This is a genomic window from Lysinibacillus sp. NPDC092081 (genome assembly GCF_044755845.1).
Lineage (GTDB): Bacteria > Bacillota > Bacilli > Bacillales_A > Planococcaceae > Lysinibacillus.
This window is the reverse complement of record NZ_JBIVRU010000026.1, coordinates 1-57,671: the sequence shown is the minus strand read 5'-3', so window position 1 is coordinate 57,671 and position 57,671 is coordinate 1. Positions and strand designations below refer to the sequence as shown.

Annotated in this window: 57 protein-coding genes and 3 tRNA genes (1 of these 60 running past the window's edge); 55 read left to right on the top strand and 5 right to left on the bottom strand. The window is 38.0% G+C overall.

What is annotated here, in order from left to right; translation table 11 throughout:
* The 11 genes from ACIQLB_RS22910 to rsmI form a co-directional block, all read left to right on the top strand.
* Window positions 1-453 carry the 3' portion of an HXXEE domain-containing protein gene (locus ACIQLB_RS22910; protein ID WP_400730930.1) on the top strand. Its footprint begins 84 nt before the window's first position, so 453 of the gene's 537 nt are visible here — the last part of the coding sequence; the start codon falls outside the window, past its left edge; it ends in the stop codon at window positions 451-453.
* A gap of 90 nt (window positions 454-543) precedes the next feature.
* Window positions 544-1,968, top strand: coding sequence for an aminotransferase class I/II-fold pyridoxal phosphate-dependent enzyme (locus ACIQLB_RS22905; protein WP_400730929.1), 1,425 nt, complete (start codon window positions 544-546; stop codon window positions 1,966-1,968).
* Window positions 1,969-1,985: 17 nt separating this feature from the next.
* On the top strand, window positions 1,986-2,615 hold the full coding sequence (gene tmk / locus ACIQLB_RS22900; protein ID WP_400730928.1) for a dTMP kinase: 630 nt from the start codon (window positions 1,986-1,988) through the stop codon (window positions 2,613-2,615).
* Window positions 2,616-3,024: 409 nt separating this feature from the next.
* The gene (locus tag ACIQLB_RS22895; RefSeq protein ID WP_049667342.1) at window positions 3,025-3,354 is read left to right on the top strand and encodes a cyclic-di-AMP receptor; all 330 of its coding nucleotides are present in this window, start codon (window positions 3,025-3,027) and stop codon (window positions 3,352-3,354) included.
* 87 nt (window positions 3,355-3,441) lie between these two features.
* Window positions 3,442-3,882, top strand: coding sequence for a YaaR family protein (locus ACIQLB_RS22890; RefSeq protein WP_370047912.1), 441 nt, complete (start codon window positions 3,442-3,444; stop codon window positions 3,880-3,882).
* A 220-nt stretch (window positions 3,883-4,102) separates the two neighbouring features.
* Complete coding sequence (holB, locus tag ACIQLB_RS22885) at window positions 4,103-5,107, top strand: DNA polymerase III subunit delta' (RefSeq protein ID WP_400730927.1); 1,005 nt, start codon at window positions 4,103-4,105, stop codon at window positions 5,105-5,107.
* A complete protein-coding gene (locus ACIQLB_RS22880) occupies window positions 5,100-5,915 on the top strand; it encodes a PSP1 domain-containing protein (protein WP_400730926.1) in 816 nt (271 codons plus the stop codon). Before holB ends, ACIQLB_RS22880 begins: the two co-directional genes overlap by 8 nt.
* A gap of 27 nt (window positions 5,916-5,942) precedes the next feature.
* Entirely contained in the window at window positions 5,943-6,299 is a 357-nt protein-coding gene (yabA, locus tag ACIQLB_RS22875) for a DNA replication initiation control protein YabA (RefSeq protein ID WP_049667346.1), read from the top strand.
* A 63-nt stretch (window positions 6,300-6,362) separates the two neighbouring features.
* Window positions 6,363-7,112: a tRNA1(Val) (adenine(37)-N6)-methyltransferase gene (locus ACIQLB_RS22870; protein WP_400730925.1), complete on the top strand. Its 750-nt coding sequence runs from the start codon at window positions 6,363-6,365 to the stop codon at window positions 7,110-7,112.
* Window positions 7,096-7,359, top strand: a complete 264-nt coding sequence (locus ACIQLB_RS22865) for a GIY-YIG nuclease family protein (RefSeq protein ID WP_053485310.1) — start codon at window positions 7,096-7,098, stop codon at window positions 7,357-7,359. Before ACIQLB_RS22870 ends, ACIQLB_RS22865 begins: the two co-directional genes overlap by 17 nt.
* Window positions 7,356-8,228, top strand: coding sequence for a 16S rRNA (cytidine(1402)-2'-O)-methyltransferase (rsmI, locus tag ACIQLB_RS22860; RefSeq protein ID WP_370047906.1), 873 nt, complete (start codon window positions 7,356-7,358; stop codon window positions 8,226-8,228). The genes ACIQLB_RS22865 and rsmI overlap by 4 nt, the downstream gene beginning before the upstream one ends.
* A 433-nt stretch (window positions 8,229-8,661) precedes the next feature.
* On the opposite strand, the gene ACIQLB_RS22855 is transcribed toward rsmI, so the two are convergent.
* Entirely contained in the window at window positions 8,662-8,940 is a 279-nt protein-coding gene (locus ACIQLB_RS22855; RefSeq protein WP_079563673.1) for a transition state genes transcriptional regulator AbrB, read from the bottom strand.
* A 413-nt stretch (window positions 8,941-9,353) separates the two neighbouring features.
* Between ACIQLB_RS22855 and metG the strand changes: the two genes are divergently transcribed.
* The 26 genes from metG to ACIQLB_RS22725 all read left to right on the top strand — a co-directional run bounded on the left by metG (window position 9,354) and on the right by ACIQLB_RS22725 (window position 34,963).
* On the top strand, window positions 9,354-11,342 hold the full coding sequence (metG, locus tag ACIQLB_RS22850; RefSeq protein WP_400730923.1) for a methionine--tRNA ligase: 1,989 nt from the start codon (window positions 9,354-9,356) through the stop codon (window positions 11,340-11,342).
* Window positions 11,343-11,596: 254 nt separating this feature from the next.
* Complete coding sequence (locus ACIQLB_RS22845; protein WP_400730921.1) at window positions 11,597-12,367, top strand: TatD family hydrolase; 771 nt, start codon at window positions 11,597-11,599, stop codon at window positions 12,365-12,367.
* A 135-nt stretch (window positions 12,368-12,502) separates the two neighbouring features.
* Window positions 12,503-13,714: a resuscitation-promoting factor gene (locus ACIQLB_RS22840; RefSeq protein ID WP_400730919.1), complete on the top strand. Its 1,212-nt coding sequence runs from the start codon at window positions 12,503-12,505 to the stop codon at window positions 13,712-13,714.
* A gap of 291 nt (window positions 13,715-14,005) precedes the next feature.
* Entirely contained in the window at window positions 14,006-14,572 is a 567-nt protein-coding gene (gene rnmV / locus ACIQLB_RS22835; protein WP_400730917.1) for a ribonuclease M5, read from the top strand.
* Window positions 14,565-15,446: a 16S rRNA (adenine(1518)-N(6)/adenine(1519)-N(6))-dimethyltransferase RsmA gene (gene rsmA, locus ACIQLB_RS22830; protein ID WP_370047897.1), complete on the top strand. Its 882-nt coding sequence runs from the start codon at window positions 14,565-14,567 to the stop codon at window positions 15,444-15,446. The genes rnmV and rsmA overlap by 8 nt, the downstream gene beginning before the upstream one ends.
* Window positions 15,447-15,603: 157 nt before the next feature.
* A complete protein-coding gene (gene veg / locus ACIQLB_RS22825; protein WP_370047895.1) occupies window positions 15,604-15,864 on the top strand; it encodes a biofilm formation stimulator Veg in 261 nt (86 codons plus the stop codon).
* Between the two features lie 108 nt (window positions 15,865-15,972).
* The gene (locus tag ACIQLB_RS22820) at window positions 15,973-16,155 is read left to right on the top strand and encodes a small, acid-soluble spore protein, alpha/beta type (RefSeq protein ID WP_053485317.1); all 183 of its coding nucleotides are present in this window, start codon (window positions 15,973-15,975) and stop codon (window positions 16,153-16,155) included.
* A 536-nt stretch (window positions 16,156-16,691) separates the two neighbouring features.
* Window positions 16,692-17,558, top strand: coding sequence for a 4-(cytidine 5'-diphospho)-2-C-methyl-D-erythritol kinase (gene ispE / locus ACIQLB_RS22815; protein ID WP_400730914.1), 867 nt, complete (start codon window positions 16,692-16,694; stop codon window positions 17,556-17,558).
* Window positions 17,559-17,614: 56 nt separating this feature from the next.
* Window positions 17,615-18,448 carry a pur operon repressor gene (purR, locus tag ACIQLB_RS22810; protein ID WP_053485319.1) on the top strand — a complete coding sequence of 278 codons (834 nt, stop codon included), beginning with the start codon at window positions 17,615-17,617 and terminating at the stop codon, window positions 18,446-18,448.
* The gene (locus tag ACIQLB_RS22805; protein WP_370047893.1) at window positions 18,445-18,819 is read left to right on the top strand and encodes a RidA family protein; all 375 of its coding nucleotides are present in this window, start codon (window positions 18,445-18,447) and stop codon (window positions 18,817-18,819) included. Before purR ends, ACIQLB_RS22805 begins: the two co-directional genes overlap by 4 nt.
* Before the next feature lie 351 nt (window positions 18,820-19,170).
* Window positions 19,171-19,473 (top strand): septation regulator SpoVG, encoded by a 303-nt coding sequence (spoVG, locus tag ACIQLB_RS22800; RefSeq protein WP_400730913.1) that lies wholly within the window; start codon window positions 19,171-19,173, stop codon window positions 19,471-19,473.
* Window positions 19,474-19,812: 339 nt separating this feature from the next.
* Window positions 19,813-21,183 (top strand): bifunctional UDP-N-acetylglucosamine diphosphorylase/glucosamine-1-phosphate N-acetyltransferase GlmU, encoded by a 1,371-nt coding sequence (gene glmU, locus ACIQLB_RS22795; RefSeq protein ID WP_400730911.1) that lies wholly within the window; start codon window positions 19,813-19,815, stop codon window positions 21,181-21,183.
* Window positions 21,184-21,207: 24 nt separating this feature from the next.
* The gene (locus tag ACIQLB_RS22790) at window positions 21,208-22,167 is read left to right on the top strand and encodes a ribose-phosphate diphosphokinase (protein ID WP_370047888.1); all 960 of its coding nucleotides are present in this window, start codon (window positions 21,208-21,210) and stop codon (window positions 22,165-22,167) included.
* Between the two features lie 428 nt (window positions 22,168-22,595).
* Window positions 22,596-23,186 (top strand): 50S ribosomal protein L25/general stress protein Ctc, encoded by a 591-nt coding sequence (locus ACIQLB_RS22785; RefSeq protein ID WP_400730908.1) that lies wholly within the window; start codon window positions 22,596-22,598, stop codon window positions 23,184-23,186.
* 266 nt (window positions 23,187-23,452) lie between these two features.
* Window positions 23,453-24,013 (top strand): aminoacyl-tRNA hydrolase, encoded by a 561-nt coding sequence (pth, locus tag ACIQLB_RS22780; protein ID WP_400730906.1) that lies wholly within the window; start codon window positions 23,453-23,455, stop codon window positions 24,011-24,013.
* 218 nt (window positions 24,014-24,231) lie between these two features.
* Window positions 24,232-24,459 (top strand): anti-sigma-F factor Fin, encoded by a 228-nt coding sequence (locus tag ACIQLB_RS22775; RefSeq protein WP_053485326.1) that lies wholly within the window; start codon window positions 24,232-24,234, stop codon window positions 24,457-24,459.
* A 27-nt stretch (window positions 24,460-24,486) separates the two neighbouring features.
* The gene (locus tag ACIQLB_RS22770; protein ID WP_400730905.1) at window positions 24,487-24,690 is read left to right on the top strand and encodes a hypothetical protein; all 204 of its coding nucleotides are present in this window, start codon (window positions 24,487-24,489) and stop codon (window positions 24,688-24,690) included.
* Between the two features lie 146 nt (window positions 24,691-24,836).
* Window positions 24,837-28,343 carry a transcription-repair coupling factor gene (gene mfd, locus ACIQLB_RS22765; protein WP_400730904.1) on the top strand — a complete coding sequence of 1,169 codons (3,507 nt, stop codon included), beginning with the start codon at window positions 24,837-24,839 and terminating at the stop codon, window positions 28,341-28,343.
* A 533-nt stretch (window positions 28,344-28,876) separates the two neighbouring features.
* Window positions 28,877-29,413, top strand: coding sequence for a stage V sporulation protein T (gene spoVT / locus ACIQLB_RS22760; protein WP_370047881.1), 537 nt, complete (start codon window positions 28,877-28,879; stop codon window positions 29,411-29,413).
* 146 nt (window positions 29,414-29,559) lie between these two features.
* The gene (locus ACIQLB_RS22755) at window positions 29,560-31,182 is read left to right on the top strand and encodes a putative polysaccharide biosynthesis protein (protein ID WP_400730903.1); all 1,623 of its coding nucleotides are present in this window, start codon (window positions 29,560-29,562) and stop codon (window positions 31,180-31,182) included.
* 9 nt (window positions 31,183-31,191) lie between these two features.
* Entirely contained in the window at window positions 31,192-32,652 is a 1,461-nt protein-coding gene (yabN, locus tag ACIQLB_RS22750) for a bifunctional methyltransferase/pyrophosphohydrolase YabN (RefSeq protein WP_400730902.1), read from the top strand.
* Window positions 32,653-32,656: 4 nt separating this feature from the next.
* Window positions 32,657-32,947, top strand: coding sequence for an RNA-binding S4 domain-containing protein (locus ACIQLB_RS22745; protein ID WP_400730901.1), 291 nt, complete (start codon window positions 32,657-32,659; stop codon window positions 32,945-32,947).
* A gap of 165 nt (window positions 32,948-33,112) precedes the next feature.
* Window positions 33,113-33,412, top strand: a complete 300-nt coding sequence (yabP, locus tag ACIQLB_RS22740) for a sporulation protein YabP (protein ID WP_004229167.1) — start codon at window positions 33,113-33,115, stop codon at window positions 33,410-33,412.
* Window positions 33,409-33,900: a spore cortex biosynthesis protein YabQ gene (gene yabQ / locus ACIQLB_RS22735; protein WP_400730900.1), complete on the top strand. Its 492-nt coding sequence runs from the start codon at window positions 33,409-33,411 to the stop codon at window positions 33,898-33,900. Before yabP ends, yabQ begins: the two co-directional genes overlap by 4 nt.
* Before the next feature lie 17 nt (window positions 33,901-33,917).
* Complete coding sequence (locus tag ACIQLB_RS22730) at window positions 33,918-34,373, top strand: FtsB family cell division protein (protein WP_400730899.1); 456 nt, start codon at window positions 33,918-33,920, stop codon at window positions 34,371-34,373.
* A 134-nt stretch (window positions 34,374-34,507) separates the two neighbouring features.
* Window positions 34,508-34,963: a S1 domain-containing RNA-binding protein gene (locus ACIQLB_RS22725; RefSeq protein ID WP_400730897.1), complete on the top strand. Its 456-nt coding sequence runs from the start codon at window positions 34,508-34,510 to the stop codon at window positions 34,961-34,963.
* Window positions 34,964-35,153: 190 nt separating this feature from the next.
* On the opposite strand, the gene ACIQLB_RS22720 is transcribed toward ACIQLB_RS22725, so the two are convergent.
* The 4 genes from ACIQLB_RS22720 to ACIQLB_RS22705 form a co-directional block, all read right to left on the bottom strand.
* Window positions 35,154-35,405: a hypothetical protein gene (locus ACIQLB_RS22720; RefSeq protein WP_400730896.1), complete on the bottom strand. Its 252-nt coding sequence runs from the start codon at window positions 35,403-35,405 to the stop codon at window positions 35,154-35,156.
* Window positions 35,406-35,843: 438 nt separating this feature from the next.
* Window positions 35,844-35,915, bottom strand: a tRNA-Glu gene (locus ACIQLB_RS22715).
* Window positions 35,916-35,920: 5 nt separating this feature from the next.
* A tRNA-Met gene (locus ACIQLB_RS22710) sits at window positions 35,921-35,997 on the bottom strand.
* 10 nt (window positions 35,998-36,007) lie between these two features.
* A tRNA-Gly gene (locus tag ACIQLB_RS22705) sits at window positions 36,008-36,082 on the bottom strand.
* 530 nt (window positions 36,083-36,612) lie between these two features.
* On the opposite strand from ACIQLB_RS22705, the gene ACIQLB_RS22700 reads away from it, so the two are divergent.
* From ACIQLB_RS22700 to ACIQLB_RS22615, 18 genes are all read left to right on the top strand, one after another.
* Window positions 36,613-39,006, top strand: a complete 2,394-nt coding sequence (locus ACIQLB_RS22700) for a SpoIIE family protein phosphatase (RefSeq protein WP_400730894.1) — start codon at window positions 36,613-36,615, stop codon at window positions 39,004-39,006.
* Between the two features lie 28 nt (window positions 39,007-39,034).
* A complete protein-coding gene (gene tilS / locus ACIQLB_RS22695) occupies window positions 39,035-40,441 on the top strand; it encodes a tRNA lysidine(34) synthetase TilS (RefSeq protein ID WP_400730892.1) in 1,407 nt (468 codons plus the stop codon).
* 64 nt (window positions 40,442-40,505) lie between these two features.
* The gene (gene hpt, locus ACIQLB_RS22690; protein ID WP_400730890.1) at window positions 40,506-41,048 is read left to right on the top strand and encodes a hypoxanthine phosphoribosyltransferase; all 543 of its coding nucleotides are present in this window, start codon (window positions 40,506-40,508) and stop codon (window positions 41,046-41,048) included.
* Window positions 41,049-41,336: 288 nt separating this feature from the next.
* Window positions 41,337-43,361 (top strand): ATP-dependent zinc metalloprotease FtsH, encoded by a 2,025-nt coding sequence (ftsH, locus tag ACIQLB_RS22685; protein ID WP_400730889.1) that lies wholly within the window; start codon window positions 41,337-41,339, stop codon window positions 43,359-43,361.
* Window positions 43,362-43,508: 147 nt separating this feature from the next.
* Window positions 43,509-44,345 (top strand): aldo/keto reductase, encoded by an 837-nt coding sequence (locus ACIQLB_RS22680; RefSeq protein WP_400730888.1) that lies wholly within the window; start codon window positions 43,509-43,511, stop codon window positions 44,343-44,345.
* 465 nt (window positions 44,346-44,810) lie between these two features.
* The gene (locus ACIQLB_RS22675) at window positions 44,811-45,578 is read left to right on the top strand and encodes a type III pantothenate kinase (RefSeq protein ID WP_400730886.1); all 768 of its coding nucleotides are present in this window, start codon (window positions 44,811-44,813) and stop codon (window positions 45,576-45,578) included.
* 21 nt (window positions 45,579-45,599) lie between these two features.
* Complete coding sequence (gene hslO / locus ACIQLB_RS22670; protein ID WP_400730885.1) at window positions 45,600-46,481, top strand: Hsp33 family molecular chaperone HslO; 882 nt, start codon at window positions 45,600-45,602, stop codon at window positions 46,479-46,481.
* A complete protein-coding gene (locus tag ACIQLB_RS22665; RefSeq protein ID WP_400730884.1) occupies window positions 46,465-47,436 on the top strand; it encodes a peptidyl-prolyl cis-trans isomerase in 972 nt (323 codons plus the stop codon). Before hslO ends, ACIQLB_RS22665 begins: the two co-directional genes overlap by 17 nt.
* A gap of 263 nt (window positions 47,437-47,699) precedes the next feature.
* Window positions 47,700-48,629, top strand: coding sequence for a cysteine synthase A (gene cysK, locus ACIQLB_RS22660; protein WP_400730883.1), 930 nt, complete (start codon window positions 47,700-47,702; stop codon window positions 48,627-48,629).
* Between the two features lie 326 nt (window positions 48,630-48,955).
* Window positions 48,956-50,335 (top strand): anthranilate synthase component I family protein, encoded by a 1,380-nt coding sequence (locus ACIQLB_RS22655; RefSeq protein WP_400730936.1) that lies wholly within the window; start codon window positions 48,956-48,958, stop codon window positions 50,333-50,335.
* Complete coding sequence (gene pabA, locus ACIQLB_RS22650; RefSeq protein WP_400730881.1) at window positions 50,332-50,913, top strand: aminodeoxychorismate/anthranilate synthase component II; 582 nt, start codon at window positions 50,332-50,334, stop codon at window positions 50,911-50,913. The genes ACIQLB_RS22655 and pabA overlap by 4 nt, the downstream gene beginning before the upstream one ends.
* On the top strand, window positions 50,914-51,753 hold the full coding sequence (gene pabC, locus ACIQLB_RS22645) for an aminodeoxychorismate lyase (RefSeq protein ID WP_400730880.1): 840 nt from the start codon (window positions 50,914-50,916) through the stop codon (window positions 51,751-51,753).
* Window positions 51,754-51,766: 13 nt separating this feature from the next.
* Window positions 51,767-52,621: a dihydropteroate synthase gene (gene folP / locus ACIQLB_RS22640; RefSeq protein WP_400730879.1), complete on the top strand. Its 855-nt coding sequence runs from the start codon at window positions 51,767-51,769 to the stop codon at window positions 52,619-52,621.
* Entirely contained in the window at window positions 52,621-52,986 is a 366-nt protein-coding gene (gene folB, locus ACIQLB_RS22635) for a dihydroneopterin aldolase (RefSeq protein ID WP_400730878.1), read from the top strand. The genes folP and folB overlap by 1 nt, the downstream gene beginning before the upstream one ends.
* A complete protein-coding gene (gene folK, locus ACIQLB_RS22630; protein WP_400730877.1) occupies window positions 52,986-53,507 on the top strand; it encodes a 2-amino-4-hydroxy-6-hydroxymethyldihydropteridine diphosphokinase in 522 nt (173 codons plus the stop codon). Before folB ends, folK begins: the two co-directional genes overlap by 1 nt.
* A 121-nt stretch (window positions 53,508-53,628) precedes the next feature.
* A complete protein-coding gene (gene dusB / locus ACIQLB_RS22625; protein ID WP_400730876.1) occupies window positions 53,629-54,669 on the top strand; it encodes a tRNA dihydrouridine synthase DusB in 1,041 nt (346 codons plus the stop codon).
* A 232-nt stretch (window positions 54,670-54,901) separates the two neighbouring features.
* Window positions 54,902-56,404: a lysine--tRNA ligase gene (gene lysS, locus ACIQLB_RS22620; protein ID WP_400730875.1), complete on the top strand. Its 1,503-nt coding sequence runs from the start codon at window positions 54,902-54,904 to the stop codon at window positions 56,402-56,404.
* A gap of 210 nt (window positions 56,405-56,614) precedes the next feature.
* On the top strand, window positions 56,615-56,887 hold the full coding sequence (locus ACIQLB_RS22615) for a hypothetical protein (RefSeq protein WP_400730873.1): 273 nt from the start codon (window positions 56,615-56,617) through the stop codon (window positions 56,885-56,887).
* Window positions 56,888-57,671: the final 784 nt, after the last annotated feature.

Sequence of the window (57,671 nt, the reverse complement as noted above, 5' to 3'; positions counted from 1 at the left end):
GTTGAAAAGTGGCTAAATAAAAATTCTACTATCTTGTACGAAAGATTGCCGAAAAAAATGGCTGATCGAGTTATGAAACAATTCTCGATGTCGACAGCGCAGTTTGCTGTAGCAGTAATCGTTATGTTCATGTTTGTAAGTAGTTCCACATTTGTAGCAAATCAGTATGTGAATCAAGGGCCATTTGGAGATATCTACTTTTTCGCTGTTGTTACGCTAACCTACTTTCTACACGCGTTCACTCACCTTGCACAGTCTATTTTTCTTCGTTCCATTACACCCGGTGCACTCACATCTTTGATAATCGTCATTCCATACAGTTTAATTTTGTATCGTTCTTTATTAGTCAATAACGTCATAACATGGAACATTATTTTTGTATGTTTGCCATTTTGTTTTGTAGTGATCCCTGTCGCATTATTAGCACATTGGATTGGGAAAAAGGTTATATGAATTTCACCTTATTTATATCCATTCAGCAAATGTTTTTGAAACGTAAGTGTTATAATTAACTAAGAATATAACGGAAATGGGTGTTTTGTTTTGCAAAAGAAAAAGCCGATTGTAGAAGGGTTAGAGCGCTTTCGACAACAACAAAATATTTCCTTTCATGTCCCAGGGCATAAGCATGGAGAACTGTCCCATCTTCCTCAGCCCTTTAAAGATGTAATGCGGTATGATGTGACTGAATTATCAGGTCTGGATGACTTACATCACCCAGAGGAAATGATATTAGAGGCAGAAAACTTGTTGGCAGATACCTATGGGGCGATGAAAAGCTTCTTTTTAGTAGGTGGATCTACAGTTGGAAATTTAGCGATGATTTATGCCACATGTAAAAAAGGGGATACGATTATTGTCCAACGTAATGCACATAAGTCTATATTTCACGCAATTGAGCTTGTTGGAGCAAAACCTGTATTTGTTTCCCCGCTATGGGATGAACGTACATTAACTGCAACACATGTTTCTTATAAAGATTTAAAAGATGCCGTTGATGATTATCCAGAGGCACGTGCAGTCGTTTTAACGTATCCTACTTACTATGGTATAACATCTAAAGAAATACAGCAGAAGATTGCGTATTGTCATGAGAAAGGTATCCCTGTTTTAGTGGATGAAGCACATGGAGCCCATTTTAGTGCATGTACCTTGTTTCAACCATCAGCATTGACATTTGGTGCAGATATAGTAGTACAGTCTGCACATAAAACATTGCCTGCTATGACAATGGCATCCTTTATGCATGTTAATTCAAACTTAATCGATGTCGATAAAATAAATCACTATTTACGAATGCTACAATCTAGTAGCCCATCCTATCTTTTATTGGCTTCTTTAGATGATGCACGCTATTATATACAGACATATATGGAGAGTGATGGTGCATATATAATAGAAAAAAGGAATCAATGGATAGAGGCATTACGAGCTATTGGCTCTTTGGAAGTTATTGAGGTAGATGACCCTATAAAATTATTGTTACGTGTTGATGGTTATAGCGGTTTTCAATTACAAGAAGCGTTAGAAGCAAAGCACGTATATGCAGAACTAGCAGATGCAAATCAAGTATTGCTTGTGCTACCTTTGTTGAAACACGGGCATAACTATCCATTTGCAGAAATACGTGTCCGTATTAAGGATGCTGTAACATTATTGTTAAGTACACCAAAGGCGGAAATAAAAACTGCTTCACAAACGGCCTATAAATTTGTGGCCATTACGGAACCAGCCTATACATTTGATGAAATTGAAAAGGCGGAAAAAGAATGGTTACCGTATATGCGAACAATGGGAAGAATCTCTGCTAGTATGATTATTCCTTATCCACCAGGCATTCCATTGCTTGTTCCGGGCGAAAAAATAACAGTAGCAAAGCTGGGCCAGTTAGAGGAGTTATTGGCTACTGGTGCAACGTTCCAAGGAAATCACCGTTTAGAAGAAAAGATGATTGAGATCATTAAATAGTTGGAGGCAATAACAGCATGAATTGCAATTTATTTATTACATTTGAAGGTCCAGAGGGTGCTGGAAAAACAACAGTCATTCAAAAAATAGCCGAGCGACTTGCAGAAGAAAATATTGATGTATTAGCAACGAGAGAACCTGGTGGTATTGACATTGCTGAGAAAATTAGGAGCATTATTTTAAATCCTGAACATACAGCCATGGATGAGCGTACAGAAGCGTTATTATACGCAGCGGCGAGAAGTCAGCATTATTTTGAAAAAGTAAGACCTGCGTTGGATGCTGGTAAAACGGTTATATGTGATCGATTTATCGATTCATCATTAGCATATCAAGGATATGCACGTGGTATCGGCATTGATGAAGTATTATCTATTAATGAGTTTGCAATCGGTAAAAAACTACCCGATATGACAATATTATTTGACCTTGAACCAGAGGTTGGCTTGGCACGGATTCATGCTCATGGAGAGCGAGAAGTAAATCGCTTAGATGTTGAAAGTTTAGCTTTTCATAAGAAGGTTCGAGAAGGATATTTACAGTTAGTGGAGCGTTACCCTGAGCGTATACATGTCGTCAATGCAGACCAAAATATTGAACGTGTTGTTGAAGATGTATGGTCATTATTATATGAAGCAATACAGTAAATGCATGAAGTTGTCCACCACAATGTGATATAATGGTAACATCTATAATCATTCGGTAAATGTCTTCTGCGCGAAAGCGAAGCGACAGCAACTGAATACGGATATTGTTCCTTTTCAGTAGATATTCAAACACCTATTGAAATAGAGGAACTCCGGCGTATGTCACGGAATCGGATAGAAGTTTTTAAAGGATGTTAGCCTAAAAACATCGCATCCATGCGATAACGGCAAACTAACCTGCATCGGTAAAAACGCCACGTCCTGTGGCATTACCGAAATGACCGACATCGTGTCGACCCTCATGCAGGCCAAACAAAAAGCCGAATCCTGACACAATTATGCCGAGGCATAATTGATAAAAGGTAACTAAAAATTATTTAGATAAATTTTATCAAAGGGGTGAGTGCGAATGAAGTTAGTCGTAGCTGTAGTGCAAGATCAGGATAGTAGTCGCTTATCGAATGCTTTAACGAAAAATCAGTTTCGCGCAACTAAATTAGCGAGCACAGGGGGATTTTTACGCTCTGGAAATACGACGTTTCTTATTGGGACGGAAGACTCTCTCATACCCAAAGTTTTAGATATTATTCGTGATAATTGTCGAGCACGAGAACAAATGGTTGCACCTGTTTCGCCATTAGGCGGGAATACAGATTCCTATATACCTTATCCTGTGGAGGTAGAGGTAGGAGGAGCGACTGTTTTTGTATTACCAATTGAACAGTTTCATCATTTTTAATTCATTTCCACGTTAAACGAGAAGTAAAACACATTATAATTTAGCTTTTGTGTATTTGATAAAGAAAGCAAGTGGGGGCGAAACAGCTTGAAGATCAATCAAGATATACGTGTCGGGTTAAATACTAATCGTAAAGAGCCACTTCATAACAATAATCAAAATAACCGATTTGGAGATATGGTCGTCAAGCAAGGAACCAAATTGCAAACTGAACAGATTACACGATTGCTAGGGGATATTTCTACAGCAGGTGACCGTGTTGCAAGATCACGTAATTTACGAGAACTTGCTCGTTTTAAAATGCTTGTTAAACGATTTCTACAAGAAACGGTAGAGAATGGTATGGATTTAAAGCAATCGCATACATGGAATCGTTTTGGTGAAGGAAGACGCTTAAAAATAATTGAAACTATTGATACGCGTCTTGTAGAGCTTGCGCAAGATATTTTAGATGAAGAAAAGGAAGCAATTGATCTACTTGATAAAATCGGTGAGATTAAAGGCTTATTAATTAATTTGTATATGTAAAACCCGTGTCTCGTTCTCTTGTAGGCGCGGGCTTTTTTCAAATCTATTCAGCAGCCAAATTCACAGCACTTGGTAAAGAAATTATTTGCTTTCAAACTAATTAACAATGTAACTTATCTATCAGCTCTAAAGCCGCAGATATTTCTGCGAAAAAAATGAGCAATAGGAAAGGAAACAATTATGCTATGAGTGTAATTGATATAGGAAGGAATTTAAATATATGGCCAAGAATGTTGAAGAGCTATTCACACTACAACCAGTCGTAATGAAGCAGCTTCAAACGATTTTTGACAAAAATAGATTGGCACATGCATACATTTTTGATGGCGAAAAAGGGACAGGCAAAGTAGATATTATGCAGTTTTTTGTCAAATTAATGCTATGTGAACAACCAAATCAAAATGTTCCATGTGAAACATGTCGAAATTGCAGACGTGTTGATTCGGGCAATCATCCAAATATTCATCAAATTTATCCAGAAGGTCAATTTATAAAAATTGATCAAATACGTGAATTAATTGGAGAAATGAAGATGATGGGTGTTGAAGAGGGACGTAAGATTTATGTACTTCATCATGCAGACCGTCTCAATATCGCATCTGCAAACATGATACTTAAATTTTTAGAGGAACCTGAGGGTGAGGTAACTGCGATTTTGTTAACGGAGCAAATGCAGTCAATTTTACCAACGATTCGCTCTCGCTGCCAGCATATTAAATTTCAAAAAATGCCTCGACATATATTGTTAAAGCATTTGCAAGATAACAACATTTCTTACTCGATGGCTTCTACAGTAAGCATGATGACGAACGAGCTCGAAACAGCTATGATTTTAGCAAATGATGAGCAGTTTGCACATGCTCGAAAAACAGTGTTAAAATTAGTAGAGGCAATTCGTCAGAATGTACATGAAGCAATGCTTGTTGTACATGAAGAATGGTTGCCACTGTTTAAAGAAAAAGGCGAGATGGAGCAGGCATTAGATTTATTACTATTTACTTACCGTGATATAGTGTCAATAAAAGCTAATCCCGAAGCAGCTTGTACTTATCCAGACATGTTCCAGACATTTAAAGAAGCTGCATTACATTCGACTTATGAACGTCTATCTAGTCAAATGGAGTCTATTTTACAGGCACGTTCATCTTTACAGCGTAACATGAATAGGACGTTAATGATGGAGCAGTTAATGCTAAATCTGCAGGAGGGATATACATTTGTATAATGTAGTGGGAGTCCGCTTTAAAAAAGCGGGTAAAATATATTATTTTGATCCAGCATCATATCTACTAGAGGACAGTCAATATGTCATTGTAGAGACAGCTCGCGGTGTAGAATATGGTAAAGTAGTTGTCCCTCAAAAGGTTGTTGGGGATAATGATGTTGTATTACCGCTTAAACAAGTTCTACGACCAGCGGATGAACGTGATCGTATCCAAGTAGAGGAAAATGCTACCGAATCAAATCGCGCATTTGAACTAGCAAGTACAAAAATCATAGAGCATAATTTAGAAATGAAGCTCGTTGATGTTGAATATACATTTGATCGTAATAAGATCATCTTTTATTTTACGGCTGAAGGACGCGTTGATTTCAGAGATCTTGTAAAAGATTTAGCTTCGGTTTTTAGGACACGTATTGAACTTCGTCAAATTGGTGTACGTGATGAGGCCAAGCTGTTAGGTGGCATTGGTCCATGTGGCCGAATGCTTTGCTGCTCAACTTTTTTAGGAGATTTTGAGCCGGTTTCTATTAAAATGGCTAAAGATCAAAATTTATCTTTAAATCCATCCAAAATTTCAGGTCTTTGCGGTCGTTTAATGTGCTGCTTGAAGTATGAAAATGATGAATATGAAGAAGCAAAAGAGGGCATGCCAGATATTGGTGAAATGACGATGACACCAGATGGCCGCGGTAAAGTTGTTGGTTTAAATGTACTAGAAAGACTCATTCAAGTATATTTACAGGAGCAGGAGCGCACAGTCGAGTATACATTAGAAGAACTGCTAGCATGCGAAAAAAATCTTATTTAAGATAGAGAATTGGACGAGGTGGCTTGGGTGAAGGACCGTAATTTCTTAGATACCGTTATGGAGTTCGAACAACAGCTCGAAGCAATGCAGGAGCAATTTGGTGCATTGAAACAATTTGTAGCGTTAATGATGGAGGAGCATAAGGCACTCGAAACAGAAAATCATCACCTTCGTACACGTCTAGAAGAACTACTTTCTAATGAAAACTCTGTACAGGCTGCTGATGAGAAGAAAGAGAATCCGTTAGATATTGGCGAGGGTTATGATAACCTAGCACGTTTATACCAAGAAGGCTTCCATGTTTGTCATGTTCATTTCGGAAGTTCGCGTAAAGGTGAAGACTGTCTGTTTTGTCTATCATTTTTAAATAAACAAAATGTGTAATAGAAGGCTGATTCCCACTATGGTGGTGTCAGTCTTTTGTTTTGTATAGTAGGAGGAAGAAACATGGAAAATTGGTTAAAGGGTGACGAACGGTTAGACTATTTATTGGCTGAGAATTTACGTATTATTCAAAGTCCCTCTGTCTTTTCGTTTTCATTAGATGCAGTGTTACTTTCGAAATTTGTCAATGTTCCATATCATAAAGGGAATATTGTTGATTTGTGCTCAGGTAATGGTGTAATCCCACTTTTTCTAAGTGCCAGAACAAAGGGACATATTACAGGAGTAGAAATTCAACCACGTTTATTTGATATGGCTGAGCGAAGTATCCGTTACAATAAGTTAGAAGAGCAAATTCATATGGTCCTGGGTGATGTGAAGGAGATTCCTAAGGAGCTTGGTATTGAAAAATATGATGTTGTAACCTGTAATCCACCATATTTTTTAGCACATGAAGCTAGTGATAAAAATTTAAGTGAGCATTACGCTATTGCACGTCATGAACTATATTTAACGTTAGAGGAAGCAATACAATCAGCCAGTAAATTATTAAAACAAGGCGGAAAGGCAGCTTTTGTTCATCGTCCTGGTCGGTTATTAGATATTGTTACGACAATGCGTGCTAATCGTTTAGAGCCTAAACGTATGCAACTTATTTATCCGAAAGAAGGTAAGGAGGCCAATACACTATTAATAGAAGGAATTAAAGACGGTAAACCTGATTTGAAAGTATTACCGCCTCTGTATGTTTATAATGAGAATAATGAATATACAGCAGAAGTGAGAGAAATCCTTTATGGAAAAGAACAATAGTCATTATTTTTATGTGTTAGAATGTGCAGATCAATCCTTTTACGCAGGCTACACGAATAATGTAGACAGGCGTGTCGCTGTACATAATGCTGGTAAGGGAGCAAAATATACGAGAGCGCGAGGCCCGGTGGAATGCATTTATGTTGAGGAATTCGATACGAAACAAGAGGCGATGCGTGCAGAATATGCATTTAAACAACTAACACGCACGCAAAAAATGAAATATATAGGGAGGGCTGACTCATGAAATCTCAGAAAAGTACAATGCACGGTCATACAGGTTGTTTATATTTAGTGGCAACGCCTATTGGCAACCTTGAGGATATGAGTGTACGTGCGCTACGTATTTTAAAGGAAGCAGATATTATTGCTGCCGAGGATACACGTAATACAAAGAAGCTATGCAACTACTTTGATATAGGAACACCACTGATAAGCTATCATGAACATAATTTAGAGGTGGGGGGAGAGAAGTTATTAGCCTTTTTACGTGAAGGAAAAACAGTTGCATTAGTTAGTGATGCTGGTCTACCTTGTATTTCCGATCCTGGTGCAGATATAGTCGAAAAAGCAATCGAGCAAGACTTTCCAGTTGTGCCGGTACCAGGTCCCAATGCAGCAATATCAGCATTAATCGCTTCAGGATTAACACCGCAGCCATTTTTCTTTTATGGATTTTTAAATCGAGGAAAAAAGGAACGTCGACAGCAATTAGAGCAACTAAAAAAACGTCAAGAAACTATTTTGTTTTATGAGGCTCCTCATCGTTTAAAAGACACTTTGAAAGATATGGAAACTATTCTTGGTAATCGTCGAATTGTATTAGCTCGCGAGTTAACTAAAAAATTCGAAGAGTTTTTACGTGGTACGGTGGCTGAAGCAGTGGAATGGTCACAAACAGAGGAAATTCGAGGAGAATTTTGTATTGTCCTTGAAGGAAACGAGAATGCTGAGGAAGAAAATAGTGAAGAAGCCTATTGGATGACAATGTCTATCGTTGAACATGTTGATTATATTATTGATCATACAGGTGTTACATCAAAAGAAGCTATAAAGGAAGTAGCAAAACTACGTCAAGTTGCAAAACGGGACGTCTATAATGAATACCATAGTTAATGTCAAGAAAGAGGCTGCCTTAATAGGGCACCTCTTTTTTTTTATATCTATTCAAATAAGTGGCTCATTACCAACAGTTCGGGATGATATTTGTTAAAACGCATGCCATATATCAGTTGATTGGAGTGGAGGCTGGGTGACTCCTTGGGGCTCATCGGATGCCCCCAGGAAAGCGCCCAGCCGGAACGGAAATCAACCCCACGTTAGATGATGAGCATATAAACCATTTAAATTGATAATAATTGTAAAAAATAGTATTCTTAATCATGAAAGGTCTGACATGGACATTATAAGGGACTTAAGAATTGGTTATATTATAGTTATCTTCTATTGAATGAAGATAACCCCTCAGGATGCAATTACGCCAAGGCGAAATAATTGATAAAAATAAAACACCCAAATCGCAGTGATTGATTTAGGTGTGTATATCAAATTATTTTTTTAAGTTAGATTGGATTTCATTCACTAACATTTCTGCGCCTTCAGGGCTTAAAATTAATTTGCCTCCAACTAGACGGAAGTTATCATCAGAAACTTCACCAGTTACAGCACATGTCATGTTAGGCATATATTTTTTTAAGATAATTTTGTCATCATCCACATAGATTTCTAAAGCGTCTTTTTCTGCAATACCTAATGTACGGCGTAGTTCGATTGGAATTACTACACGACCTAATTCATCGACTTTACGAACGATTCCTGTTGATTTCATAATTATTTTTCCTCCTAATGTTAAAAGTTATATCGGTATTTCGTCAAATTTCGACATATTTTCCTTGTCTGATAGTTATCATACCAAGTAATGCCATAAACGTCAATTAATTAATACACTAATATTATTGTTTTGAAAAAAATTTTTGAGGAGAAAACAGATATATTGGTTTTTTTAAAAGGTTTTTATTATATATTTTAATTTATAGTAAAAAAGCTTCTTATTTAAGACATTAAATGGATTGATTATATCATTCGACATTTTTCGCAAATGATAAACTATCAATCAATTATGCCTCGGCATAATGCGTCCGGAATTGGCTTTGTGTTTGGATACCCGCTGAAAGAAGTTGAAACGAATTTCGTACTTAGTTAGAATAGATAGTATACTGTGAAACATTGGAGGCAGTTCTCGTGAGCGAACAAAATAAAACATTCTATATAACAACCCCTATTTATTACCCAAGTGGGAAATTCCATATTGGTACAGCGTATACAACTGTAGCATCAGATACAATTGCACGTTATAAACGTTTACGTGGTTATGATGTACGTTTTTTAACTGGAATGGATGAGCATGGGCAAAAAATTCAAGAAAAAGCGGCAGAAGCGGGCAAACATCCACAAGAATACGTGAATGAAATTGCAGATGCTGCGAAGAAACTTTGGGCATTAATGGACATTTCATATGATGACTTTATTCAGACAACGCAAGAGCGTCATACGAAAACTGTCGAAAAGATTTTCCAAAAGTTTTTAGATAATGGTGATATTTATAAAGGAGAGTATGAAGGTTGGTACTGTACACCATGTGAATCATTCTTTACTGAGACACAATTAGTAGATGGTAACTGTCCAGACTGTGGTCGTCCAGTTCACAAAGTTAAAGAGGAATCTTACTTCTTTAATATGAAGAAATACGCAGATCGTCTTTTAGCTTATTATGAAGAAAACCTTGGATTCATTGAGCCTGAATCTCGAAAAAATGAAATGATTAATAACTTCATTAAACCAGGGTTAGAAGATTTATCTGTTTCAAGAACTTCATTTGATTGGGGCATTAAAGTTCCTGGAGACCCTAAACATGTAATTTATGTATGGGTGGATGCCTTAACTAACTATATAACATCATTAGGTTATCTTTCAGAAGATGAAACATTATTCAATAAATATTGGCCGGCAGATGTACATGTAGTTGGTAAAGATATCGTTCGATTCCATACTATTTATTGGCCAATTTTCTTAATGGCACTAGATTTACCACTTCCTAAAAAAGTGTTTGCCCATGGTTTTATAATGATGAAAGACGGTAAAATGTCTAAATCAAAGGGCAACGTTATTTATCCTGAAATGTTAATAGAGCGTTATGGCTTAGATGCGACACGATACTTCCTATTGCGCGAGTTACCATTCGGCTCTGATGGTGTATTTTCACCAGAATCTTTTGTTGAGCGCACAAACTTCGACTTAGCAAACGATTTAGGTAATTTATTGAATCGTACCATTTCAATGATTAATAAATATTTCGACGGCATTATTCCAACTGAAAATCTTCAGTCGACAGAGTTTGATACAGCTTTAAAAGAGCAAGCTGAGTCGGTACGCATTAAATATGAAGAAAGTATGGAAAAAATGCAATTTAGTGTCGTATTAGCCGACATATGGACGCTTGTTTCAAGAACAAATAAATATATAGATGAAACTCAACCATGGGTACTAGCAAAAGAGGAATCAGATCAGCCAAAATTAGGCGCTGTTATGCGAAATTTGGCAGAAAGTCTACACCAAATTGCTGTCATGTTACAACCATTTATGACATCTACTCCGAAACGAATTATTGAACAATTAGGCTTGGATGACAAATTCTTAGCATGGGAAACAATTGAAACATTCGGCAATACTATTCCAGCAAACATTAAAGTGGTAGAAAAAGGGATTCCGATTTTCCCTCGTTTAGAGAGTGAAGTTGAAATTACGTATATTCGTGAGGAAATGCGTGGTTCAGTGAAAACTCCACAAGAGGAAGAAGCAAAAGATGCGCAAAAAGATGCGCAAAAAGATACGGATATTCCAGAAATTCCTGAAATTACTATCGATGATTTTATGAAAATTGATTTACGTGTAGCTATTGTAACAGCGTGTGAAACTGTTCCGAAAGCAGACAAATTATTAAAGCTTCAAGTGGATCTTGGATATGAGCAACGACAAGTAGTTTCAGGTATTGCAAAGTTCTATTCTCCTGATGAATTAATTGGTCAAAAAGTGATTGTAGTCACTAACTTAAAGCCAGTTAAATTACGTGGTGAATTATCGCAAGGAATGATTCTAGCTGGTGAAAAAGATGGAATTTTAAAATTAGCATCGGTAGATCCAAAACTAGAGAATGGTGCAAAAGTAAAGTAAAAAATTTTTAGGAAGGCCTGCTGAATGCAAAAAATTCAGCAGGCTTTTAAAATCCACTTTGAAAATGAGTAGTTTATTATCTTGAAATAATTTATACAGAGTAATTAATAGGTTTTTTTAGGTATATAGTAACGAACACGGTGTCTGAGATTGTGTGAAATGTTATAATACTAAATTGTTTGTAACAAATTTGTAACACTTACGCAAAATATGAAATAATAATTTTTAATAAAATCTATGTTAGGAGAATGACGATGTTCATTGATACACATGTACACTTAAATGCAGATCAGTATGAAGAAGACTTACAAGAGGTTATAGATAGAGCTCTTGAAGCCAAAGTAGAAACGATGGTTGTTGTTGGTTTCGACCGCAAAACTATTGAAAAAACAATGCAACTGGTTGAACAATATGATTTTGTTTATGGTGTCATTGGCTGGCACCCGGTTGACGCCATTGATTGTACACAAGATGATTTAAATTGGATTGAGGAATTAGCAGCACATCCAAAAATAGTGGGTATTGGTGAAACTGGATTGGACTACTATTGGGATAAATCCCCTAAAGATGTCCAACAAGCACTTTTCCGCAAGCAAATTCATTTAGCACAAAAGCTGAATTTACCAATCATTATTCATAACAGAGATGCAACTGGAGATGTTGTACAAATTTTACGTGAAGAAAATGCAGCTTCCGTGGGAGGCGTTATGCACTGTTATAGTGGCAGTGTGGAAACCGCACATGAATGTATTGCTATGAATTTTATGATTAGTCTTGGTGGACCGGTGACATTTAAAAATGCACGAATGCCGAAGGAAGTGGCGACAGAAATACCTTTAGAGCATTTGATGATCGAAACAGATGCACCGTATTTAGCGCCCCATCCATATCGAGGGAAACGTAATGAGCCAGCTTTAGTGGCTTTAGTTGCAGAAGAAATTGCTCGTTTAAAAGGATTAACGATTGAGGAAATTGCACAGGTAACGACAGCCAATGCGAAAAAATTTTTTAGGATTGACAATTAACTAGCTGAGATGCCTCCAATACTGAGTTTGTGGTTGGCTAAAAAGGTGATGTCAATTTTCTTAGAAATACATTCGGGTTGACAGTGCCAAATCTAGTACGTATAATCCAACTTTGTATTAAGGAGGCGTTTTTTCATGTCAAATAATTCCATGAAAAACTTGTTCTTAGGATCATTGAGGAGTAAGCAAACAGTGATAAGCATTATTTCACTTGTCCTGTTTGTATCTGTAATTTCATTTGTACTTTATCAAGGTACTAAAAAAACCGTAAAGCTTGATGCTAACGGGGAAACTATCGAAGTAACAACACATGCCAAAACTGTAGAACAATTATTACAAGATCAAAATATAGACGTAGCAGAGCATGATAAAATAACACCCTCTCTGAACACCAAAATTGCTAATGGATTAGCAGTTTCATGGGAACAGGCAAAAGAAGTAACAATTTCAGTTGATGGAAATCAGTCAAAAGTTTGGACAACTGAAACACAAGTGAAAGACATTTTGAAAGAAGCAAATATTGAAGTATCAGAGCATGACGCTTTAGTACAAGGTCTAGATACAGAAATAGGAGCAGACAACAAGATCGATATTCAAAAAGCGTTTCAAGTATCGCTTGTCGATGGCGTTAACGAAAGACAAGTATGGTCCACTTCGACTACGGTCGCTAACTTTTTAAAACAACAAGGAATTCAACTTAATGAATTCGATCGTGTCGAAAATAACCTGAAGGACGTAATCACTCCGCAGAGTAAAATCACAGTAGTTCGCGTAGAAAAGGTTATCGATGTAGTGGAAGACTCTTTAGACTTCGCAATTGAAAAGAAGCAGGATGCTTCATTGCAAAAGGGAAAACAAAAAGTTGTAACAGCAGGCCAACAAGGTTTAATGACTAAAACGTATGAAATCGTAAAAGAGAATGGCCAAGTTGTAGCTAAAAATCTACAATCTGAAAAAGTTGTAAAAGAACCGAAAAAGCAAGTAGTTGCAGTAGGTACTAAAACTGTAGTAGCTAGTGCATCGACTGTATCACGTGGTTCATCAGAGCCAGCTAGTGGTAAAGAATTTTATGTAACGGCAACCGCTTATACACCTAATTGTAACGGCTGCTCGGGGATATCTGCCACTGGCATTAATTTAAAATCAGGCTCTGGATTGAAAGTAATTGCAGTAGACCCATCTGTTATTAAGCTTGGCTCAAAAGTTTGGGTTGAAGGTTATGGAACAGCTATAGCAGGGGATACTGGTGGTGCAATTAAGGGTAATCGGATCGACATACTTGTACAATCTGAATCTCAAGCTAGTAATTGGGGAGTAAAGAAAGTGCGTGTGAAAGTATTAAATTAAAAAAATTGTAAAATTAATCAAATATGTTTTTCACTATTAGTAGCTTTCCTGTTTTGACTGGCGGGAAAGCTTTTTATCTTTTTCAGTAAGTTGTACTGGAGGATAAAACAGTGCTATATATACATAAATTAAGCTGTAACGGTAACTGCACAAACTGCTCGAAAGTGAAGTGTCAACAATAGCAAAGTCGAGGGAGAATATTATAAGAAGGTGAATAGCCGTGTATTTCTGTACAATAGTACAGTGCAGTTGTAAAATGGTCTGAAGATAAGGTAGAAAAGAGGAGCCTTTTTGCAAATAAAAGAAATCATTGTTGTTGAAGGAAAAGATGATACAACAGCTATTAAGCGAGCTGTACAAGCAGATACAATAGAAACAAATGGATCAGCTATTTCAGAGGAAACACTGAAGAGAATTCAACATGCACAGGATAAAAGAGGTGTTATTGTTTTTACTGATCCAGATTATCCAGGACGGCGAATTCGTGCCATTATCGAGGAGCATGTAAAAGGTTTAAAACACGCTTTTTTACCGAAAGCTAAAACAATTGCGAAAAACGGTAAAGGACTAGGTATTGAGCATGCAGCAGATGAAGATATACGCGAGGCACTACGACATGTTTATACCCCTAATGATGTTGAACCAACCACTGATGACATTACGCTCGAAGATTTAATGACGGCACGTTTAATTGGCCATCCACAGGCGAAAATTCGTCGTGATCATCTTGGGGAAATTTTGAATATTGGTGCAACAAACGGTAAACAACTTCATAAAAGATTAAAAATGTTTCAAATCACAGAAAAGCAATTTGGTGCGGCAGTCGCACAGTTAGATCAGGAGGAAAACGATGCATAAGGATATTGCAACACCAATTAGAACACAAGAAATTTTAAAAAAATATGGATTTTCATTTAAAAAAAGCTTAGGTCAAAATTTTTTAATAGATCCGAACATTTTACGAAATATTGTTAGTCATGCAAATTTAACTGAAAATAGTGGTGCAATCGAAGTTGGTCCTGGCATTGGAGCGTTAACAGAGCATTTAGCGAGAAGTGCAAAAAAGGTTGTATCTTTTGAAATTGATCAACGATTATTACCTGTATTAGAAGACACACTTAGCCCATATAATAATGTGACTATTGTACATTCAGACATTTTAAAGGCGGATGTTGCTAAGGTAATTCAGGAAGAGATGCCAGGTATTGAGGATATTATGGTTGTAGCGAATTTACCTTATTATGTGACGACTCCGATTTTATTGAAATTACTCAATGATCGTTTGCCAATTCGCGGTTTTGTTGTCATGATGCAAAAGGAGGTAGCAGATCGTATTACGGCTAAACCTGGAACGAAGGAGTACGGTTCTTTATCAATTGCGATTCAATATTATGTAAAGGCTGATATTGCCATGACGGTACCGAAAACTGTGTTTATGCCTCAGCCAAATGTGGATTCTGCAGTGATCCGTCTTATTAAACATGATGAACCTCCAGTAAAAGTGATTGATGAGGATTTTTTATTTGTTGTTACTCGCGCGTCGTTTGTACAACGACGAAAAACAATCTTCAATAATTTACAAGCAGGTTTACCAAATGGTAAGGTACACAAAGAAAAAATTATGAATGCTTTAAAAGCAGTAAATATTGAACCAACACGTCGAGGAGAGACCCTTACCATTCAAGAGTTTGGAAAATTAGCCGATACATTATACCCTACATTTGCAAAGTAAAAAATTTTTGTTAACTTTTTTGAGTATACGTAAAAAAATATGGTCTTTTTATGAAAAATAAGTTGACAACATTTATAATAGGCTGATAAAATATTATATTTTATTGACATTTTTGGGCGGATCGCTTATACTAATAAATAGTGAGGTGTAAGCGAAAATGCCAAAAACTTTAGCGGACATTAAAAAGTCGTTGGATTGTCATTTGGGTAAACGTTTGCAGTTAAAAGCAAACGGAGGTCGCAAGAAAACGATCGAGTGTGCAGGGGTATTGCGTGAGACATATCGCGCTATCTTTGTGGTTGAGCTTGATCAAGAAGACAATACGTGCAAGCGCGTATCGTATAGCTACACAGATATTTTAACTGAAGCAGTAGAGATTACATTTTTAGACGAAGCAAAAGCTGCTATCGCAAAATAGTTTCTAGTACTTATTTCTATATTTCGAAACACTCATGTATGCAATACATGAGTGTTTTGCGTTTTCTGGGACATACTAAATTCGTCAGTTGTTAAAGGAGGAGTTTATATGCCTAGAAAAGGTATCATGTCACCTCGTTTAAAAGAAGAGATCGCTAAAGAGCTTGGATTTTATGATGTTGTGCAACGAGAAGGCTGGGGCGGCATTAAAGCTCGAGACGCCGGTAATATGGTCAAACGTGCCATCGAAATGGCTGAAAGAGCAAGTAATGAGCAAGAGCATAATAAGTAGCCTCTTTGTGAAAATAGACCACTTATTTTTTTAGAACTTCATTTCACAGGGATGAAAACGCCCTGTAAACACAACAACACAACTGACGAGAGAGAACCGTTACACCAAATAGGGGTATACGGTTCTTTTTTTCCATTTTCGCTTTCCCATTATGGTAAAATAAAATGAATAATCTTGTGAAAGATGAACGACAGGTTTATCTTCATTCAGAAAATGTTTTATATAGCGAAGTGAACGCCAGCCACTGATGTTTTGTAACAGTTACAGAAGGCTCCTACATCTAAAGGTAGTGAGAGTGTAATTTTAAATGTCACGGATTTTGAAAGAACAAGTAGGATGTTAGCCTAACTCTAACCTGCATTGGTAAAAGCTTAAAAGTCTTGTGGTTTTACCGAAATGGCCGACATCGTGTTGGTCATCACGCAGACCTAATTACAATTTAAAATCCGGATGCATTGTTGATCTGTGTGAAGGTGAAGCGTCAGCCAATTGCGCCAATGCGTAATTGATAAGTGTAGCTATAAGGAGGAAGAAAGATGCTTTATGTAAAGGCGCCTGCAAAAATAAATTTAACATTAGATGTGCTTTATAAAAGACCAGATAATTATCATGAAGTAGAGATGGTCATGACAACTGTGGATTTAGCTGATCGTATTAGTCTAGAATCTCGAGAAGATGGCGTAATTGAAATAATTTCGACTGATAATTTTGTTCCAAATGATCACCGAAATTTTGCTTATCAGGCAGCGCGTCTAGTTAAAGATACATACGGCATTGGACAAGGTGTATCCATAACTATAGAAAAAGAAATACCAATTGCAGCAGGATTAGCAGGCGGAAGTAGCGATGCCGCTGCGACACTGAAGGGTTTAAATGAGCTGTGGAATTTAGGGTTATCTATAGATGAGTTAGCTGAATTAGGTGCAAAAATTGGTTCAGATGTTTCGTTTTGTGTCTACGGTGGCACAGCGTTAGCAACGGGGCGTGGAGAAAAAATTCAGGAATTGCCAGCACCACCAAACTGTTGGGTAGTCTTAGCTAAGCCTAAAATAGGTGTTTCTACTGCAGAGGTGTATGGAGGATTAAAGGTTGAAGGGTTAGAGCATCCAAAGACGAAGCAAATGATACGTGCTATTGAAACGGAAGATTATGAGCTATTATGTGCATCATTAGGGAATGTTTTAGAAACTGTAACATTTAAGCTACATCCAGAAGTAGTGATGTTAAAGGAACAGATGAAGCGCTTCGGAGCAGATGCAACATTAATGAGTGGAAGCGGTCCAACGGTGTTTGGTTTAGTGGATAGTGAAGCTCGAGTAAGCCGCATTTATAATGGTTTACGTGGTTTTTGCGAAGAAGTATATGCTGTTCGGATTTTAGGCGAGCGAAATACGCTTGCTTAAAACCGCAAATTTATGTTAATTTTACCTATAAATATTCGTGTTTAGGAGAGGGTCGCATGAAATGGAAGCGTAGTGAACGACTAGTTGATATGACGTACTATTTACTAGAACATCCACATCAGCTGATCCCGCTAACTTATTTTTCTGAATTATATCAATCTGCGAAGTCTTCCATTAGTGAAGATTTAACGATTGTAAAAGAAACTTTCGAAGAAAAAGGAATCGGGTTATTGATGACAGTACCGGGCGCTGCAGGGGGAGTTAAGTATATTCCTAAAATGTCCGAGGCTGAGGTCCGTTTAGTTATTCAGGATTTAAAGACGGAGCTTGAACATTCAGATCGTTTGTTACCAGGCGGTTATTTATTTATGACGGACTTACTCGGCAATCCAGATTTAATTAATCGAGTTGGGAAAGTATTTGCATCCGCATTTGCTGATCAACAAATTGATGTCATAATGACTGTCGCTACAAAGGGGATTTCTATTGCTCACGCCATAGCAAGACATTTAAATGTACCGGTTGTTGTTGTCAGAAGAGATAGTAAGGTAACAGAAGGTTCTACAGTCAGTATCAACTATGTATCTGGTTCTTCCAGAAGAATTCAGACAATGGTATTATCAAAAAGAAGCATGAAGAGTGGGCAACGAGTGCTTATTACCGACGACTTTATGAAGGTCGGTGGTACAATGAATGGCATGAAAAATCTATTAGAGGAGTTTGACTGTCAGCTAGCTGGTATTGCAGTGCTTGTAGAGGCTGAGCATGCAGACGAAACTTTAGTAGATGATTATTATTCATTAGTGAAGCTTCATGAGGTCAATGAAAAAGACCGTACAATTGCATTAAGTGAAGGTAACTATTTTTCTAAAAGGGGAAATGACAAATGAAAGTAGTAGCAACAACAAATGCACCAGCAGCAATTGGACCATATTCACAAGGAATTATTGTAAATGGCATGTTTTATAGCTCAGGTCAGATTCCACTAACAGCAACAGGCGAATTAGTGGAAGGCGATATTACTGTTCAAACAAATCAAGTATTTGCTAATTTAAAAGCAGTTTTAGAAGCTGCTGGAACATCTTTAGACAATGTTGTTAAAACAACCGTTTTTATGAAGGATATGAACGACTTTGTTGCAATGAATGAAGTATATGCTAGCCATTTTGGCGATCATAAGCCAGCTCGTTCAGCAGTAGAGGTTGCACGTCTACCAAAAGATGTGAGAGTAGAAATTGAAGTTATTGCCATCGTTAAATAAGAAATTTTTTTAGCTCACTAGAAGAGAAATGAATAGCTCTTTTAGTGGGCTTTTTTTATAGCAATGTTTTCTGTGCGAAAGCGAAGCGACAGCAACAAAATGTTTTCTGTGCGAAAGCGAAGCGACAGCAACAATTACGCCAAGACGAAGTGAATATTACGATGTTGCCTTTCAGTTTGTTAGAGGGAGACCGACAAACAATTGTCAAAATTTACGTATATAAAAGGAAATATTATACTAATAAGTATTCAAATTTTTTAGAAAATTTGATAGACTATAAAAAGGAAAATATTCGGTAATAAAGAATATTATATTTTTATTTAGGCATCTAAGAAGAGAGGTGGTGAGAAAATGGAAGTTACTGATGTAAGGTTACGTCGTGTACAGACTGAGGGTCGCATGCGTGCGATTGCTTCCATTACACTCGACAATGAGTTCGTAGTTCACGATATTCGTGTGATCGATGGCAATACAGGTTTGTTTGTTGCTATGCCAAGTAAACGAACGCCAGACGGTGAGTTTAGAGATATTGCGCATCCTATTAATTCTACTACTCGTAATAAAATTCAGGAGATTATTTTAAACGAGTACCATAATTCAAGCGAGACAGAAACAACGGACAACGCAGAAAAATTAGAAGGAATTGGCGTATAGTTAATAGGGGATAAATGTTAAATTAACTTCTTTCCGCGGGTGTCCAAACATCCGCGGAAAGAAGTTAAGCCTCCGGACACGATTATGACGAGGCATAATTGATCTATTAATTTATAGTTATGATCAAAGTAAATAATAAGAGCTCTTCTTAATTGGAGAGTTCTTTTTATTTTGAGAATAAGAGAAAATGAGCAGTTTTACGACATACATATTAACATTCGAGCATAAGGTGCATTTGATTTACGAAATTCATCTTTTTGTCAAGTCAACATGCCTTGAAAATAGATGGATTTTGCTATATAGTCATAAGAGAAAATGAGCGTATTGGAGGACTTACAGATGAGCAACATTTTTGCTGTCATTTTGGCTGCAGGTCAAGGTACACGTATGAAGTCCAAATTATATAAAGTGCTCCATCCAGTATGTGGGAAGCCAATGGTACAACATGTGGTGGATCACATTCAAACGTTAGATGTGAATCGTATCGTAACGGTTGTAGGACATGGTGCAGAAAAGGTGAAACAACAGCTTGGCGATAAAAGCGAGTATGTTTTACAGGCTGAACAGTTAGGGACAGCTCATGCTGTTCAGCAAGCTGAGGTGATTTTAGGTAGTGAAGAAGGGACAACATTAGTTGTTTGTGGTGATACACCACTTATTCGCCCTGAAACGATGCAAGCTTTGTTCGAGCATCATCAAGCAAAGAATGCTAAGGCTACTATTTTAACAGCCATTGCTGAAAATCCAACAGGCTATGGTCGTATTTTACGTGACGACAATGGACAAGTGGAGCAAATTGTTGAGCAAAAGGACGCTTCAGTAGAGCAGCAATTAGTTAAAGAGATTAATACGGGCACATACTGCTTCGATAATAAAGCGTTATTTGAGACATTAAAGCTTGTGAAAAACGACAATGCACAGGGTGAGTATTATTTACCTGATGTGATTGAAATTTTACAAAAACAAGGCGATGTCGTTGAAGCATATGTAACGGAAGATTTTGAAGAAACACTTGGTGTCAATGATCGTGTTGCCCTGTCTCAAGCAGAGGCGCTAATGCGTACAAGAATTAATGAAAAGCATATGCGTAACGGTGTCTCAATTATTAATCCAGAAGCAACATATATTAGCGTGGACGCAATGATTGGTCGTGATACTATCATCCAGCCAGGTTCTATGATTGAAGGTACAACTGTTATTGGTGAAGATTGTATAATCGGGCCTAACACACAAATCATAGATAGCCGTATCGGTGACCGAACAACTGTGCATTCTTCTGTTGTGCGTGAAAGCGCTGTAGCGGAAGATACTGCTATTGGACCGTTTGCACATATTCGACCACTTTCTGATATTGGTAGCCACGTGAAAATAGGTAACTTTGTAGAAGTGAAGAAAAGTAAACTAGGTAATGACACGAAAGTATCGCACTTAAGCTATATTGGCGATGCCGAAATAGGAAGTAATGTCAATATTGGCTGTGGTTCCATTACAGTAAACTATGATGGAAGAAACAAGTTCCAAACAATTATTGAAGATGATGTATTTGTAGGATGTAATACTAACTTAGTAGCGCCAGTGAAAGTTGGAAAAGGTTCATTTATTGCTGCAGGATCTACAATTACAAAAGAAGTTCCTGAGGATGCACTTGCAATTGCTCGTGCAAGACAAGAAAACAAACCGAATTATGTAAGCAAATTAAACTCAAAATAATTATCAACTAAACAGGAGGCCATCATGCCGTATCATTATGCAAACTCACAATTAAAAATATTTTCACTTAATTCTAATAATCCACTTGCTCAAGAAATTGCGCAAGAAATGGGTGTTGAATTAGGTAAATCTTCTGTTAAGCACTTCAGCGATGGAGAGGTTCAAATTAGCATTGAAGAAAGTATTCGTGGTTGTGATGTGTTTATCGTGCAGTCTACTTCTGCACCTGTAAACGAACATTTAATGGAGCTTTTAATTATGGTAGATGCTGTAAAACGCGCATCTGCTCGTACAGTAAACGTTGTAATGCCTTATTATGGCTATGCTCGTCAGGACCGTAAAGCAAAAGCGCGCGAGCCAATTACAGCTAAATTAGTAGCAAACTTACTTGAAACAGCTGGTGCAACACGTGTTATCGTTTTAGATTTACATGCACCACAAATCCAAGGTTTCTTCGATATTTTAATCGATCACTTGATGGCAGTGCCTTTATTATCTGATCACTTCAAATCAAAAGGTATTCCAGAAGAAGAAATCGTTGTTGTTTCCCCAGACCATGGTGGTGTAACGCGTGCTCGTAAAATGGCAGAACGTTTAAAAGCACCTATTGCAATTATTGACAAGCGCCGTCCAAAACCAAATGTTGCAGAAGTAATGAACATTGTTGGTAATGTTGATGGTAAAGTGGCAATCTTGATTGATGATATTATTGACACTGCAGGTACGATTACAATCGGCGCAGATGCATTACGCGCAGCTGGTGCGAAAGAAGTTTATGCTTGTTGCTCTCACCCAGTATTATCAGGACCAGCTATCGAGCGTATCGAAAACTCTTCGATTAAAGAATTAGTTGTAACAAATACAATCCAACTTCCTGAAGAGAAAAAATCTCCAAAAATTACAGAGCTTTCAGTAGCTAAATTGATGGCAGATGCAATCTCTCGTGTCTATGAAAATAAATCTGTAAGTACTCTATTTGATTAATATAAATAAACAGATCCCAATATGTGTCTTATTAAGGACAAATCTACGTTTGTAAGTAGATTTGTCCTTTTTCTAGGTTTCTTTTGTTTGAATTTTCTTATAAAAGGATATATGGTAATTGTGACTTAATAATATTTACACAACTTTATAAAAAATAGTTTACCGCCTAAGGTTGGGATATATTTTGTTAAAACGTATGTTATGAATAAGTTGATTGGAGTGGAGGCTGGGCGACTCCTTGGGGGATAGCGGCTCATCGGACGCCCCCAGGAAAGCGCCCAGCTGGAACGGAAATCAACCCCACGTTATGGTGATGAGCTAAAATTGTAGTAAATATTATTATAGCCTTAACAAATGTCAATTTTATCGAAAATAGTGACATTTATAATAAGGCGTAAATAAATTTTTCTTGGAAGGGGAAGTATAGTATGAGTACAGTATTAAGTGTTAAAAAGCGCGAAGCTGGGCATCGTTCGACATTAACCCAACTTAGAAAAGGGGGAGCCATTCCGGCAGTTATTTACGGCTATAATTTAGATTCAACCCCAATTTCTATTTCAGCGAAGGAATTCAGAAAATCCATTCAAAAGAATGGGCAAAACAGTTTGTTTTCAATGGAGTTAGATGGGAAAAAAGTGAATGTTGTTGTGTCAGAAATCCAACAATGCTCTATGAAAGATGAAGTAAATCATATCGACTTTTTAGCAATCAATATGTCCGAAGCGATTGAGGCTGAAGTGCCTATTAAACTAGTTGGAGAGTCAGTTGGTATAAGTGTAGGTGGAATATTAATGCAGCCTAACCTAGATGTGAAAATTAAAGTAAAGCCAGCAGATATACCAGAAGCTATTGAAGTTGATATTACCGAACTTAAAATTGGTGAAACAATTACGGTAGCTGATATTCGAGATACGATTGATTTTGATATAGTCAGTGAAAATGATTATACATTGGTAACAATTATGGCCCCAGCTACAACTGTTGAAGAAACGGCAGATAGTGCACAGGAACTAGCGTAAAAATATATGTTAAGGAAAGGCTACTAAAGAAGGCTAAAAACTTCTTAGTAGCCTTTTGCATTTTAACAAATCGATATTTATGGGAAACGTTATTCGTATGTAAGCTTTTGCTTCTTTAATTATGACAATATGTATGGTTGAATTGAGGATCTCAAATAATATCAAACCATTATTGAACTTTTACTTTCAAAAATTGTACAAACTGCTTTCTTAGCGCATGATATGGTAAAATAATGACTACTAGATTTGAAAGAAGAGGAGTACTTATGAAAATTATCGTTGGTTTAGGAAATCCAGGTAAACCTTATGAGCATACAAGACATAATATTGGCTTCGATGTTATCGATGCATTAGCTGAAAAATGGGGTGCACCTTTAACGAATTCAAAGTTTAATGGTATGTATGCAACGGTACATCGTCCTGAAGGAAAGGTTCTACTTGTTAAGCCTTTAACATATATGAATTTATCGGGGGAATGTGTTGGACCCCTTATGAACTATTTTGATATTGATGTGGAAGATTTAATTGTTATTTATGACGATTTAGATTTAGAGACAGGTAAATTACGCCTGCGTCAAAAAGGTAGTGCAGGTGGACATAATGGTATTAAATCATTAATTCAGCATTTAGGCACACAAGAATTTAATCGCATTCGCGTTGGGGTTAATCGCCCGCCAGCTGGTATGAAGGTGGCAGATTATGTGTTGTCGAAATTTTCAAAAGAAGATCAAGCTATTGTTGGCGAAGCTATTGAAAAGTGTGTAAGTGCTGTAGAAGGATCTCTTTCAAAGCCATTTCTTGATGTGATGAATCACTTTAACGGATAACAATAAGTTAAAGTGTAGTGTGGATATTACGGTTGTTTAGGATAAAGATTTAAAATGTTTTTTCCTGCGACACAGCTAACTAAATATATAGTAAAGTCTTAAACACAATGCAAAAACTATTCTCTATAAGGAGCTAAGGCAGAATTGAAGGTGCATAATCTTTTTTAGAAATGTCTATACTTTAAGTAGTAAGTTGCTTAAAGGAGGATGATTTGGAGATGTCAGTTCGCTATCGATGTCGGCATTGTGAAGTAGAAATAGGAACACTACCATTTGATGCAGATGATACAATTCGAAAACTACATATTTTCGAATTAGGTGAAGCGGATGATTATGTTGAGCAAGATCAACATGGACAAACGACGGTTCACTGCATTTGTGAGCAATGTGAGGATTCGCTGAAACAATATCCAGATTATCACGCACTCAATAAATGGATTCAATAATTGGAAGGATGCTTTGGCGCACATTGTGTGCGTTCAAAGCTTTTTCCATTTAACTTCTTACAGCAAATGTTTTTTGTAGCGAAAGCAAAGCGTCAGCTACAAAAGTCTCCCATCTTTATAGGTGGTGAGATGAATACAGTTTTAAGTCATTTTTCAGCGGGTGTCCAAACATCCGCTGAAATAGAGGAACTCAGTCTAAGAACGCCACGTCCTGTGGCAACGACTGAGTGACCAACATCACGTTGGCCCAAAGCCTCCGATCCCGGACGAAATTATGCCGAGGCATAATTGATAAAATATACAATAAAGTTGCATATTATAGTACTAGATTGCTAGTAATGGTGAATAGAATTATGCGCTGAAAGGAGCTTTTGACATTGGAAGTTTTACGACAGCTTGTGATGCAGGACAAACATATCACATCATTTTTACAGGAGATTCAGAGCGGTCACTCTGCAACACAGCTTATAACAGGATTAACAGGAAGCGCGCGCTCGGTAATGGTCGATACGTTATTTGAATATGTAAAAAAACCTATTTATATTGTATCTCCTAATCTATTGCAGGCACAAAAAATGGTTGACGAGCTGGCGGGACTTTTAGGTGAGGAGCATGTTCATTATTATCCTACCGATGAGTTTATTGCTGCCGATTTGTCTGTTGCCTCTCCAGAGTTACGTGCTGAGCGTATCGCAACACTTGATTGCCTAGCTAGAGGCGAAAAAGCTGTTTATGTGATACCAGTTGCAGGCTTGCGCAAAATGATGCAGCCTAAAGAGCATTGGCTACAGTATTTTTTACAAATTGCAGTAGGCGAAGATATTCAGATCGATGAATGGCTACAAACGTTAGTAGAGATGGGGTACGTACGTAATTCGATGGTTACAACACCTGGAGAGTTTGCGCTACGTGGGGGCATATTAGATATATATCCGCCCTATTTAGAGGCGCCGATTCGTATAGAATTATTTGATACGGAAGTGGATTCAATCCGAACATTTTCTGCTGACGATCAGCGTTCCATTGATAAATTGCAGAAGATTCGTATCTTACCTGCATCAGAAGTTATTTTGACAAAGGCAGAAAGAATGGCGTTGGCAGGTCGTTTAGAAGCTGCGTTAGCGACAAGCTTAAAGAAAGTCAAAAAGCAGGAGACTAAGGAGTTACTGTATCAGCATATTCAATATGATATTGAATTGTTGCAGCAAGGTAATTTACCTGACTACGTAAATAAGTATGGTTCATTATTGTATGAGAAAACAGCAAATTTAGGAGATTATTTTGCACATGATGGCATTGTGCTGTTTGATGAGCTCGGACGTATTCAGGAGGTTATGGATGCCTGGGAGCGTGAAGAGGATGAATGGTTCTTATCGCTAATTGAAGAAGGGAAAATGGTGCATGATGTAAAGCCAGCTTTCTCTTTGAAAGAAATTCTAGCAATGCTGTCTCAGCAAAAACTATATTTCTCATTATTCTCCCGAACATTTGCGGGTGTATCCTTTAATAAGACGACGAACTTTTCTTGTAAGCCAATGCAGCAATTTCATGGCCAAATGTCATTATTACAAAGTGAGATTGAACGCTGGCTGCTTGGTAAATTTACAGTACTAATTGTTGCGAGAGATAAAGATCGTGTTAAACGTGTACAGCAAATGCTTGAAGAATATGATATTCATACGACAATTGGTCATCCGACAGAAGCGGGTATTTATATTGTGGATGGATCACTATCTGGTGGCTTTGAATTACCACTACAACGCTTGGTGATTGTCACAGAGGATGAACTATTTAAACAACAGGCGAAGAAAAAAGCACGTCCTCAAAAGATGACGAACGCAGAACGTATTAAAAGCTATACGGAAATTAAACCTGGCGACTATGTTGTACATGTCCATCACGGTATTGGGAAATATATAGGTTTAGAAACATTAGATGTAAATGGAACACACAAGGATTACTTACACATTCGATACCGCGCAGATGATAAGTTATATGTTCCAGTTGAGCAAATAGATTTAATCCAAAAATATGTAGCATCTGAAGACCGAGAACCAAAGCTACATAAATTAGGTGGAGCAGAGTGGAAAAAAGCTAAAGCTAAGGTATCCTCTGCTGTGCAAGATATTGCTGATGATTTAATTAAGCTGTATGCGAAACGTGAAGCAGAGAAGGGCCATGCATTCGCGATTGACAACGACGATCAGCGAAGTTTTGAGGCTTCTTTCCCTTATGAAGAAACAGAGGATCAGCTACGTTCGATTATCGAAGTAAAACGTGATATGGAGCGTGAGCGTCCAATGGATCGTCTTGTGTGTGGAGACGTAGGGTATGGTAAAACAGAGGTAGCGATTCGTGCTGCCTTTAAAGCAATTCAAGATGGCAAGCAAGTAGCTTTCCTTGTGCCGACAACGATTTTAGCGCAGCAGCATTACGAAACGATTCGTGAGAGATTCCAAGACTTTGCTATTAATGTAGGCCTCTTGTCTCGTTTCCGCACAAAAAAGGAGCAAACAGCGACGTTAAAGGGTTTAAAAGAAGGGCAAGTTGATATTGTCGTTGGAACGCATCGAATTTTATCTAAAGATTTATTATTCCAAGACCTTGGACTGCTGATTGTTGACGAGGAGCAACGTTTTGGTGTAACACATAAGGAAAAAATTAAACAACTAAAGACGAATGTTGATGTATTAACGCTAACGGCAACTCCGATTCCAAGGACACTTCATATGTCGATGGTAGGTGTTCGTGATTTATCGGTAATTGAAACGCCACCAGCAAATCGTTTCCCTGTACAAACCTATGTAATGGAGTATAGCGGTGCATTAGTGCGGGAAGCGATTGAGAGAGAAATGGCGCGTGGTGGGCAAGTATTCTACTTATACAATCGTGTAGAAGATATGGCTCGTAAGGTTGATGAAATTCAAATGCTTGTCCCAGAAGCGCGTATTGGGCATGCCCATGGCAAAATGACGGAATCAGAATTAGAATCTGTCATATTAGCCTTTTTAGAAGGTGACTATGATGTGCTTGTAACGACAACCATTATTGAGACAGGTGTGGATATACCAAACGTTAACACATTGATTGTTCATGATGCTGATCGAATGGGCTTAGCGCAGCTTTATCAATTGCGTGGGCGTGTTGGGCGTTCTAATAGGGTGGCATATGCTTACTTTATGTATCAACGTGATAAAGTTCTTACAGATGTAGCTGAGCAAAGATTACAGGCGATTAAAGAATTTACAGAGTTAGGTTCAGGATTTAAAATTGCTATGCGTGACTTATCTATTCGTGGTGCTGGTAACCTGCTTGGAGCACAACAGCATGGCTTTATTGATTCTGTCGGTTTTGACTTGTACTCACAAATGCTGGAAGAGGCGATTGCTGAGCGCCAAACAGGTGTGAAAAAAGAAGAGAAGCCTGACATTGAGATTTTATTGAGTGTTGATGCGTATATCCCAGATGTTTACATTCCTGACGGCTATCAAAAAATTCAAATGTATAAACGTATTAAAGCAATGGATCAAGAGGAGGAGCACAGCGAGATCATGGAGGAATTACAGGATCGTTTCGGTGATCTTCCAATTGAAACAGAGCGCTTACTGCGAATTGCACGTATGAAGGTATGGGGCTTAAATACAGGTGTAATGTCAGTAAAAGAAAAGCAAAAAATCATCACAATATTGTTGTCTGAAGAAGGTACAGGACAAGTTGACGGTGGTAAAATTGTGGAAGAATCCATGAAATTTGAACGTGCTGTCGGTTTTGGTATGGATGGTATGCAATTGAAATTAACGATTGATGAACGAAAATCTGGGAAATATCAACCCTTTGATATTTTAGAAGAAATGATGCATATTATTGCTAACGCTAAAAAATGATAATAGAAGAAAAGCTGATCTTATCTCATTCGGATAATGATCAGCTTTTTATTGTTGAAAAACAAAAAATTACAAGGGAATCTTTGTGAATATTGTGGCGCTTTATCTTCATTGGTTGATTGGACTGTAGACTGTGTGGCTCCTTAGAAATCAACATCACAAATTGAGACTCAGGAGCTAGATAGTAGGGAAAATAAGGGTAAAAGTATCACTTTTAGTGATAGTTCCTTTGTAACAAACATCCTTTTGACTTATTGACGTAATAGTAAAGATTGGATTATTATTATTTCTTAATAAAAATTTTTTATGATTTTTTATAAAATTTGTTTTTATGGTTAATCTAAGATAAGTTGATTGAAGTAAAAATTCTACATGCTAAAAGTATTTAAAGCATAATTGCTTAGGTTTTTAGCCTTTTTGAAAAATATTATTGGGTGTGAAATCCTTTTTCTTCAGTTTTTGCATAGATTGCTTCATAAAAAACCATACTAAAATTGAAAAAAATTTCATTGTAGCGAAAGCGAGGATTAAGAATGAAGGCAACAGGAATTGTTCGTCGTATTGATGATTTAGGGCGTGTGGTTATACCAAAAGAAATTCGTAGAACGCTGCGTATTCGTGAAGGTGACCCGCTAGAAATTTATACAGACCGTGAAGGTGAAGTCATTTTAAAGAAATATTCTCCAATTAATGATTTGGGGGAATTTGCAAGAGAGTATGTAGAAACATTATATGAAACGTTAGGTACTCCGGCATTTGTAACCGACCGAGATGAAGTAATTGCTGTCTCAGGAATCGGTAAGAAAGAATATATTAATCGTCGTATCACATCCTTTGCGGAAACGTTTATGGACGAGCGTTCAACAAAAATAGAAAAAATGGAAACAACTATCGAGATTGTTCCTGGACAATATGAGCAAGTAAAGTCTTATTGTGCAACGCCTATTATGGTAAACGGTGATCCGATCGGCTGTATTATCGTTTTGTCTAAGGTACATTTTATCGGTGAGGTTGAAGTGAAAGTTGCGGAAACAGCTGCTAACTTCTTGGCTAAACAAATGAATAGTTGATGAGAATTGAAAGTTATTGCGCTGACCTTTTAGGCTGAACAATAACTTTTTTTCATACATAGTTTTATGGTAGTGCTATCGAGCGCGTCAAACTTTTGAGATATGCTATACTATTGGCATTGTTAAAGAAGGAAAGAGGACAATTTATGTCGGAACGTTTTGGCATGAAAAGCTACATGAAGGGCGCGGCCTTACTTACAATTGCTGCCCTTATTGTAAAGGTTCTTAGTGCAATTTATCGTGTGCCTTTTCAAAATCTTGTTGGTGATGAAGGATTTTATATTTATCAGCAAGTGTATCCAGTTATATCTATTTTTGTCGTATGGACAGCTAGTGGATTTGCAGTAGCTATTTCTAAAATGCTTGCAGATAATGATTGTATTTTAGACCCGCTAGAGAGAGATCAGAAACGAAGCGGTATTATGCGTATTGTTTTTCGTTATTTAACAGTACTATCGTTATTGTTTTTTGTTGCTTTATTTAGTGGTGCTGAAATAATTGCGCAGCTTATGGGCGATACTCAGCTTGCGCCTTTAATACGGACGGGTTCATTTATAGTACTTGTTATGCCGGCTCATGCTATTTTAAAGGGCGGGTTCCAATCAAGAGGCATTATGGAGCCGATTGCTTATGCGCAAGTCCTTGAACAAGCTGTGAGAGTATCTGTCATTTTAGCAGGAACATTTGTCATTATGAAGACGACAGAATCACTATATAGTGCTGGGAAAATGGCTATCATAGGTACAATTATTGGAGAAATTGTAGGCTTTGTATTACTTGCGTTCATCTTTAAAAAACGTTTTGGTCTATTTAATGATAAGAAACAACAGCGGCGTATCGAAAGTTTTCCGATTATTAAAGAGGTTACATTGCTGAGTTTAAGTGTAAGCATGAGTGGCCTATTGTTACTTGGTTATCAGCTAGTTGATTCCTTTACAATTTACTCACTATTAATTGAAGGTGGAATGGATCAGACTATAGCTAAGGCAACAAAAGGCGTTTATGATCGTGGGCAGCCGTTGGTACAGCTTGGAGTTGTCATTGCTTCTTCACTTTCGCTTGCTATTGTTCCTCTTGTTGCGCATATGTCCAAAAAACAGGATGGCCGTAGTGCAATTCCGTTTATACAATTAACGTATAAAGCGTCTGTATTATTTGGGTGGGCAGCCTCTCTAGGTTTAATACTCGTTATGCCTTATATTAATGCCATGCTCTTTAAAACAGATGCACTGTCGGGAGTACTTATGGTATATGTATTACAAATTGTGCCGTTGTCCATTATTTTGACATTTACAGCTATTTTGCAAGGCTATGGGAAATTAAAAAAGCCGGCTTTATTTTTGATTATAGGTTTTATATTAAAAATAATATTGAATGTGCTGACAATTAGTTTATTTGGAGTATTAGGTGCGGCTATTGCTAATAATGTGGGTCTTTTGTTTACTGCCATTATGCTTGTTTTCTATTTAAAGAAAATGACAGGAATTCAATTAGCGCCTGCAAATTTTTATAAAAAAGTTGGAATTTCATCACTCAGTATGGCGGCTGTAGTGCTAGTTTGGTTACAGTTTATACCACCGTTGTTAAACCAGTTTTTATCACCTCGATTTGTCGCGGTGGTAGCAGGTTTTACAGCTGTGTGTTTAGGAGCGTTTGTAATGATCACGATAATTGCTAAGTTACGAGTACTAGTCGAAAAAGAGTGGTACTTACTACCGTTTGGGCGCAAAATGGCAGTTTATCAATTATGGTTAAATCGAAAGAAGTAGGTGGATTGATTGAATACTTTAACAGTTATTGGTCTAGGTGCGGGTGATTTTAATCAGCTGCAAATGGGGGTCTATAAAAAACTAAAAGCGGCTAGAAAATTATATGTTCGTACAGTGGACCATCCTGTATTAGAAGAATTATCAGCTGAGGGCTTACAATTTGAAAGCTTTGACGCAGTTTATGAAAAACATAATACGTTCCAGCCTGTGTATGAGGAAATTGCAGAAAATCTTGTGGCTACTACAGCAAATGAAGATGTAATGTACGCTGTACCGGGGCATCCGCTTGTCGCGGAGCAGACTGTACAACTGCTTATTGCCGCTGCGGAAGAGGGAAAAGTAAAACTAGTCATTGAAGGTGGGCAAAGCTTCTTAGATCCAATATTTGGTGCGTTAAAAATCGACCCAATTGAGGGTTTTCAACTGCTGGATGGCACTAGCTTTTCTATGCATGACATTAACATGCGTCAACATATTTTAATAGCCCAAGTATATGATACATTTAGTGCATCAGAAGTAAAGCTAACGTTAATGGAGAAATACGATGACGAATACCCTGTTACGGTCGTTACAGCAGCGGGCTCGTCACAGGAAAAATTAGTGACAGTACCACTTTATGAGCTCGACCAAAGCGTTGAGGTGGACAATTTAACAACGGTATATGTGCCGCCTGTGAAATCACAAGAGGACGCTTTACGAGACTGGACAACTTTCCGTCAAATTATTGCTGTTTTACGAGGTCCGAATGGCTGTCCGTGGGATCAAAAGCAAACACATGAGTCACTGAAAAAATATTTACTAGAAGAAGCACACGAATATTTGGCAGCAGTAGATACAGAGGATGACTTTGCGATGATCGAGGAGCTTGGAGATGTACTGTTACAAGTGTTCCTTCATGCACAAATCGGAGAAGATCAAGGTTACTTTACATTGGAAGATGTATTGGCTTCAATAAGTGAAAAAATGATTCGTCGACACCCGCATGTATTTGGAGATGTATCGGTGGAAGATACAGAGGGTGTTGTGGCAAATTGGGAAGTTATAAAAGCAGAAGAAAAGGGTATAAGTGATAAGCCGCTATTAAAAGAGGAATACCGGGCGTCCTCGGCTCTACAAACAGCATATAATTATCAAAAAAGAGCTGCGAAGGTAGGATTTGATTGGCCTGATGTAGATGGCGCATGGGACAAGTTTGCGGAGGAATGGCAGGAATTTCGTAATGAGGTGACGAAAGGTACTAATGCGTCACGTCTTGATGAATTTGGAGATGTCTTGTTCACACTTGTGAATTTAGCGCGTTTCTACAAGCTATCTCCAGAAGAGGCTATGTTACATGCTAATGAGAAGTTCGCGAGCCGCTTTGGTTATGTGGAAGCAAAGGTAAAGGAAAGCGGAAAACCGTTTTCTGATTATACATTAGAACAATTAGATGCTTTCTGGAATGAAGCAAAGCAGCTAGAAAAGGAGTGAAAATATGCGATTAGATAAATTTTTAAAAGTATCACGTTTAATTAAGCGTCGTACATTGGCGAAAGAAGTAGCAGACCAAGGCCGTATTACGATCAATGGTAAGGTCGCAAAAGCTAGTAGTACTGTTAAAGCGGGCGACGAGCTAGCCATTCGTTTTGGACAAAAAGTTGTGACAGCACGTGTAGAAGAATTACGTGATACTGTGAAAAAAGAAGATGCCGCAAAAATGTTTACTATTTTGAAGGAAGAGCGTCTTGAAAAAGTTGATCCTGAATTTATTGATGACGAGGACTAATTAAACTTAACAGCACCTAATAATGTTGGAGTCTTCTGAAGTTGTCGCTAGGCTTTTGCTATAAATGTTGGAGATAAAAGTGTAGCAACTTTAATAAAGTTGTCATGCTTTTAAGGTTGTCCGCATAAAGTGAACAGAAGCTAGGACGACTAAAGGAGGAAAAAAATGACGCTACATCAAGAAAGTAACCGTTACACAATTCCATCTGGAGAACATATTTTAACGATTCGTAATCGTAAAAGAATGGACATGACTTCTGTAAAATCAATTGAACGCTTTGATCAGGAAGAGTTTTTCATCAAGACGTCCCAAGGGCATTTGTTAATCCGTGGAGAAGAACTGCATATCGTTCATTTAGATGTTGACAAAGGGTTATTGACACTTGAAGGAACTGTAAAAACTTTACAGTACGACGAGGAGGAAAGTGGCTTCTCGAAAGGTTTCCTTCATAAGTTGTTTGGATGATTGTTAGTGAACAATTTGTTCAACTATTAGTCATGGTTTTGAGCGGTATAGCAGTCGGGTTCATTATTGATAGTGTAAGGCTCATGGTTTTTTCAACTCCAAAAAGGTCAAGCCTTCGAAGATGGATGATGGTATTTGAATTACTTACCTGGATTCTACTCGGGGGCATGACATACTATTTATTATTTTGGCTAAAAGATGGCGCTTGGCGGGCTTATGACCCGCTAGCGCAAATAGCCGGAATTTTTTTGTATCAAACGTTTTTTCAAACTTTTTTACGTTTCATCGCAAGGGTTTTGGTGAATATAACATGGAGGCCCTTGTGGTTCATCATACGATTAATAAGTGCTATCATTCGACAAATTTTTAATCTATTAATAAATATTGGAGCGTTTGTTTTAAGACCTTTTGTCAAAATTTATTCGTATTTGTCCAACACTTTTTTAAAAAAAATTCGATTTATCAAGTATAATAAAAGACAACAATAATTTTCGGAGGTGCGGGCATGACTATGCGTCGTTCATCAAATGATGACCAACAAAACTATACTAAACTTGATAATGACTATGTCCGTAACACGGATAAAGCTATAAATCGTAAAATTCAAGCGCGGAAACGGAAAATGCGCCGTATTGCTTTTTTTGCGATTATACCAGTCGTTATTATTGCCTTTCTCGTAAATATACTTTTTAATCAAAGTGAGACGCTAGCTGCAAAAGAGCAGAAAAAGGTTGAAGCGAAGGAGCATCTTTCTGATTTGAAAGAAGTGCGAGATTCGTTAAATCTTAAAATTAAACAGTTAGAGGATGATGAGTATATCGCAAAGCTATTACGCAAAGATTATTTTCTATCCGAACAAGGTGAAATAATTTTCATTATACCGGACGAAAAAGTTAAAAAAGGCGATGTACCTGATAAAAAAGACAACATGTCAGAAAAGAAAGGTAAAAAAGACGACTGAAAAGCTATGTATTGTTGACACTATTTTATTGTTATATATAATGAAAAGAGAAACTTATTGCAGTAAAAAGTTTGATTAAATTGATTACATGACTCAAATGAGTCGCTTAATTTTTAAGGAGGAGCATTTTTTTTATGTCAATTGAAGTAGGCAGCAAGGTACAAGGTAAAGTAACAGGAATCACAAATTTTGGAGCATTCGTTGAGCTGCCAGATGGCAAAACAGGCTTAGTACACATCAGTGAAGTTGCTGACAATTATGTAAAAGATATCAATGAGCATCTAAAAGTTGGAGATGAAGTTGAAGTAAAAGTGATGAATGTTGAAGCGGACGGAAAGATCGGTCTTTCAATCCGTAAAGCAAAGCCTCAAGCAGAGAGACCAGAGAGACCAGAGAGACCAGAGAGACCAGAGCGTTCAGCGCGTCCACGTCGCGATAATCGTTCTAATGATCGCAACGATCGTCATCAGCCAAAAGAGAATTTCGAGCAAAAAATGGCACGTTTCTTAAAAGATAGTGATGAACGCCTAGCAACACTTAAACGTGCTACAGAGTCAAAACGCGGTGGTCGCGGAGCTAGAAGAGGGTAGTTTGCTGACTGTTTTAATCGTAGAAAAAGTGTGTTAAATAGAGTTGGGATTAGCTTTTTAATAAAGCTAATCCCTTTTTTTAATGCTTGAATAGTATAATCCTCAAAAACTTCATAGAAAATGGTTGCCGCATACATCTCGTCTAGTCATAAGTCATAATAACTTTTCTAGTAAGGATATACGAATCTTCCTATAACGTGGATGTCGGTCTGTTCTTCTTTTTAGGAGCGGGTACGGGTGCTTGTTCAGAAAGTGTTTCTGAAGACTTTTCGGCTGGATTAACAACCATTTTGACAAGTAAAAACACACCGTAAACACTAACCGCTAATCCGGTGAGGAGTAAAAATATTTGTACAGCAAATGGTAAATTAATAAGAATGGATACGAGTATAATCATAGAGCCACTTCCACAAATTAAAGCAGCTTTAGTTAATGAACTCAAAGGGAATAAACCTCCTAGTTAACACGCTCTTTTCATTATTAGTATGCCATATTTTTCAGCTCATCACCATAACATGGGTTGATTTCCGTTTCGGCCGGGCGCTTTCTAAGGAGTGTCCGATGAGCCGCTAGGGACAGCAAGTATTTTTATGTGCGAAAGCGAAGCGGCAGCAACAACGGGGTTTTGTCTGTGCGAAAGCGAAGCGACAGCAACAACGGGGTTTTGTCTGTGCGAAAGCGAAGCGGCAGCAACAACAACGGGAAGTTGGTCATGAAGCCGTATCGTAGCACTTCCTTTACTGGTTGCTCCAGGGTCTCAGACAGTAAAAAATAAATGTGATATTTCTAGTATTCACTAGCAATTATGCCTCGGCATAATTGCGTACTAACCTCAAAAAAATAGGCGTCTCAGAAATTATTCTGAGACGCCTATTTGAGATGACCCCTACGGGATTCGAACCCGTGTTACCGCCGTGAAAGGGCGGTGTCTTAACCACTTGACCAAGGGGCCTACTATGGTGGCGGCCGAGGGGATCGAACCCCCGACCTTACGGGTATGAACCGTACGCTCTAGCCAGCTGAGCTAGGCCGCCATTAAGATTATGGAGCGGAAGACGAGGTTCGAACTCGCGACCCCCACCTTGGCAAGGTGGTGTTCTACCACTGAACTACTTCCGCGTTCTTTTTAACAACAAGTTAAATAATACAAGCCTTTGTTACTAACGTCAAGTAGTTTTTTAAAAAAAATTAATAAAAATATATGATTTTATAAATTATTTAAAGATTAGCTAACGAAAAGAGGGGAATTATCTTGAAATGGGAAATTTATCAAACTTTTTGTTCTTAAGTAGAAAAGTATCAGTGTAACCGCTGACTATAGTATTTTGACGAAATAGGGAGCATTGACCAATGAAAAAGTAAGGGTGAACACACACTAGACCTCTCAGGGCATAGATTTTGTAACGTATGTCATGTAATGAAGGTAGAGTTTAGTTACTGGAATTTTCTTAATTTTTAAAACCTATCGTATAGAAAGAGATGTTTCTAATCTTGTGCAGCAAATAGTTTTTGTAGAAATTGTTGCCATTTCTCGTATTTATGCATATGTATTCGTCGAAATGTTTATATTTTTTTCTGCCACCGTCAGACAATCTTTCCATACATAATTTTTTATAATAGCTCCAAAAGTGCAGAAAGGGGATAGTGAAATGACGAGTATTGAATGGTATAACACGGCAAATGTAGATGAACAAAAATTAGGAGTGAAAAAAAGGCAATTGCTAATCGGCTCTTTATTTTTTTTAACATCCTTCTTTTTAGCTCAGTCTGTTGTATTTGAAGCGGCTGTACCTTTCTCGGTTCCTTTTTGGGCAATTATTCGAACGAAGTATAAGGAATATCCCAAATATGTTTTGTTCGGTAGTCTGATAGGATGTTTTTTCCTTGGCTTTGGACAAGTCTTCATTTTAGCATTGCAAATCGTCATGTATGAATGTATCATGCGCTTCCGTTATTGGCAGCTACCACAAAGTATAGCAGTCTCCTTAGCGGTACTACTTGTGCAGATAATGTGGCAGGGAGTTATGTATCAAGGTTTACCACCGGTGCTTGTTCAATTTTATGTAGGTTGTGAAGCGGCTTTAGCTCTTATTATGACGCTGTTTATGCAAGTGTTATTTGTCAATTCTCATGAGTGGTTTACGACTCATTGGACTTATGAGAAGCTAGGCTCTGGATTAGTTGTATTTGCTGCTATGCTTACAGGGATGCAAGCAGTTGTCATTAGCTATTTTTCACTTCCCATTTTTTTATTACAACTATTCATTTGCTTCGGTGCGTTAGTAGGAAGTGTACCATTAGCGACGGTTATCGGAGCCGTGCTCGGGACTCTCATAGGTGTTGCAAAACTTTCATTTACGGGTATGCTGTCTGTAGCCACCTTAACTGGATTGTGTGCAGGGATGGGGGCTCGCGTTGGAAGATTTGGTGTAGCAATTGGTAGTGTTTTGCCAAGTGTGTTTTTTTTATTTTACGATGCAACATTGCCGTTAGATAGCGTTTATTTTACATCGATTGCTGTTGGGAGTTTTGTTTTTCTAACCATCCCAAAAAAATATTCTGATAAGGTTCGGGACAAGCTGTTTCCGCAGCGCGAGGAGGTTTTACTCGCCCGTCAAAATTGGTTAACAGAGCATGTTGCGTTTAAATTAGAGCATTTTCAGCATTTTGTACAATTTATGAAGGAGCTTGTGTTTGAGCGCTTTATGACAGCCCCAATAGAAGAGGCGAAAGAAGTGTCACCGATGAATACATGCTTAAGCTGTTTCCGCTATGATCGCTGTTGGGGAGCGCAAAGTAATGGAATGGACAAGCTAATGACAGACTGGTTTCATATGAAGGGCGTTGGGAAGGATTCTTCTCTTCATCGTGTCGAAGAACAAATACGCTATAAATGCGTAAAATCAACGAAAATTTTCGAAGAATTGGAAACGGAGCTGTATAGAGAGCGCATTAATGGACAGTATTTTCATGGTAAGAAAATGATTGCGCTTCAGCTACGCGATATGAGTAATCATCTAAATCAATTAATAGCGGAGATGAAAGAAGAGACTATTTCATTCGTTAGTGTGGAAAAGGACATTACCCAACGATTAAAGGATGCGCATATTGAATGTTTTCAACTAGATGTGCTAAGTAATAAGCCGGGAGCGCGAAAAATTGTCTGTGCTTTAGCACCAGCACGAGTCAATTGGGAGGAAGACACAACATTAGCTGAACGGATGATATTGCCAATTTTATATGACATTTTTGAAGAACCATTTGAAATTGAAAAAGTAGTAGCAAGTGATATACCATTTCGTCACATTCAAGTAAGCTTTAGATCAGCTATTAGCTTTGAAGTAGAGTATGATATATACAGCATGTCTAAAGATGCGACATTATATTCGGGTGATTCCCATGCATTATTTCAATTACATCCAGGACTATTTGCGATTTTATTATCAGATGGTATGGGTCAGAGTAAAGAAGCACAGCATGAGAGTAGAAAGTTAATACATTTAATGCGAGAATGTTTAAATTACAATATGAACCCGGAGACTGCAATGCATACGTTGCATTATGTCATGTCCCTAAAGCAACAAAATGATATGTATGCAACACTTGATTTCGCACTTGTCGATTTACAACACGGTGATTTATGGTCGTGGAAGGCTGGGGGAATGTCTACGTATATTTTACGTGGGAAAGAGGTGCTGAAGGTTGAAAGCAATGCAGCGCCAGTAGGCTTTTTATCCATTTCAGCAGTCGAGGCTGAAAAAAGAAAGCTTAAAGCGGGCGATGTAATTTTGATGCACTCTGATGGATTATTTTCAAGCGTTGATGATTGGGACGAGCAAGAAGAGGCATTTTTAGCGTATGCGCAGCAGGTAGCAGGCACTACTAAAACTATCCAGGAAAAACTAACGACGATTATGCAATCTTTCCAATCTTACTACGCCATTGAAGACGATTGCACTGTATTGATGCTGGAGGTTACACATGTTGTACCTACATGGGCTGTATTTAGGCCAGTTCAACACTCTATGAGCAATTCATCATAAAAGAGAACGAAAAGGGGAGGAGAAGCGTTTGTCACTTGAATTAAAGATCAAAAAATTTATCGAAGAAGAGCAATTATTACAGCAAGACGATCATCTTCTCATCGCCGTTTCGGGTGGAGTGGATTCGATGGCTTTACTCCATTATTTTGTCAAAACAAAAGAGCAATGGGGAATTACGGTAGAAGCCGTACATGTGGATCATATGCTAAGAGGTGAAGCATCTGCTGAGGACAGAGCTTTTGTCCAAAAATATTGTGATGAGTATGGTGTATACTTATATGCTAAGGCAATTCCAATACCAGAGATTATGGCTTTAGAAAATGGGAATACACAGCTTATTTGTCGTAGAGAACGGTATCAATATTTTAAAGAGGTCATGGAAAAAAGAAATGTTAGTAAGCTTGTAACTGCACATCATGCGGACGACCAACTGGAGTCAGTATTAATGGCCCTGACAAAAAATGCAACGATAAATAGTATGCAAGGTATACGTTCACAACGTATTTTTGAAGGAAAAACATTAATTCGTCCGTTTTTAACGGTTACAAAGTTCGAAATAAGGGAATATTTACTTAAGCAAGGTTTAGATTATCGGGAAGACGCTAGCAATGCTAAGGACACCTATGTACGCAATCGTTTTAGACATCATGTGGTGCCTTTGTTGGAGGCAGAAAACCCACGAGTAACAGAGCAGGTGACCCATTTTACAAAACAATTGCAGGAAGACGATGCCTATTTAATGACATTGGCGAAGGATGTATTTTCTAGAACAGTAAAAAGAATAGACGGAAATACATATAGCATGGAAATTAAGGCTCTTCAATTGGTACCACTTGCTTTACAAAGGAGGCTCATTTTAATACTATTAAACTATCTTTACAAAGATTCTAATACGATACAAAGTTATGCTTTATTGACTTCGATTTCAAAGCTTTGTGATACGACAGCAGGGTATGCTGAAGTTCACTTGCCAGAAGATTTTATAGCAGTTCGCCGATACGGAAAATTAACGATTCAGAAGAAAAAGCCATTAGAAGGTCAAGCTTCTCCTGAGAAAAAGATTATTTCGACTGCTAATGGGTGGACAACACTGACGAATGGTGAACGTTTATGCGTAGTCGAGTTGCCTGATTTATCGTCTGAAATGCTGACGGATACTGCACAACTTTTTTATTTTAACGCTAGCAAACTCAAACTTCCACTCTATGTTAGGGCGCGTAAGGAAGGGGACAGAATACTGTTAAAAGGAATGGATCAGCCAAAGCGCTTATCTCGCCTTTTTATAGATGAAAAGATTCCTTTAAATGAGCGAAATAGCTGGCCGTTACTGATTTCTCACTCTGATGAGGTCGTGGCGGTAATTGGTGTGCGTATGGGAATGTTTTTTTCAATCTCTCCGCAACCAAACGATGATACAGTGCTCATCGTAGACTAAGGTCTTTGTAAAATTTCACCACAAATGGTTGAACATTTTTTTATACACACGAGGAGGAATCGCTATGTTACAAAATGACATCGAAAAAGTTATGATTACAGAAGAACAATTACAAGAAAGAATCGCTGAGTTAGGAGCACAATTGACAGAGGAATACAAAGATTCATTCCCGTTAGCTGTTGGTGTTTTAAAAGGGGCAATGCCTTTTATGACAGACTTGATGAAACGTTTCGATTCTTTCATTGAACTAGATTTTATGGATGTTTCTAGCTACGGCAATGCTACAGTTTCATCAGGGGAAGTTAAAATTCTAAAGGATTTAAATACAAGCGTTGAGGGGCGTGACGTATTAATCATCGAGGATATCATTGATAGTGGCTTAACGCTAAGCTATTTAGTTGACTTATTTAAATACCGCAAAGCAAAATCCATCAAAATCGTTACTTTGTTAGATAAACCATCAGGTCGTAAAGTAGACTTAGGTGCTGATTATGTTGGTTTTAAAGTACCGGACGGTTTTGTTGTAGGGTATGGTTTAGACTACGCAGAAAAATACCGTAATTTACCGTATATCGGCATTTTAAAGCCAGCAGTTTATTCTTTCTAACAAGTAAGAAGTTAACGAAAGAACACCAGCTATGAAAAGTAAGAGTCTCCAGCGAAGGGCATAGATTTTTGGTTTTTTTAACATAAATCAAAAAATCTAGGCACATTGTTTCTGAATGAAGTAATGGATACTAACGCTGGAACATAGTAAATAAATGCATAAATATGTTTCGATTTCGACAAAAATCGCACGAAACTTTTTTTATGTAGGGCTTTTCGTTGTATGATGAAATCATGATATGTTAAGATTTTACTTATAATTTTTCTGTTTGTAATGAGGAGGCTGGAGATGAATCGAATATTTCGATATACCATATTCTATTTACTGATTTTCTTAGTGATTATCGGTATATTTGGTACTTTCAATGGTGGAAAAGCACCAACGAAAGAGTTAACTTATCCTGAGTTTCAAGATGCTCTAGATAAGAAAGAAATAACAAGTGCTACAATTCAACCTGATAAATCAGTATACATCGTTGAAGGTACATTGAAGGGGTATGAAAAGGGGCAAAGCTTTACGGTGAATATCCCTCGTGAAAACCAATCTTTAATGGACCGCATCGATGAGGCTGCTAAGGATAAGAATAGTAATATTAAATATTTAACAGCGCCAGAAACAAGTGGATGGATTCAGTTCTTTACAGGAATTATTCCTTTCATCATTATCATTTTCTTATTCTTCTTCCTAATGAGTCAATCTCAAGGTGGCGGTAATAAAGTGATGAGCTTTGGTAAAAGTAAAGCTAAACTTTATGACGATCAGAAGAAAAAAGTTCGTTTTACAGATGTAGCGGGTGCTGATGAAGAGAAAGCAGAGCTTGTAGAGGTTGTTGACTTCTTAAAAGATCACCGTAAATTTACTGAAATAGGTGCTCGAATTCCAAAGGGTATCTTACTTGTAGGGCCTCCTGGTACAGGTAAAACATTACTTGCACGAGCGGTGGCAGGTGAGGCAGGCGTACCGTTCTTCTCGATTTCAGGTTCTGACTTCGTAGAAATGTTCGTCGGTGTCGGTGCATCACGTGTTCGTGACTTATTTGAAAATGCAAAGAAAAATGCACCTTGTATCATCTTTATCGATGAGATTGATGCAGTAGGTCGTCAACGTGGCGCAGGTCTTGGTGGTGGCCATGACGAGCGTGAACAAACATTGAACCAATTGTTAGTTGAAATGGATGGTTTCGGGGCAAACGAAGGTATTATTATTATCGCTGCAACAAACCGCCCAGATATTTTAGATAAAGCGTTATTACGACCTGGTCGTTTTGACCGTCAAATTACAGTAGGACACCCTGATGTAAAAGGTCGTGAAGCGATTCTAAAAGTACATGCGCGTAACAAGCCTTTAGCGGATACAGTGGATTTAGCAGCTGTTGCACAACGTACACCTGGATTCTCAGGTGCCGACTTAGAGAACTTGTTAAATGAAGCTGCACTTGTAGCGGCTCGTAAAAGTAAACGTACAATTAATATGGCAGATATCGATGAGGCATCTGACCGAGTAATTGCAGGTCCAGCAAAAGCTAGCCGCGTTTACTCAGCGAAAGAGAAGAAACTTGTATCCTTCCATGAAGCCGGCCACGTAGTTGTTGGTTTAGAGCTAGATGAAGCAGATACAGTACACAAAGTAACAATCGTCCCTCGTGGCCAAGCTGGAGGTTACGCGATTATGTTACCGAAGGAAGAACGTTTCTTCACAACAAAACAAGAACTACTAGACCGTATTGCTGGACTTCTTGGTGGTCGTGTGGCAGAGGAGATCGTACTTGGTGAAGTATCTACTGGGGCACATAATGACTTCCAAAAGGTAACAAGTATTGCACGTGCCATGGTCACTGAATATGGTATGAGTGAAAATCTTGGTGCAATGCAGTTTGGCTCAAGTCAGGGTGGGAATGTATTCCTTGGTCGTGACTTTAATTCAGATCAAAACTACTCTGATTCAATCGCTTATGAAATTGATAAGGAAATGCAAAAAATTATCGATTCTCAATATGCGCGTACTAAACGAATCCTAACTGAAAAACGTGGATTACTTGATTTAATTGCTAACACATTAATGAAAAAAGAAACATTGAATGCTCAAGAAATCGAGCATTTACGTGATCACGGTGTCTTACCGGAACCAGAGGTAGAAAAGGTTGTTGAAAAAGCTCCTAAAGCTGAAGCTCAACCAATATTAGATGTAGTTGGTGAACAGGCTGTTCAAAAAGAATTGCTTAGCAATGAGCCGGATCCAACAACAGCTGATTTACCTAAAGAAGGTAGAGAGTCGAATGATACACCAAAAGGTATCGATGAAAAGCGTGATTAATATGGGAAAGACTGTTTACGATTTTAGTAAGCAGTCTTTTTCTTTGCCTTTTTTCGGTATTAGGTATTACGATAGAACCTATATTACGCAGCTGCGTATATAGGTTCTTAAATATTTTAGGACCAAAATAGATAGGAGTGTTGAAACGTGGGAAACGTAACATTGAATAATGGTTTAGAAATGCCGTTAATCGGCTATGGCGTTTTTCGAGTACCTGAAGGGGATGACTTGGCTGAGGCGGTAAAAACAGCTATTGCAAAAGGTTACCGTAGCATTGATACAGCTCAAGTATATCGCAATGAAGAGAGTGTTGGACGAGGAATTCGTGCAGCGATTGACGAGGGTTTAGTAACACGCGAAGAACTATTTGTAACATCAAAGGTTTGGAATGATGGACTCTCCTATGAAGAAACACTTGCAGCTTATGATAGTAGTTTAGAGAAATTAGGATTAGATTATTTAGATTTATATTTAGTTCACTGGCCAGGTATAGATACAAATTATGTTGATGTTTATAAAGCGCTTGAAAAAATCTATCAGGATGGACGCGTACGCTCAATTGGTGTTAGTAATTTCCATGTCCACCATTTAGAAAATTTATTAAAGGAAACATCAGTTATTCCTGTTATTAATCAAATTGAATTTCATCCGCACTTAACTCAAGAGGAAGTTCGTGCCTATTGTAAGGAAAAAGGAATACAGGTAGAAGCATGGTCACCACTAATGAATGGTTCTTTATTAGAGGAATCATTGATTCAGCAGCTAGCTTCTAAATATGGCAAAACACCAGCGCAAATTGTATTACGCTATGATGTGCAACATGGTGTAGTTACTATTCCAAAAACAATGACTCCTGCACGTATGACGGAAAATCTAACGGTCTTTGACTTTGCATTAACAGAGGAAGAAATGTCCCAGTTAGATGCACTAAATGATGGACTACGTTGCGGACCAGACCCAGAAAAATTTAATTTTGGCTCATAACCAATAGTGGATATGCCATTTGATAATATGTATACCATGTACAGTAGTTGATTGGAGTGGAGGCTGGGCGACTCCTTGGGGATCAGCGGCTCATCGGACGCCCCTAGGAAAGCGCCCAACCGGAACGGAAATCAACCTGACGTTTTGGTAAAAGATTTAATTGAAAATAATATGAATGGAGCTACCTAATATGAGGGTAGCTCCTTTTTGGAGTGAGCATGAATGCTATTTCATAGGAATAAAAATGTGGTATCATTTTCTAAAGTGATTTAACTTCTTTAGGTAAGCACAAAACCTATTCCGGGCGCATTGTTTATCTGTGTGAAAGCGAAGCGACAGCAACAATTATGCCGAGGCATAATTGATTATGACTTTTTGTGCATGAGTATGCATTGTTTTAGTTGTATCAATCACATAGTGACAGGTACAATTACGATGAGGGGCAATAAATAGGAGGCATCAATCATGATTTTAGTTTTAGATGCGGGAAATTCGAATATCGTATTAGGTGTCTATGATGAAAACGATCAATTGGCCTTCCATTGGCGTATGGTGACAGACCTTCATAAAACAGAAGATGAATACGCAATGCAAGTTTTATCTTTCTTTAATCATGCAGGCATTTCATTTGAACAGGTTACAGGCATTATTATATCCTCTGTTGTACCACCAATAATGTTTTCATTAGAAGCGATGTGTCAAAAGTATTTTCGTAAAAAACCGCTCGTTGTAGGACCAGGTGTGAGAACAGGATTGAATATTAAATATGAAAACCCACGTGAAGTTGGTTCAGACCGCATAGTGAACGCTATTGCAGCTCTTGATGTTTATAAAGCACCACTGATTATTGTTGATTTTGGTACTGCCACAACATATTGTTACTTAAACGAAAAGGGCGATTATATGGGCGGTGCTATCGCTCCGGGTATTTCGATTTCAACGGAGGCGCTCTATACACAGGCAGCTAGATTGCCGCGTATTGAAATATTGCGCTCTACACATATTGTTGGAAAGACAACCGTATCTGCGATGCAGGCCGGAATTTTTTATGGATTTGTTGGACAAGTTGAGGGAATTGTAAATCGCATGAAAGCACAAAGTAAGGAAGAGCCTTTAGTAATTGCTACTGGAGGATTAGCAAATTTAATTGCTGGGGAGACGCAAGCTATTGATGTAGTTGACCCGTTTTTAACATTAAAAGGCTTATATAAGCTATATAAACGCAATCAATAAGAAATGAGGGACATTCCATTTATGAAAGACTATTTAGTACGAGGTTTAGGGTTCAACGGACAGGTTCGTGTTTTTGCAGCTTGTACAACAGCAACTGTAGGAGAAGCGCAACGTCGTCATAATACATGGCCAGTTGTGTCGGCAGCCCTTGGTCGTTCTATGACTGCTGCGGTGATGATGGGTGCCATGTTAAAAGGTGAGGAAAAAATCACTGTTAAAATTGAGGGTAACGGTCCAATCGGTCCAATGGTAATTGACAGTAACGCGCATGGTGAAGTACGTGGCTTTGTAACAAATCCTCACGTTCATTTCGATTTAAACGAGCACGGTAAGCTTGATGTTCGAGCAGGTGTTGGATCAGAGGGTGCATTAACAATCGTAAAAGATCTTGGCTTGAGAGACATGTTCTCTGGACAAACACCAATTGTATCAGGTGAAATTGCTGAGGACTTTACTTACTATTTCGCTACGTCAGAGCAAGTGCCTTCATCAGTTGGATTAGGAGTTTTAGTAAATCCTGATAACACAATTCTTGCAGCTGGTGGCTTTATCCTTCAATTAATGCCAGGCTGTGATGAAGAGACAATCAATGAAATTGAGCAGCATCTTGCTTCTTTAGAGCCTGTTTCAAAAATGATTGAAAAAGGTTTTACACCGGAGCAAATTTTAGAAGCTGTATTAGGAAAAGGTCATCTACAAATTTTAGATTCCATGCCTGTAGAATTTAAATGTCAATGTTCAAAAGAGCGATTTGGTGCAGCGATTTTAGGGTTAGGGACACAGGAAATTCGAGAAATGATTGAAGAGGATGGAGAAGCAGAAGCGCAATGTCACTTCTGTTTAGAAACATACCATTTCTCAAAAGAAGAGTTAGAAGGATTTATAGATGAGCTCAAAGCGTAATCGACGACCTTTATCCGCTGTAACACCCAACCAAACGCCCTTATTGCAACGCCGTCTTAAGACAAAACCTGCTTTAACAGTTATTGCAATCTTATTATTAGGAAATATTTTATGGGTTATTGCTTGGTTAATCCCTAATAAAGACCAGGAAATTGGTAGCGACGAGCAAGTCGCTACCGTTGACGGGGATATTATTACACGTCAAGAGTGGATGGTTGCCATGGAAGAACGCTATGGTAAAGAGACGCTACAAAACTTAGTGAATGAATCTGTGATGGAAAAGGCAGCTAAAAAGTTTAAAATACAAGTATCGGATAAGGAGATTGATTTAGAATTATCCTTAATGCGTTCTGCTCAAGATAAATTTGATACTGCAATGCAAAACCTTTCGTCCGAGCAACTGCGACAAAAAATACGCTCACAGCTTATTTTGGATAAGGTACTGACAAAAGATGTGGTTATAAAAGAAGGTAGTATTGAAAAATATTATGAAGAAAATCAGGCGCTGTACAATACAAAAACAAGCTATCGTACGAATTTTATAGAAGTGGATTCAAAAAAAGCTGCTGAGGAAGCATTAAGTGAAATGAAAGATGCCTCTGATTTTTCGGTGTTAGCACGTGAAATATCAGTAGACAGTGCGTCAGCTAGCTTAGGCGGAGATATTGGTTTCCTAACTGAAAAACAGGAAAATGTCGATCCAGCCATTTTAAAAGCAGTGAAGGCTTTAAAAGCAGAAGAGGTTAGTAAAGCATTTAAACTTGCTAACGGTCATTATGGAATTGTACAAGTTCAAGAGATAACAGAAGGACAATCCTTTACATATGACGATGTGAAAGAACATATTGAACGTGAGCTTGCGTTAGAGCAATTGCCACAACATGTTACACCGGAATCGTTTTGGTCTGAATTCAATGCAACTTGGTATTACGGAGAAGCGAAAAAAGGTAAATAACAGATTGCTCTAAAATGAGCTTGAAAAATCTGCAAGATATCTGTGGGAAAAGTGAGCCAGGGAAACCCCTGCAGACGTTTAGCGTCAACAGAGTAAAGGCTACCCTAGGATATTGAGCGGATTTTTTTTACCCTAGTTTAGATTGGTTGCAATAAATATTCTGAAAATATAAGTTATATTTATTGACAATCGAATGGAAAAATTGATAAAATCAAAATAAGTAAAACCTATAAAATTAGTAGGGATTAGGAGTGGATTGATAAATGAGTAGATTAGCGAACTCAGTAGCCGAATTAGTTGGTAAAACACCAATTGTTAAATTAAATCATGCAACAGGTGAAAATGAAGGTACTGTTTATGTAAAATTAGAATACTTTAACCCAGGCAGCTCAGTGAAAGACCGTATAGCTTTAGCGATGATTGAAGCAGCTGAGAAAGACGGTACATTAAAGCCAGGTGGTACAATTATTGAGCCTACTTCTGGAAATACAGGTATTGGTCTTGCGATGATTGCTGCAGCTAAAGGCTATAAAGCTATTTTAGTAATGCCAGAAACAATGAGCTTAGAGCGTCGCAACTTATTACGTGCATATGGTGCAGAGCTTGTATTAACACCTGGACCAGCAGGTATGAAAGGTGCAATTTCTAAGGCGGAGGAATTATCTGCTGAGCATGGCTACTTCTTGCCACAACAATTCACGAACCCTGCTAATGCTGTTGTTCACCGTTTAACAACAGGTCCAGAAATTGTAGAAGCTTTTGAAGGTTTGAAACTAGATGCATTTGTTGCTGGTGTTGGTACAGGTGGTACAATTACGGGTGCAGGTGCTGTGCTAAAAGAGAAATACCCAGATATTGAAATTATTGCTGTTGAACCAAAAGATTCACCAGTACTTTCTGGCGGTCAACCAGGGCCTCATAAAATTCAAGGTATCGGAGCTGGCTTCGTACCTGAAGTATTAGATATAGATGTATACTCTGCTGTATTCCCAGTCGAAAATGAGATTGCTTTCGAGGTAGCTCGTAAAGTAGCACGTGAAGAAGGCATCTTATGCGGTATTTCATCAGGTGCAGCTATTCACGTTGCTATTGAGGCAGCAAAACGTTTAGGTAAGGGCTCAAATGTTCTTGCAATCGTACCTTCTAATGGGGAACGTTATTTATCAACACCTTTATATCAATTCGAAGACTAATCTAATTATTTGTACGTCAAGGCTCCTTTAACGAGGAGCCTTTTTATTTGTTAATGAATTTATAGATATTTAAGTTATGGATAACCAAGGCTATAGTTTTCGTCTAGGCTAAAACGCTACATCCTAGAGGTCGCTTGTCGAGTATAAACGGATGCTTTAGTGGAATTGGGCTTAATGGTTCTGATGTAGAAATATTCAGCAATTAAATTGATCGAGACTATTGAAAAATATTCGCTTCCAGGCAATATTCAAGTTAAGATGGAATCACATCATATGACTTAAAGGGGAATAGCAACTTGAAGACAATACTAACGAAAACAATATCGATGGATGCAGACTCGTTTTTTTATAGTTATAAGAAGCAAACAGAAGCAGAACACGCACATGTATTTTTAGAAAGTGGACGCGGGGGACATTTTACAATAGCTGCTTGGAATCCGCTAGCTACAGCTCAATCGGTCGAAAATGGTTTGCTTGTAAAGTGGAGAAATGGTGAGACTGAAAATTTAATCGGTGAACCTCTTGCTTTGTTAGAGAAATTAGTGGAGAACTATCACATTTCATATAATGCGGAGCTTCCTGTTTTTCAAGGTGGAGCTATCGGGTTTGTTACATACGATTATGCTCGTAAAATTGAAGTGTTACCTAATACTGCTGTAGATGATTTACAGATACCAGATATCTATTTTTATATATTTGATTGCTGGGCAGTACACGATGTGAAAACCAATAAAGTAACGCTTATGAAGCTAGCTGATTGTCATGTAGATTTGGAAGAATGGGCTAATGTGTGGCAAGGGGCAGTGCAAGAAGGATTGCTTACACGTAAATTTGAAAAAACAAGCGCTGTAGAAATAGTAAATGACGAAAGTGAATTGTTAGTATCATTTGCTGGGACTGCTTTTGAGGAAGCGGTAAGTAAAATCCAAACATACATAGCGCAAGGTGATGTATTTCAAGTGAATTTGTCGGTACGTCAATCCAAAAAGTTAAACGCAACTGCAATGGATGTATATGAAGCGTTACGTGCATTTAATCCTTCACCCTACATGGCTTATATAGAAGCACCCGATTTTGCTGTCGTTTCTGGTTCACCAGAGCTATTGGTGAAGCGTCATGGTAAAGAGTTGTCTACTCGACCGATTGCTGGTACACGACCAAGAGGGAAATCGGAGACAGAGGATTTAGCATTAGCACAGGAATTGATTGATAACGATAAGGAACGTGCTGAACATGTAATGCTTGTTGATTTAGAGCGTAATGATTTAGGAAGAGTATCTACATATGGGACGGTTGAAGTAGATGAGTTCATGGTGATTGAACGCTATTCACACGTAATGCACATTGTTTCCAATGTACGAGGAGAAATAGCTGAAGGGAAAACAAATGCAGACGTTATCCGCGCCATGTTCCCAGGTGGAACAATAACAGGTGCACCGAAAATTCGTACGATGGAGATTATTGAAGAATTAGAACCAGTAAGACGAGGGTTATACACGGGTTCAATTGGCTGGTTAGGCTTCACAGGGGATATGGAATTTAATATTGTTATTCGTACAGCATTTGTTAAAGATGGAATAGCGCATATTCAGGCAGGAGCAGGTATTGTTATTGATTCTGTTCCGGAAAGAGAATACCAAGAATCTTTAAATAAAGCGAAGGCGATGTGGCAGGCAAAGGCAATGGCAGAGGAGCGAGCAAAATGATTTTAATGGTTGATAACTACGATTCTTTTACGTATAACCTAGTACAGTATTTTGGGGAATTTGGTCATGAATTAGTGGTAAAAAGAAATGATGTATTGACGGTGAAAGATATTGAGCAGCTTGCACCAGACATGATTGTCATTTCTCCAGGGCCATGTAGCCCAAATGAAGCGGGTGAAAGTCTGAACATTATTAAGTATTTCGCGGGAAATATTCCGATTTTAGGAGTTTGCCTTGGCCATCAAGCCATCGCTCAAGTCTTCGGAGGGAATGTTATACGAGCTGAGCGTTTGATGCATGGTAAAACATCACCTGTGTTACATGCTGAAATAGGTTTGCATAAGGGGATGCCAAATCCATTTGAAGCTACTCGTTACCACTCCTTAATTGTAGAGAAGGAAACGTTACCGGCATGTTTTGAAGTGACGGCATGGACAGAAGAAGGCGAAATTATGGGCATTTGTCATAAGGACTATCCAATTGAGGGAGTGCAATACCATCCTGAATCGATTATGACGGAGCAAGGTAAAAAGCTTCTACGCCAGTTTATAGATTTGTATGTTGAGGGAGCGAAGTAAATGCTGTGCTGGATGAATGGAGACTATATAGCGGCGCAGGATATGCGCATTTCACCATTTGATCATGGATTTTTATATGGGTTAGGCTTTTTTGAAACGTTCAGAACGTATAAGGGCAAGGTGTTTTGCTGGGAAGCACATATGGGAAGGCTGCAAACCGCGCTTTCTCAATATCGTATTCATATGCCGTATACTGACGGGGATTTACTGAAGGTTGTTCAGCTGTTAAATGAACAGGCCAATGGACAGGATGGGTATTTTCGTATAAATGTCTCAGCTGGAGAGCATAGTATCGGTTTACAGCCTGCTGCATATAGACAACCGAATGTTATTGTTTTTCGCAAAGAATTACATGATACACCTCGAGGTATGGAAAAAAACGCACAATGGCTTGTAACACCGCGTAATACTCCTGAAAAAGGGCTTCGAGTGAAATCACATCATTATGGCAATAACGTTCTTGGGCGGTTTGAGATGCCATCTCTGGCGCAACAAGAGGGCTTCTTTTTAACGGAAGGTGGCTTTGTTGCTGAAGGTGTAACATCAAATATCTTTTGGGTGAAAAATGATATACTATATACGCCTTCCTTAGAGACTGGTATTTTACCTGGAATTATCCGAGCGTGGGTAATAGAGCGAGCACAATCTCTAGGGATTAAGGTAAAAGAAGGTTTCTTTACTAGAGAGGATGTAGAGCAAAGCTCAGAGTGCTTTATTACCAACTCTGTACAAGAACTTGTTCCGATTCTTAACTTAGAGAGCAAGCAGTTATTAGGCAGTAAAGGGCCTGTTTATTCGCGTTTACATGAAGCATTTATCAATGAAGTGGAACAAGAATAGAAGGAGAGTTAACATGCTAGAAAAATATACAACACCATTAACTATAAACGGTATCACGTTAGACTATACAACAGAAACTTTTGTGATGGGTATTTTAAATGTTACACCAGATTCATTTTCAGATGGGGGAAAGTACAATAAAGTAGAAGCTGCTGTTGCACAAGCAAAAAAAATGGTAGCTGAGGGTGCTAAAATTATTGATGTTGGTGGAGAATCAACACGGCCAGGTTATGAACGTATTTCCGATGAGGATGAAATCGCACGAATTATACCGGTTATTCAAGCGTTAGCAACTGAGGTACCAGCAATTATTTCGGTTGATACGTATAAAGCGAACGTAGCGCGCGCAGCCATTGAAGCGGGTGCACATATTATTAATGATATTTGGGGAGCAAAGGCTGAGCCCGAGATTGCTCAGGTTGCTGCAGATTTAAATGTACCGATTATTCTAATGCATAATCGAGATAACACTGATTATGGTGCTGATTTCTGGGTGATGGCAAAAGCCGACTTAGAGAAGAGTATTGCTATTGCCCGGAATGCAGGTGTACCGGATCATCATATTATTTTAGATCCGGGCATAGGCTTTGCGAAAACTACCGCTCAAAATATAGAAATGATGCAGCATTTAGAGGATTTAGTAGCGATGAGTTATCCTGTTTTGCTAGCGACTTCACGTAAATCAATGATTGGTAATGTCTTACAGCTACCTGTCGAGGAGCGTATAGAAGGTACAGGAGCAACAGTTGTTTACGGTATTGAAAAAGGCTGTCATATGATTCGTGTACATGATGTAAAAGAAATGGCGCGAGCTACACATATGGCTGATATTTTAGTTGGTAAGCGTACGTATAAGGAGGAAGCGTAATGGACTATATTCATTTAAAGGATATGCAATTTTACGGCTATCACGGTGTTTTAGCAGCTGAAACAACACTCGGTCAACGCTTCCGAGCGAATGTTTCACTTGCTGTAGATATGACAAAGGCTGGCGAGACTGATGACTTAAATTATACGGTAAACTATGCAGAGGTTTATGCGTTATGCCGTGATATCGTAGAAGGTGAGCCGTTCAAGCTTATTGAAGCACTTGTATTAAAAATAGCCAACAGTATTTTAGAGACATATGCAGAAAAGGTTAAAGGAGTTCGCGTGGAGCTTATTAAACCAGACCCACCGATCCATGGCTATTATAAAGAAGTATCGGTAGAGGTAACGAGAGGTGAATACTAATGAATGATGTGTATTTATCGATTGGTACAAATATGGGAGATCGGTTAGAAAACCTACAGCATGCTGTTAAACTTTTAAAGGGCGAAGAGGGAATTGAAGTTGTACACATTTCTTCAGTTTATGAAACAGCTGCTGTCGGGTACACTGACCAAGCAGACTTTTTAAATATTGCTGTTTATATTAAAACGAGTTATTCATCTGCCGACATGCTGAAAATTTGCCAATGGGTTGAAAGTGAACTAGGGCGGGTTCGTGAATTTCGATGGGGCCCACGAATCATTGACCTTGACATTTTGCTCTACAATCACGAAAATATTGAAACAGAGAGCTTAATTGTTCCACATCCAAGAATGTACGAGCGAGCTTTCGTATTAGTACCACTGATAGAAATTACGCCTGCACCAGTAGGAAAACAGCTGCAAAGGGCACATGGTATAATGCAACAGGTGGATTGTGAAGAGGAAGGCGTAACTTTATGGCAAGCATCAGCAGAGCTGAAAATTATGCAGTCTGTTAATTAAGTTTCTAATCCTTAAATTAAAGCCTCCGGACGCAATTATGCCGAGGCATATTTAATTGTATTGCATTTACGATAGATATATATAGAAATAGGTGAAAACCTATAGAAGGGGGAAAACATCGTTGAGTCAGACAACTGAGAAGCCGTTTCAAATTGGCGATATAGTCATGGACAACCGTGTCGTATTAGCGCCAATGGCAGGAATCTGTAACTCTGCTTTCCGTTTAACTGTTAAGGAGTTCGGAGCAGGGCTAGTATATGCAGAAATGATTAGTGATAAAGGGATTGTCCAGAAGAACGAAAAAACACTAGGCATGCTTTATATCGATGAGCGTGAAAATCCACTTTCATTGCAAATTTTTGGTGGTGATAAGGCAACACTAGTAGAAGCGGCCAAGTATGTAGATGAAAACACAACTGCCGATATTATTGATATTAATATGGGCTGCCCAGTTAATAAAATTATTAAATGTGAAGCGGGCGCTCGTTTACTTTTAGATCCTAATAAATTATATGAAATGGTAGCGGCTGTTGTAGATGCAGTAAAAAAACCTGTCAGCGTAAAAATGCGTATTGGTTGGGATGACGAGCATATTTTTGCTGTTGAGAACGCACAAGCTGCCGAACGCGCTGGTGCTTCAGCAATAGCTGTTCATGGACGTACACGTGTACAAATGTACGAAGGAAAAGCAAATTGGGATATCATTCGTCAAGTGAAGGAAAACGTAAAAATCCCTGTGCTTGGTAATGGTGATGTAGAAACTCCTCAAGATGCAAAACGCATGCTTGATACTACTGGGGTGGATGCAGTAATGATTGGACGCGCTGCTCTAGGTAATCCATGGATGATTTATCGTACTGTTCAATACCTTGAAACTGGTGAGTTAAAGGAAGAACCAAGTGTACGTGAAAAAATTGATGTGTGTTTACTTCACTTTGAACGCCTTATGCAATTAAAAGGAGAAGGTGTGGCAGTACGTGAAATGCGTAAACATGCTTCATGGTATTTAAAAGGTATTCGCGGTAATGGTAAGGCGCGTAATGCGATTAACCAAACAGAAACTGCGGCAGAGCTTCGTGCACTATTAAATGGACTTGTACAAGACTATGAAGAGCTTGAATCTAAATTAATAGTACCGGAAGCAAAAGAACTAATTATTTAACTTCTTTCAGCAGGTGTCCGAACATCCGCTGAAAGAAGTTAAATTGATTAAATTGAAGAGGCGTCTCATGGTTCGTTTTGAGACGTCTATTTTTTTATCAACTTTAATTTTTAGAATTATTAATCATTTATTCTCTTGTGGAAATTAAATCGAAACAGATGATTACAGCAATAAAATTGTGTACAATAGAAATATTATGGACGTAAATGCAACGCGGACAATTTTATAAGGAGTGAAACAAGTGTCAAACATAGAAGAATTAAATGATCAGCTTTTGGTGAGACGTCAAAAAATGACGGCTATTCGAGAAAATGGTCAAGATCCATTTGGTAGTCGTTTTGAACGTACGCATTTATCAACAGAAGTACGTGAACAATTTGCAGATCAAACAAAAGAGCAGCTAGAAGAAAACCTTCAAGAAGTAGTTATTGCGGGTCGTATTATGACGAAACGCGGTAAAGGAAAAGCTGGCTTTGCACATATTCAAGATTTAGGTGGCCAAATTCAAATTTACGTTCGTCAGGATCATGTTGGCGAAGAAGCATATGAATTATTTAAACAAGCTGATCTAGGCGATATCGTAGGTATTCGTGGTAATGTATTCCGAACACAAGTAGGAGAGCTTTCAGTAAAAGCTGAAGGATTTACATTCCTATCAAAAGCTTTACGCCCTATGCCAGAAAAATTCCATGGCTTACAAGATGTTGAACAACGTTACCGTCAACGTTATTTAGATTTAATGACGAATGAGGATAGTAAAACAACATTCATTACACGTTCTAAAATTATCCGTGCTATTCGCAATTATTTAGATAATGCAGGATATTTAGAAGTAGAAACACCAATGCTTCATACAATTGCTGGTGGTGCAGCGGCTCGTCCGTTTATTACACACCATAATGCACTTGATATGGAATTATATATGCGTATTGCAATCGAACTGCATTTGAAACGTCTAATTGTTGGTGGACTAGAGAAAGTATATGAAATTGGTCGTGTTTTCCGAAATGAAGGGATTTCAACACGTCACAATCCTGAATTCACAATGATTGAGCTGTATGAAGCTTATGCAGACTACAAAGATATTATGTCTCTAACAGAGAACCTTATTGCTCATGTAGCTCAAGAAGTTTTAGGTGCTACTACAGTACAATACGGTGAAGATGAAATTAATCTTGCTGTAGGCTGGAAACGAGTTCATATGGTGGATGCAGTAAAAGAAGCTACAGGTGTAGACTTCTGGCAACCTATGACTAAGGAGCAAGCTCAAGCACTTGCTAAAGAACATGGAGTAGAAGTTAAAGAAACTCATGAAGTAGGACATATTATTAACGAGTTCTTCGAGCATAAGATTGAGGAGACTCTTGTTCAGCCTACATTTGTTTATGGTCATCCAGTAGAAATCTCACCTCTAGCAAAGAAAAATCCAGAGGACGAGCGTTTCACTGACCGTTTCGAACTATTTATCGTTCGACGCGAGCATGCAAATGCCTTTACAGAACTAAATGATCCAATTGACCAACGTGAGCGCTTTGAAGCTCAGTTAGCTGAAAAAGCAGCTGGTAATGATGAAGCACACGAAATGGACAATGATTTCATTGAAGCATTAGAATACGGTATGCCTCCAACAGGTGGATTAGGTATTGGTATCGACCGTTTAATCATGCTTCTTACAAATTCACCATCAATTCGCGACGTATTATTATTCCCAACAATGCGCCATACTACTAAATAGTAGTTTTAAAAGGTTATCTTGAAAAAGCAGGAGTCGAGGTGCAGAAGAAGCACTAAGACTCCTGTTTTGCATCTTCTGTGATGAAATAAATTAGAAAGAATTAAGTAGAGTATTTAAATGATGAATGAATATAAGGTATACTTTTAGAGTTCTATAATTTGCAGATTAAATAGAAATAGACATTATCAAAAGTTTTATTGGAGGCTTATAATGAATTATAAAATCTTTAACAAACAAGTATTTGAACAGGCACAAGTACGATCAGTTTCAGATGTCCTGTTAACTGAAGAAGAGCTTGAACATGGTATGAAATTAGCGGTTTCTAAGTCGGACCCAACTCTTACTTTATATTTAGTGGATGTAGATGGTCAGAAGAAATTCGATGTCCGTTGGGATGATTCCTCTGAAATTTTCAGCGGCTGGTATTCGGCGTGGGATAATTTCACTTGGTGCCTAGATATAGTCGAGGGACAAAATAATTAATTAACTTAGTAGATTTTTAGATTTAAGTTTAAAAAACAAACTGCGTTTGAAAAGGGAACATATTATTGTATCTTATTCGGATTTCTTTTCCTTGTTATTTTGTAGCAGAACAATAAAGGTAAAGAAGTAACAAACATGAATAAGTAGGAGTCGAGGTGCAGGAGAATCACTTTGGCTCCTTTTTTTTCGCGATTGAGTAATTTGTAAGGGCAATGACGCGTTACAATGTGTGTGTGATCGTTGATGCTTTTTCAAGGGAAGCTTGAGAAAGTGTTCTTTAAAAAGGCTTTATTTTGATTTCTTCTTATTTAGTTTGTTGAGATTTATGAGAAGGGGATGTATAGTAAAACAAATAAAGTGATAGCTAGAAGATTATAAGAATTAATAAGTGCTCGAAAAAACGTAAAATAGCTTTCTAATTCTATTTTTATAAAAAAAGATAATTTTATAGCGAAAAACACTTGCGATTGTATTGGAATCATGATAAATTATTACTTGTCGTTAAGACGACGCAAGAAATAAAACGGATTGAAAAAATCATCGAAAAAGATGTTGACATTTAAATCCTAGATTGATATTATATAAGAGTTGTCACTTTTAGAAAAGAAGTTAAAAAAACTTCTAGAAAAAAAGAGTTGACAACGAAAATGAAAAAATGTTATACTATAAAAGTTGTTGAAATAAAGCGACAACGAAATGAACCTTGAAAACTGAACAAGCAAAACGTAATCAATAAAGTTTTTAGTAGCTAACCTTGAGTTGGTGAACGAAACAAAATTTTGGA

Coding starts and splice junctions, on each gene's coding strand:
- tmk (WP_400730928.1), top strand. CDS start 1,986: ATGAATTGCAATTTATTTATTACATTTGAAGGTCCAGAGGGTGCTGGA.
- ACIQLB_RS22895 (WP_049667342.1), top strand. CDS start 3,025: ATGAAGTTAGTCGTAGCTGTAGTGCAAGATCAGGATAGTAGTCGCTTA.
- holB (WP_400730927.1), top strand. CDS start 4,103: ATGGCCAAGAATGTTGAAGAGCTATTCACACTACAACCAGTCGTAATG.
- ACIQLB_RS22870 (WP_400730925.1), top strand. CDS start 6,363: ATGGAAAATTGGTTAAAGGGTGACGAACGGTTAGACTATTTATTGGCT.
- ACIQLB_RS22865 (WP_053485310.1), top strand. CDS start 7,096: ATGGAAAAGAACAATAGTCATTATTTTTATGTGTTAGAATGTGCAGAT.
- rsmI (WP_370047906.1), top strand. CDS start 7,356: ATGAAATCTCAGAAAAGTACAATGCACGGTCATACAGGTTGTTTATAT.
- ACIQLB_RS22855 (WP_079563673.1), bottom strand. CDS start 8,940: ATGAAATCAACAGGAATCGTTCGTAAAGTCGATGAATTAGGTCGTGTA.
- ACIQLB_RS22845 (WP_400730921.1), top strand. CDS start 11,597: ATGTTCATTGATACACATGTACACTTAAATGCAGATCAGTATGAAGAA.
- ACIQLB_RS22840 (WP_400730919.1), top strand. CDS start 12,503: ATGTCAAATAATTCCATGAAAAACTTGTTCTTAGGATCATTGAGGAGT.
- rsmA (WP_370047897.1), top strand. CDS start 14,565: ATGCATAAGGATATTGCAACACCAATTAGAACACAAGAAATTTTAAAA.
- veg (WP_370047895.1), top strand. CDS start 15,604: ATGCCAAAAACTTTAGCGGACATTAAAAAGTCGTTGGATTGTCATTTG.
- ACIQLB_RS22820 (WP_053485317.1), top strand. CDS start 15,973: ATGCCTAGAAAAGGTATCATGTCACCTCGTTTAAAAGAAGAGATCGCT.
- ispE (WP_400730914.1), top strand. CDS start 16,692: ATGCTTTATGTAAAGGCGCCTGCAAAAATAAATTTAACATTAGATGTG.
- purR (WP_053485319.1), top strand. CDS start 17,615: ATGAAATGGAAGCGTAGTGAACGACTAGTTGATATGACGTACTATTTA.
- ACIQLB_RS22805 (WP_370047893.1), top strand. CDS start 18,445: ATGAAAGTAGTAGCAACAACAAATGCACCAGCAGCAATTGGACCATAT.
- spoVG (WP_400730913.1), top strand. CDS start 19,171: ATGGAAGTTACTGATGTAAGGTTACGTCGTGTACAGACTGAGGGTCGC.
- glmU (WP_400730911.1), top strand. CDS start 19,813: ATGAGCAACATTTTTGCTGTCATTTTGGCTGCAGGTCAAGGTACACGT.
- ACIQLB_RS22790 (WP_370047888.1), top strand. CDS start 21,208: ATGCCGTATCATTATGCAAACTCACAATTAAAAATATTTTCACTTAAT.
- ACIQLB_RS22785 (WP_400730908.1), top strand. CDS start 22,596: ATGAGTACAGTATTAAGTGTTAAAAAGCGCGAAGCTGGGCATCGTTCG.
- pth (WP_400730906.1), top strand. CDS start 23,453: ATGAAAATTATCGTTGGTTTAGGAAATCCAGGTAAACCTTATGAGCAT.
- ACIQLB_RS22775 (WP_053485326.1), top strand. CDS start 24,232: ATGTCAGTTCGCTATCGATGTCGGCATTGTGAAGTAGAAATAGGAACA.
- spoVT (WP_370047881.1), top strand. CDS start 28,877: ATGAAGGCAACAGGAATTGTTCGTCGTATTGATGATTTAGGGCGTGTG.
- ACIQLB_RS22755 (WP_400730903.1), top strand. CDS start 29,560: ATGTCGGAACGTTTTGGCATGAAAAGCTACATGAAGGGCGCGGCCTTA.
- ACIQLB_RS22745 (WP_400730901.1), top strand. CDS start 32,657: ATGCGATTAGATAAATTTTTAAAAGTATCACGTTTAATTAAGCGTCGT.
- yabP (WP_004229167.1), top strand. CDS start 33,113: ATGACGCTACATCAAGAAAGTAACCGTTACACAATTCCATCTGGAGAA.
- yabQ (WP_400730900.1), top strand. CDS start 33,409: ATGATTGTTAGTGAACAATTTGTTCAACTATTAGTCATGGTTTTGAGC.
- ACIQLB_RS22730 (WP_400730899.1), top strand. CDS start 33,918: ATGACTATGCGTCGTTCATCAAATGATGACCAACAAAACTATACTAAA.
- ACIQLB_RS22725 (WP_400730897.1), top strand. CDS start 34,508: ATGTCAATTGAAGTAGGCAGCAAGGTACAAGGTAAAGTAACAGGAATC.
- ACIQLB_RS22700 (WP_400730894.1), top strand. CDS start 36,613: ATGACGAGTATTGAATGGTATAACACGGCAAATGTAGATGAACAAAAA.
- hpt (WP_400730890.1), top strand. CDS start 40,506: ATGTTACAAAATGACATCGAAAAAGTTATGATTACAGAAGAACAATTA.
- ftsH (WP_400730889.1), top strand. CDS start 41,337: ATGAATCGAATATTTCGATATACCATATTCTATTTACTGATTTTCTTA.
- ACIQLB_RS22675 (WP_400730886.1), top strand. CDS start 44,811: ATGATTTTAGTTTTAGATGCGGGAAATTCGAATATCGTATTAGGTGTC.
- hslO (WP_400730885.1), top strand. CDS start 45,600: ATGAAAGACTATTTAGTACGAGGTTTAGGGTTCAACGGACAGGTTCGT.
- ACIQLB_RS22665 (WP_400730884.1), top strand. CDS start 46,465: ATGAGCTCAAAGCGTAATCGACGACCTTTATCCGCTGTAACACCCAAC.
- cysK (WP_400730883.1), top strand. CDS start 47,700: ATGAGTAGATTAGCGAACTCAGTAGCCGAATTAGTTGGTAAAACACCA.
- ACIQLB_RS22655 (WP_400730936.1), top strand. CDS start 48,956: ATGGATGCAGACTCGTTTTTTTATAGTTATAAGAAGCAAACAGAAGCA.
- pabA (WP_400730881.1), top strand. CDS start 50,332: ATGATTTTAATGGTTGATAACTACGATTCTTTTACGTATAACCTAGTA.
- pabC (WP_400730880.1), top strand. CDS start 50,914: ATGCTGTGCTGGATGAATGGAGACTATATAGCGGCGCAGGATATGCGC.
- folP (WP_400730879.1), top strand. CDS start 51,767: ATGCTAGAAAAATATACAACACCATTAACTATAAACGGTATCACGTTA.
- folB (WP_400730878.1), top strand. CDS start 52,621: ATGGACTATATTCATTTAAAGGATATGCAATTTTACGGCTATCACGGT.
- folK (WP_400730877.1), top strand. CDS start 52,986: ATGAATGATGTGTATTTATCGATTGGTACAAATATGGGAGATCGGTTA.
- ACIQLB_RS22615 (WP_400730873.1), top strand. CDS start 56,615: ATGAATTATAAAATCTTTAACAAACAAGTATTTGAACAGGCACAAGTA.